This window comes from Sulfitobacter delicatus (assembly GCF_900102535.1).
Classification (GTDB): domain Bacteria; phylum Pseudomonadota; class Alphaproteobacteria; order Rhodobacterales; family Rhodobacteraceae; genus Sulfitobacter; species Sulfitobacter delicatus.
In genome coordinates this window covers 1-54,627 of record NZ_FNBP01000009.1, presented here as the reverse complement: position 1 = coordinate 54,627, position 54,627 = coordinate 1, and the positions used below count along the sequence as shown (strand labels likewise).

The 54,627-nt window shown below is 60.1% G+C and carries 62 protein-coding genes, 1 tRNA gene, 4 pseudogenes and 1 riboswitch (1 of these 68 only partly in view); of the genes and pseudogenes, 27 read left to right on the top strand and 40 right to left on the bottom strand.

The annotated features are described in order from the left end of the window. The 5 genes in view from BLS57_RS14610 to BLS57_RS14590 are tightly spaced (at most 19 nt apart) and all read left to right on the top strand, a layout consistent with a single transcriptional unit that may run on beyond the window. On the top strand, positions 1–131 hold the 3' end of the coding sequence (locus BLS57_RS14610; RefSeq protein WP_167356439.1) for a TonB-dependent receptor plug domain-containing protein. It extends 1,690 nt beyond the left edge of the window; only the last 131 of its 1,821 coding nucleotides appear in the window; the start codon falls outside the window, past its left edge; the stop codon is at positions 129–131. A 19-nt stretch (positions 132–150) separates the two neighbouring features. Further along, complete coding sequence (locus tag BLS57_RS14605) at positions 151–1,014, top strand: ABC transporter substrate-binding protein (RefSeq protein WP_093743452.1); 864 nt, start codon at positions 151–153, stop codon at positions 1,012–1,014. Continuing rightward, positions 1,011–1,994 (top strand): FecCD family ABC transporter permease, encoded by a 984-nt coding sequence (locus BLS57_RS14600; RefSeq protein WP_093743451.1) that lies wholly within the window; start codon positions 1,011–1,013, stop codon positions 1,992–1,994. The genes BLS57_RS14605 and BLS57_RS14600 overlap by 4 nt, the downstream gene beginning before the upstream one ends. Continuing rightward, positions 1,991–2,749, top strand: a complete 759-nt coding sequence (locus BLS57_RS14595) for an ABC transporter ATP-binding protein (protein WP_093743450.1) — start codon at positions 1,991–1,993, stop codon at positions 2,747–2,749. The genes BLS57_RS14600 and BLS57_RS14595 overlap by 4 nt, the downstream gene beginning before the upstream one ends. Next, positions 2,746–3,420, top strand: a complete 675-nt coding sequence (locus BLS57_RS14590; protein ID WP_093743449.1) for an adenosylcobinamide amidohydrolase — start codon at positions 2,746–2,748, stop codon at positions 3,418–3,420. The genes BLS57_RS14595 and BLS57_RS14590 overlap by 4 nt, the downstream gene beginning before the upstream one ends. Here BLS57_RS14590 and BLS57_RS14585 read toward each other — a convergent pair. The 3 genes from BLS57_RS14585 to BLS57_RS14575 all read right to left on the bottom strand — a co-directional run bounded on the left by BLS57_RS14585 (position 3,417) and on the right by BLS57_RS14575 (position 6,175). Continuing rightward, a complete protein-coding gene (locus tag BLS57_RS14585; protein ID WP_093743448.1) occupies positions 3,417–4,556 on the bottom strand; it encodes an aminotransferase class V-fold PLP-dependent enzyme in 1,140 nt (379 codons plus the stop codon). The genes BLS57_RS14590 and BLS57_RS14585 overlap by 4 nt on opposite strands. A 72-nt stretch (positions 4,557–4,628) precedes the next feature. Beyond that, a complete protein-coding gene (locus BLS57_RS14580; protein WP_093743447.1) occupies positions 4,629–5,300 on the bottom strand; it encodes an amino acid ABC transporter permease in 672 nt (223 codons plus the stop codon). A 65-nt stretch (positions 5,301–5,365) separates the two neighbouring features. Further along, positions 5,366–6,175: an ABC transporter substrate-binding protein gene (locus BLS57_RS14575; RefSeq protein WP_093743446.1), complete on the bottom strand. Its 810-nt coding sequence runs from the start codon at positions 6,173–6,175 to the stop codon at positions 5,366–5,368. A gap of 173 nt (positions 6,176–6,348) precedes the next feature. On the opposite strand from BLS57_RS14575, the gene BLS57_RS14570 reads away from it, so the two are divergent. The 3 genes from BLS57_RS14570 to BLS57_RS14560 all read left to right on the top strand — a co-directional run bounded on the left by BLS57_RS14570 (position 6,349) and on the right by BLS57_RS14560 (position 8,681). Beyond that, positions 6,349–7,017, top strand: coding sequence for a GntR family transcriptional regulator (locus tag BLS57_RS14570; RefSeq protein WP_093743445.1), 669 nt, complete (start codon positions 6,349–6,351; stop codon positions 7,015–7,017). An 80-nt stretch (positions 7,018–7,097) separates the two neighbouring features. Further along, a complete protein-coding gene (htpX, locus tag BLS57_RS14565; protein WP_093743444.1) occupies positions 7,098–8,021 on the top strand; it encodes a zinc metalloprotease HtpX in 924 nt (307 codons plus the stop codon). 72 nt (positions 8,022–8,093) lie between these two features. Beyond that, positions 8,094–8,681 carry a HutD/Ves family protein gene (locus tag BLS57_RS14560; RefSeq protein ID WP_093743443.1) on the top strand — a complete coding sequence of 196 codons (588 nt, stop codon included), beginning with the start codon at positions 8,094–8,096 and terminating at the stop codon, positions 8,679–8,681. On the opposite strand, the gene BLS57_RS14555 is transcribed toward BLS57_RS14560, so the two are convergent. After that, entirely contained in the window at positions 8,642–10,000 is a 1,359-nt protein-coding gene (locus BLS57_RS14555; RefSeq protein ID WP_093743442.1) for a formimidoylglutamate deiminase, read from the bottom strand. The genes BLS57_RS14560 and BLS57_RS14555 overlap by 40 nt on opposite strands. A gap of 85 nt (positions 10,001–10,085) precedes the next feature. On the opposite strand from BLS57_RS14555, the gene hutI reads away from it, so the two are divergent. The 4 genes from hutI to hutU are packed head-to-tail and all read left to right on the top strand — an operon-like array spanning position 10,086 to position 15,293. Further along, positions 10,086–11,297, top strand: coding sequence for an imidazolonepropionase (gene hutI, locus BLS57_RS14550; RefSeq protein WP_093743441.1), 1,212 nt, complete (start codon positions 10,086–10,088; stop codon positions 11,295–11,297). After that, positions 11,294–12,832: a histidine ammonia-lyase gene (gene hutH / locus BLS57_RS14545; RefSeq protein ID WP_093743440.1), complete on the top strand. Its 1,539-nt coding sequence runs from the start codon at positions 11,294–11,296 to the stop codon at positions 12,830–12,832. Before hutI ends, hutH begins: the two co-directional genes overlap by 4 nt. After that, positions 12,829–13,629 (top strand): N-formylglutamate deformylase, encoded by an 801-nt coding sequence (hutG, locus tag BLS57_RS14540; RefSeq protein ID WP_093743439.1) that lies wholly within the window; start codon positions 12,829–12,831, stop codon positions 13,627–13,629. Before hutH ends, hutG begins: the two co-directional genes overlap by 4 nt. Beyond that, complete coding sequence (gene hutU, locus BLS57_RS14535) at positions 13,626–15,293, top strand: urocanate hydratase (protein WP_093743438.1); 1,668 nt, start codon at positions 13,626–13,628, stop codon at positions 15,291–15,293. Before hutG ends, hutU begins: the two co-directional genes overlap by 4 nt. An 86-nt stretch (positions 15,294–15,379) precedes the next feature. Here the strand turns inward: hutU and BLS57_RS14530 are convergent, their stop codons facing one another. The 4 genes from BLS57_RS14530 to BLS57_RS14515 form a co-directional block, all read right to left on the bottom strand. Continuing rightward, complete coding sequence (locus BLS57_RS14530; protein WP_093743437.1) at positions 15,380–16,369, bottom strand: ABC transporter substrate-binding protein; 990 nt, start codon at positions 16,367–16,369, stop codon at positions 15,380–15,382. After that, entirely contained in the window at positions 16,366–17,121 is a 756-nt protein-coding gene (locus BLS57_RS14525) for an ABC transporter ATP-binding protein (protein WP_093743436.1), read from the bottom strand. Before BLS57_RS14525 ends, BLS57_RS14530 begins: the two co-directional genes overlap by 4 nt. After that, positions 17,118–17,903: an ABC transporter permease gene (locus BLS57_RS14520; RefSeq protein WP_093743435.1), complete on the bottom strand. Its 786-nt coding sequence runs from the start codon at positions 17,901–17,903 to the stop codon at positions 17,118–17,120. Before BLS57_RS14520 ends, BLS57_RS14525 begins: the two co-directional genes overlap by 4 nt. 4 nt (positions 17,904–17,907) lie before the next feature. Next, positions 17,908–18,516: a YkoF family thiamine/hydroxymethylpyrimidine-binding protein gene (locus BLS57_RS14515; RefSeq protein WP_093743434.1), complete on the bottom strand. Its 609-nt coding sequence runs from the start codon at positions 18,514–18,516 to the stop codon at positions 17,908–17,910. Continuing rightward, positions 18,510–18,622, bottom strand: a riboswitch (TPP riboswitch). (Overlaps the previous gene by 7 nt.) 140 nt (positions 18,623–18,762) lie before the next feature. Here BLS57_RS14515 and BLS57_RS14510 point away from each other — a divergent pair. Next, the gene (locus BLS57_RS14510) at positions 18,763–19,989 is read left to right on the top strand and encodes a glutathionylspermidine synthase family protein (RefSeq protein WP_093743433.1); all 1,227 of its coding nucleotides are present in this window, start codon (positions 18,763–18,765) and stop codon (positions 19,987–19,989) included. Between the two features lie 34 nt (positions 19,990–20,023). Further along, positions 20,024–20,602, top strand: coding sequence for a DUF1190 domain-containing protein (locus BLS57_RS14505; protein WP_093743432.1), 579 nt, complete (start codon positions 20,024–20,026; stop codon positions 20,600–20,602). Between the two features lie 139 nt (positions 20,603–20,741). On the opposite strand, the gene BLS57_RS14500 is transcribed toward BLS57_RS14505, so the two are convergent. The 4 genes from BLS57_RS14500 to BLS57_RS14485 all read right to left on the bottom strand — a co-directional run bounded on the left by BLS57_RS14500 (position 20,742) and on the right by BLS57_RS14485 (position 24,452). Next, positions 20,742–20,818 (bottom strand) — tRNA-Arg (locus BLS57_RS14500). An 87-nt stretch (positions 20,819–20,905) separates the two neighbouring features. Beyond that, on the bottom strand, positions 20,906–22,291 hold the full coding sequence (locus BLS57_RS14495; protein ID WP_093743431.1) for a sensor histidine kinase: 1,386 nt from the start codon (positions 22,289–22,291) through the stop codon (positions 20,906–20,908). Positions 22,292–22,299: 8 nt separating this feature from the next. Next, complete coding sequence (locus BLS57_RS14490; RefSeq protein WP_093743430.1) at positions 22,300–23,721, bottom strand: dihydrolipoyl dehydrogenase family protein; 1,422 nt, start codon at positions 23,719–23,721, stop codon at positions 22,300–22,302. Continuing rightward, positions 23,718–24,452, bottom strand: a complete 735-nt coding sequence (locus tag BLS57_RS14485) for a TVP38/TMEM64 family protein (protein WP_093743429.1) — start codon at positions 24,450–24,452, stop codon at positions 23,718–23,720. Before BLS57_RS14485 ends, BLS57_RS14490 begins: the two co-directional genes overlap by 4 nt. Positions 24,453–24,769: 317 nt before the next feature. Between BLS57_RS14485 and rpmH the strand changes: the two genes are divergently transcribed. The 10 genes from rpmH to BLS57_RS14435 all read left to right on the top strand — a co-directional run bounded on the left by rpmH (position 24,770) and on the right by BLS57_RS14435 (position 33,090). Beyond that, positions 24,770–24,904: a 50S ribosomal protein L34 gene (rpmH, locus tag BLS57_RS14480; RefSeq protein ID WP_007118882.1), complete on the top strand. Its 135-nt coding sequence runs from the start codon at positions 24,770–24,772 to the stop codon at positions 24,902–24,904. A gap of 26 nt (positions 24,905–24,930) precedes the next feature. Then, complete coding sequence (gene rnpA, locus BLS57_RS14475) at positions 24,931–25,353, top strand: ribonuclease P protein component (protein WP_093743428.1); 423 nt, start codon at positions 24,931–24,933, stop codon at positions 25,351–25,353. Further along, a complete protein-coding gene (yidD, locus tag BLS57_RS14470) occupies positions 25,350–25,571 on the top strand; it encodes a membrane protein insertion efficiency factor YidD (protein ID WP_093743427.1) in 222 nt (73 codons plus the stop codon). The genes rnpA and yidD overlap by 4 nt, the downstream gene beginning before the upstream one ends. Before the next feature lie 68 nt (positions 25,572–25,639). Continuing rightward, entirely contained in the window at positions 25,640–26,509 is an 870-nt protein-coding gene (gene ttcA, locus BLS57_RS14465) for a tRNA 2-thiocytidine(32) synthetase TtcA (protein ID WP_093743426.1), read from the top strand. A 108-nt stretch (positions 26,510–26,617) separates the two neighbouring features. After that, on the top strand, positions 26,618–28,159 hold the full coding sequence (locus BLS57_RS14460) for a putative bifunctional diguanylate cyclase/phosphodiesterase (protein WP_093743425.1): 1,542 nt from the start codon (positions 26,618–26,620) through the stop codon (positions 28,157–28,159). A 216-nt stretch (positions 28,160–28,375) separates the two neighbouring features. Beyond that, the gene (gene yidC, locus BLS57_RS14455) at positions 28,376–30,250 is read left to right on the top strand and encodes a membrane protein insertase YidC (protein ID WP_093743424.1); all 1,875 of its coding nucleotides are present in this window, start codon (positions 28,376–28,378) and stop codon (positions 30,248–30,250) included. After that, on the top strand, positions 30,250–30,987 hold the full coding sequence (locus BLS57_RS14450) for an MOSC domain-containing protein (protein ID WP_208597584.1): 738 nt from the start codon (positions 30,250–30,252) through the stop codon (positions 30,985–30,987). The genes yidC and BLS57_RS14450 overlap by 1 nt, the downstream gene beginning before the upstream one ends. After that, positions 30,987–31,637, top strand: coding sequence for a ribosome biogenesis GTP-binding protein YihA/YsxC (gene yihA, locus BLS57_RS14445; protein ID WP_093743422.1), 651 nt, complete (start codon positions 30,987–30,989; stop codon positions 31,635–31,637). Before BLS57_RS14450 ends, yihA begins: the two co-directional genes overlap by 1 nt. Before the next feature lie 36 nt (positions 31,638–31,673). Then, positions 31,674–32,537, top strand: coding sequence for an acetylglutamate kinase (argB, locus tag BLS57_RS14440; protein WP_208597579.1), 864 nt, complete (start codon positions 31,674–31,676; stop codon positions 32,535–32,537). 58 nt (positions 32,538–32,595) lie between these two features. Continuing rightward, a complete protein-coding gene (locus tag BLS57_RS14435; protein ID WP_093743421.1) occupies positions 32,596–33,090 on the top strand; it encodes a SixA phosphatase family protein in 495 nt (164 codons plus the stop codon). 63 nt (positions 33,091–33,153) lie between these two features. Here the strand turns inward: BLS57_RS14435 and BLS57_RS14430 are convergent, their stop codons facing one another. The 9 genes and pseudogenes from BLS57_RS14430 to BLS57_RS14390 form a co-directional block, all read right to left on the bottom strand. After that, complete coding sequence (locus BLS57_RS14430) at positions 33,154–33,921, bottom strand: amino acid ABC transporter ATP-binding protein (protein WP_093743420.1); 768 nt, start codon at positions 33,919–33,921, stop codon at positions 33,154–33,156. Positions 33,922–33,935: 14 nt separating this feature from the next. Further along, positions 33,936–35,234, bottom strand: a complete 1,299-nt coding sequence (locus tag BLS57_RS14425; protein ID WP_093743419.1) for an amino acid ABC transporter permease — start codon at positions 35,232–35,234, stop codon at positions 33,936–33,938. 3 nt (positions 35,235–35,237) lie between these two features. Next, positions 35,238–36,452, bottom strand: a complete 1,215-nt coding sequence (locus BLS57_RS14420) for an amino acid ABC transporter permease (RefSeq protein ID WP_093743418.1) — start codon at positions 36,450–36,452, stop codon at positions 35,238–35,240. Between the two features lie 193 nt (positions 36,453–36,645). After that, positions 36,646–37,662 carry an amino acid ABC transporter substrate-binding protein gene (locus BLS57_RS14415; protein ID WP_093743417.1) on the bottom strand — a complete coding sequence of 339 codons (1,017 nt, stop codon included), beginning with the start codon at positions 37,660–37,662 and terminating at the stop codon, positions 36,646–36,648. 195 nt (positions 37,663–37,857) lie between these two features. Next, positions 37,858–38,571 carry an ATP12 family chaperone protein gene (locus BLS57_RS14410; protein WP_093743416.1) on the bottom strand — a complete coding sequence of 238 codons (714 nt, stop codon included), beginning with the start codon at positions 38,569–38,571 and terminating at the stop codon, positions 37,858–37,860. Then, entirely contained in the window at positions 38,568–39,251 is a 684-nt protein-coding gene (locus tag BLS57_RS14405; protein WP_093743415.1) for an HAD-IA family hydrolase, read from the bottom strand. The genes BLS57_RS14410 and BLS57_RS14405 overlap by 4 nt, the downstream gene beginning before the upstream one ends. Then, the gene (locus tag BLS57_RS14400; RefSeq protein WP_093743414.1) at positions 39,248–40,294 is read right to left on the bottom strand and encodes an RluA family pseudouridine synthase; all 1,047 of its coding nucleotides are present in this window, start codon (positions 40,292–40,294) and stop codon (positions 39,248–39,250) included. The genes BLS57_RS14405 and BLS57_RS14400 overlap by 4 nt, the downstream gene beginning before the upstream one ends. Further along, positions 40,291–40,647, bottom strand: coding sequence for a fluoride efflux transporter FluC (locus tag BLS57_RS14395; protein ID WP_139186652.1), 357 nt, complete (start codon positions 40,645–40,647; stop codon positions 40,291–40,293). Before BLS57_RS14395 ends, BLS57_RS14400 begins: the two co-directional genes overlap by 4 nt. A gap of 31 nt (positions 40,648–40,678) precedes the next feature. Further along, positions 40,679–41,239: pseudogene (locus tag BLS57_RS14390) on the bottom strand (AAA family ATPase); the annotation flags it as partial. A gap of 705 nt (positions 41,240–41,944) precedes the next feature. Here BLS57_RS14390 and BLS57_RS14385 point away from each other — a divergent pair. The 3 genes and pseudogenes from BLS57_RS14385 to BLS57_RS19985 form a co-directional block, all read left to right on the top strand. Then, positions 41,945–42,193, top strand: a pseudogene (locus BLS57_RS14385) (integrase core domain-containing protein); the annotation flags it as partial. 507 nt (positions 42,194–42,700) lie between these two features. Next, positions 42,701–42,988, top strand: coding sequence for a helix-turn-helix domain-containing protein (locus BLS57_RS14380; RefSeq protein WP_317390561.1), 288 nt, complete (start codon positions 42,701–42,703; stop codon positions 42,986–42,988). 114 nt (positions 42,989–43,102) lie between these two features. After that, a pseudogene (locus BLS57_RS19985) lies at positions 43,103–43,491 on the top strand (transposase); the annotation flags it as partial. Between the two features lie 23 nt (positions 43,492–43,514). Here the strand turns inward: BLS57_RS19985 and BLS57_RS19980 are convergent. The 19 genes and pseudogenes from BLS57_RS19980 to BLS57_RS14280 form a co-directional block, all read right to left on the bottom strand. After that, positions 43,515–43,640 (bottom strand): annotated as a pseudogene (locus BLS57_RS19980) (NAD-dependent epimerase/dehydratase family protein); the annotation flags it as partial. 218 nt (positions 43,641–43,858) lie between these two features. After that, positions 43,859–44,587 (bottom strand): cytochrome c biogenesis CcdA family protein, encoded by a 729-nt coding sequence (locus BLS57_RS14365; protein ID WP_093743410.1) that lies wholly within the window; start codon positions 44,585–44,587, stop codon positions 43,859–43,861. Next, positions 44,580–45,071 carry a hypothetical protein gene (locus BLS57_RS14360; protein WP_093743409.1) on the bottom strand — a complete coding sequence of 164 codons (492 nt, stop codon included), beginning with the start codon at positions 45,069–45,071 and terminating at the stop codon, positions 44,580–44,582. Before BLS57_RS14360 ends, BLS57_RS14365 begins: the two co-directional genes overlap by 8 nt. Beyond that, positions 45,059–45,697 carry a thioredoxin domain-containing protein gene (locus tag BLS57_RS14355; RefSeq protein ID WP_093743408.1) on the bottom strand — a complete coding sequence of 213 codons (639 nt, stop codon included), beginning with the start codon at positions 45,695–45,697 and terminating at the stop codon, positions 45,059–45,061. Before BLS57_RS14355 ends, BLS57_RS14360 begins: the two co-directional genes overlap by 13 nt. Then, complete coding sequence (locus tag BLS57_RS14350; protein ID WP_093743407.1) at positions 45,694–46,341, bottom strand: SCO family protein; 648 nt, start codon at positions 46,339–46,341, stop codon at positions 45,694–45,696. Before BLS57_RS14350 ends, BLS57_RS14355 begins: the two co-directional genes overlap by 4 nt. Before the next feature lie 54 nt (positions 46,342–46,395). Then, positions 46,396–46,695 carry a hypothetical protein gene (locus BLS57_RS14345; RefSeq protein ID WP_093743406.1) on the bottom strand — a complete coding sequence of 100 codons (300 nt, stop codon included), beginning with the start codon at positions 46,693–46,695 and terminating at the stop codon, positions 46,396–46,398. Positions 46,696–46,719: 24 nt separating this feature from the next. Then, positions 46,720–46,986, bottom strand: a complete 267-nt coding sequence (locus tag BLS57_RS14340; protein WP_093743551.1) for a hypothetical protein — start codon at positions 46,984–46,986, stop codon at positions 46,720–46,722. 8 nt (positions 46,987–46,994) lie between these two features. Continuing rightward, the gene (locus tag BLS57_RS14335) at positions 46,995–47,510 is read right to left on the bottom strand and encodes a TlpA family protein disulfide reductase (RefSeq protein ID WP_093743405.1); all 516 of its coding nucleotides are present in this window, start codon (positions 47,508–47,510) and stop codon (positions 46,995–46,997) included. Continuing rightward, a complete protein-coding gene (locus BLS57_RS14330) occupies positions 47,507–48,085 on the bottom strand; it encodes a DsbE family thiol:disulfide interchange protein (protein WP_093743404.1) in 579 nt (192 codons plus the stop codon). The genes BLS57_RS14335 and BLS57_RS14330 overlap by 4 nt, the downstream gene beginning before the upstream one ends. Then, positions 48,082–48,558 (bottom strand): c-type cytochrome, encoded by a 477-nt coding sequence (locus BLS57_RS14325; protein ID WP_093743403.1) that lies wholly within the window; start codon positions 48,556–48,558, stop codon positions 48,082–48,084. The genes BLS57_RS14330 and BLS57_RS14325 overlap by 4 nt, the downstream gene beginning before the upstream one ends. After that, positions 48,555–48,692 (bottom strand): hypothetical protein, encoded by a 138-nt coding sequence (locus tag BLS57_RS19775; protein WP_162931771.1) that lies wholly within the window; start codon positions 48,690–48,692, stop codon positions 48,555–48,557. The genes BLS57_RS14325 and BLS57_RS19775 overlap by 4 nt, the downstream gene beginning before the upstream one ends. A gap of 16 nt (positions 48,693–48,708) precedes the next feature. Further along, a complete protein-coding gene (locus BLS57_RS14320; RefSeq protein ID WP_093743402.1) occupies positions 48,709–49,203 on the bottom strand; it encodes a DUF411 domain-containing protein in 495 nt (164 codons plus the stop codon). Then, positions 49,200–50,147: a WD40/YVTN/BNR-like repeat-containing protein gene (locus BLS57_RS14315; protein ID WP_244153696.1), complete on the bottom strand. Its 948-nt coding sequence runs from the start codon at positions 50,145–50,147 to the stop codon at positions 49,200–49,202. Before BLS57_RS14315 ends, BLS57_RS14320 begins: the two co-directional genes overlap by 4 nt. Before the next feature lie 98 nt (positions 50,148–50,245). Continuing rightward, positions 50,246–50,674, bottom strand: a complete 429-nt coding sequence (locus BLS57_RS14310; protein ID WP_208597578.1) for a hypothetical protein — start codon at positions 50,672–50,674, stop codon at positions 50,246–50,248. A 54-nt stretch (positions 50,675–50,728) separates the two neighbouring features. Next, positions 50,729–51,676 (bottom strand): cation diffusion facilitator family transporter, encoded by a 948-nt coding sequence (locus BLS57_RS14305; RefSeq protein WP_093743401.1) that lies wholly within the window; start codon positions 51,674–51,676, stop codon positions 50,729–50,731. A 119-nt stretch (positions 51,677–51,795) separates the two neighbouring features. After that, positions 51,796–52,230, bottom strand: a complete 435-nt coding sequence (locus tag BLS57_RS14300) for a CBS domain-containing protein (protein ID WP_093743400.1) — start codon at positions 52,228–52,230, stop codon at positions 51,796–51,798. A gap of 96 nt (positions 52,231–52,326) precedes the next feature. Next, positions 52,327–52,794, bottom strand: coding sequence for a DUF411 domain-containing protein (locus BLS57_RS14295; protein ID WP_093743399.1), 468 nt, complete (start codon positions 52,792–52,794; stop codon positions 52,327–52,329). A gap of 154 nt (positions 52,795–52,948) precedes the next feature. After that, positions 52,949–53,548 carry a cation efflux transmembrane domain-containing protein gene (locus BLS57_RS14290; protein WP_093743398.1) on the bottom strand — a complete coding sequence of 200 codons (600 nt, stop codon included), beginning with the start codon at positions 53,546–53,548 and terminating at the stop codon, positions 52,949–52,951. A gap of 437 nt (positions 53,549–53,985) precedes the next feature. Beyond that, the gene (locus BLS57_RS14280; RefSeq protein WP_067263750.1) at positions 53,986–54,414 is read right to left on the bottom strand and encodes a MerR family transcriptional regulator; all 429 of its coding nucleotides are present in this window, start codon (positions 54,412–54,414) and stop codon (positions 53,986–53,988) included. Positions 54,415–54,627: the final 213 nt, after the last annotated feature.

Sequence of the window (54,627 nt, the reverse complement as noted above, 5' to 3'; positions counted from 1 at the left end):
CTTATGACGTAACAGACACGACCCAAGCCTACCTGCGGGTGGAAAACCTGTTTGATGAGGATTACGAGACCGCAGGCGGGTACAACACCCCCGGTCGGTCTGCGTTCTTTGGTGTTCGTGCGGATTTCTGATCCCCTCACAACGCGCGTGATGCTGGCCGCTAAGGCTGGCATCACCGCTATTGGCCTGCTGGCCGGGACCGCCCAGCCCGCCTTGGCCCAAGACGTCCCGCGCCGGGTCGTCTCGATGAACCTCTGCACCGATCAGCTTGCCATGCTGCTGGCGGATAAGGGTCAGCTGATCTCGGTCTCCGACCTCGCCCATGATCCGCGCAGTTCAGCGATGGTGGCTGAGGCCGCCGCCTATCCGGTGAACAACGGGTTGGCCGAAGAGATTTACCTCATGCAGCCCGATCTGGTGCTGGCCGGGCGCTACAGCCAGCTTGCCACGGTCGACATGCTGCGCCGTCTGGGCATCCGGGTTGAGCAATTCGATCCAGCAACGTCCCTCGACCAAGTCACCGAACGCATGACCCGCATGGGCGCGCTCTTGGGCCGCGAAGACATCGCCGCCGATCAGATCACCCGCTTTGACCAACGCCTCGCCAGCTTTCGCGACGGCATCGCCCCCCGTCCGCGTGCGGCGCTTTATTTTGCGAATGGCTATACCTCGGGCGACCAGACCCTAGCGGGCGACATCCTCACCGCTGCGGGGCTGATCAACATCGCCGCTGAGTTGGGGCTGGTTTCGGGCGGGGTGATTCCGCTTGAGACCTTGGCGATGGCGGAACCTGACACCGTGGTCACAGGGCAGCCTTACCCCGGCGCCTCACGCTCCGAAGAAATTCTGTCGCATCCGGTGGTCGGAGCGCTCCAAGCGGGGCGGCCTTCTACCTCAATGAACGCGCAAGACTGGCTCTGCGGCACGCCCTATGTGCTGCGCGCGATCGGTCAAATGGCCGAGCTGCGCCGCGACGTGCAAGCCGACCGCGAACGCCAGCAGGCCCGCAAATGAGCCGCTTGGCGTTGGGTCTTAGCGCGCTGGTGGCGACGCTTTTCCTAGCAGCGTTGGTCGTCGGGCCCGCTCCGCTTGGCATCTGGCATGGGCTTCAGGCGCTGATCGCTGGCGGCAATGGGCCCGAGGTGCTGGTGATGCGTGAAATCCGCCTGCCCCGTGCCTTGCTGGGGCTGATGATCGGTGGCGCTTTGGGCCTCGCTGGCGCTGCCATGCAGGGCTATTTGCGCAATCCGCTGGCGGATCCGGGGCTGATCGGGGTGTCGGGCTCTGCCGCACTGGGCGCGGTGCTAGCGCTGCAGACCGGGCTGGCCGCCACCGTGGCGCTTGGTCTCCCGCTGGCGGCGTTGGCAGGCGCGCTTTTGGGCGTGGGGCTGGTGCTGGCGCTGGCCGGGCCGCGGGGGTCTTCGCTGACGTTGATCCTTGCGGGGATCGCGATTTCCGCGCTCGCCGCGGCGCTGACCTCGCTGGTGCTGAACCTATCGCCAAACCCCTTCGCCGCGAATGAGATCGTCTTTTGGATGATGGGTTCTCTCGCCGACCGGTCCATGACCCATGTCGCCATTGCCGCACCGCTGATCCTGCTCGGCGGCGTAATGCTCGGCTCCCTCGCCCGCGGATTGGACGCGCTGACCTTGGGGGAAGACGCGGCCGAGGCGATGGGCGTTAACCTGACCCGTCTGCGGCTGGTGCTGATCTTTGGCACAGCCGCGGTGGTCGGCGCGGCAACGGCGGTGGCGGGGGCGATTGGCTTTGTCGGCTTGGTGGTCCCGCATCTGCTGCGTCCCCTCGTTGGCGCACAGCCCGGGCGCTTGCTCTGGGCCTCGGCCTTTGGCGGGGCGGCGATGTTGCTGGCGGCAGATATCGCTGTTCGCGTCATCCTGCCGGCGCGCGATCTGAAGCTCGGCGTGGTCACGGCACTTGTCGGCGCGCCCCTGTTCTTGCACTTGATCTACCGCACCCGGCAGGAGGGGCTATGACCCTGCTGACCCTCAAAGACTTCGCTGTCACCCGGCGCGGGCGGGACATTCTGCGGAATGTCAGCCTGAGCGTCTGCCCCGGCGAGTTGGTTGGCATTATCGGCCCCAATGGGGCGGGTAAAACCACGCTGATGCGCGCGGCACTTGGGTTGATCGATCACAACGGCCAGAGCACCCTTGCCGCGCTTTCGGCCCGCGAGCGGGGCCGCGCCGTGGCCTGGATGCCGCAACAGCGCGAGATCGCTTGGCCCGTCAACGTACAAACCCTCGTCACGCTGGGCCGCACACCGCACCTTGGCACCGGGCAGCGCCCGAGTGCGGCGGACCAAGCCGCCGTTGACCGGGCGCTTGAACGGATGGATTTGCAAAGCTTCCGCGACCGCACCGCAACGCGGCTTTCTGGCGGCGAACAGGCGCGGGTTTTGATTGCCCGTGCGCTGGCGCAGGAAACCCCTCTGCTCATGACCGATGAGCCAATCGCCGGGTTGGACCCGGCCCATCAGATCGCCACGATGAAAATCTTTGGCGCTTTGGCAGCGGAGGGCAAATCGGTCATGGTCTCGCTGCATGACCTCGGCCTCGCGGCCCGCCATTGCACCCGGTTGATCGTGCTGGACCAAGGCGGTTTGGTTGCCGACGGGCCGCCGCAAGACGTGCTGACCGCCGAACGTGTGCGCGTGACCTTTGGGATTAACGCCTTTCTGCAGAACACCCCCGAAGGACTGATCTTTCAGCCGCTGGATGTCGTGGCATGAGCACGGTGCAGTTGGCGCGGCCTTGGCTGACGTTCGACCTTGGGCGAGAGATGCAGGTACTCAGTTGGGCCATTAACCGTCCCGGTTTTGTTACGGCCAGCCGGATTATTTGGCGCGAGGTGCGCAATGCTGACTTGCCCGAGGATCTGGACGTGCACGACTGGTTCGCCCGCGAACTGAAATCGCAGGGTGAAACGGCAAGCGTCGCCTTCCTGACCTCCCGCGATGTTTCACGTTTCACGCAAGCGCGGGCGCAGGTGGACAGCATCACGGCCCACGCCGTGGCCACAGTGGGCCTGTCGAACGCCGAACGCGTGGGCCACCGGATTGATCGACGCGGGCAGGACTGGGGCACGATCAATGTTGCAGTACGGCTAGACCACGCGCTGTCACAAACCGGGCTGATCGAAGCCCTTAGCATCGCGACCCAAGCCCGCACCGCCGCAGTGATCGACAGCGGTTTTCACCTTCCTTCGGGCCTTGCCACCGGAACCGGGACGGACTGTATCGCCGTCGCTGCCCCCGCCGGAGCAGCGGACTATGCAGGGCTACACACGGAAGTCGGCGAAGCCCTTGGCGCGGCGGTCTATGCCGCGACCAGTGAGGGCGCGAATGCCTGGGTTGTGGAATATGGCGCGGACAGAATGGCTTCCCCCGCTCCCGCCCGCTAGACTAACATCGCGCGAAGTGCCGCGAGCGTCCGGTCGATGCCGGCTTCCGTCGTCAAAACGCCCGGCGACATGCGCAGGGTCTGGCTGCGGTTGTCCATGTAGATATCCAGAACAGCCAGCTGCGTGACCACATCAGAAGCCACCACGTGATCCGGCAGCACCACCATCAAACTGCCGCCGCGCGCGTCCGGATCGGCAGGGGTGGCCAAACTCAGCCCCATATCTTCCAGCCCCGCTTGCAGTTGCAACGTCAGCTTTCGATTGTGCTTCACAAGCGCCTGCGTGTCCTGCCCCATCCGCCAGCGCATTGCTGGGAGGCTCGCGACAGCAGAGACTGTCGAGGGCGTGCCACTGTCCAACCGGCGAATATCACCGGCAAACTCAAATGCATCGAGCGCCCATGAAAAGGGGTTGCTCTGCGAGAACCAGCCGCGCATCTCGGGCTCACATCGCTGAATCAGGTCGGCATCCATATAGACGATCCCCGCCCCGGGCGTGCCGCACATCCATTTGAGGCTGGTCGACAGGGCGAAGTCTACCCGCGGCTCTGTAACGTCATAGGGCAGCAGACCCACGCCTTGTGTCATATCCACCCCGATGAGCGAGCCCATCTTGCGCCCATGCGCGACCAGTTGCGGAATATCCAAGCGGTGCGAGGTCGTGGAACTGACCCATGTGAGCAACGCGAGGGCCACTTCTTCGTCCCAATGGGCAATGATGTCTTCGGCCTCGACCCAATGACCGCCCTGCCGGATCGGCACCGTCGCCAGCGTGAAGCCAAAGCGTTTAGACAGACCCGTCAACAGGAAGTGCAGCGAGGGGAAACCGTCCTCCGCCACCAAAACCTTTTTGCCGCGCAGCGTGTCTTCGGGGAGCGCGCCGATCACTGTCATCAAGCCTGTTGTGACGCTTTCAGTAGTGGTGACCGTGCCCCTTGGGGCGCCGATCAGCTCGGCCCAAAGATCGATGAACTCCTGCCGTTTTGGCAAGACCTCGTTCCACTGATCGCCATTGGCCGCAGCCCAGACGTCAGTGAACTCGGTCATGCCGGCCAGCATGTCGTCGCGCTTGCCCGCGTATTGACCGATGGAATGATAAAGGAGATAGGCGTCGCCCGTTTCCGTTTCTGTGGACATTGTAATCTCCGATAGTTTTCGTGCCGCGCCGGGCGCGGGGGTGTCGCGTTATGAATGTAAGAGTGTGACGTCTTAGCGGTAGCCACGTTTAAAATGCTGCTCGAGCCAGCCGGTGAAGCGCACCATAGGCCATAGGATCGCGATATAGATCAGCGCAGCCAGCAGCAGCGGGGTCGGATTGGCAAAGAGCGCTTGGGCGTCGGTCGCCTGTTTCAGCAGGTCGTCCATTGCCACTACAGAGGCCAGCGAGGTGTCCTTCATGATTGCCACCGCATAGGAGGCCAAGGGCGGGATCATCATGCGAAAAGCCTGCGGCAGGATGACTTTGCGCATGGTGGTAAAGAATGACAGGCCGAGCGCATCGCAGGCCTCAAACTGGCCCCGCGGCACGGCTTCGATCCCGGCACGCACAACCTCAGCCGTGTAGGCCGCCAGTACCAATGCCAGCGCAATCGTCGCCGCTACAAAGGAGGAGAACACGATCCCGGCAAAGGGCAAGGCGTAGTAGACGAGGATCAGGACAACCAACACCGGAATGGCCCGAAAGATGTCGGTGTAGAGCACCGCGAGCAGTCGGAACGGCTTGAGCGCATAGAGCCGGACAAGACAGACCAGCACCCCGAGGATGCCGCCAAAGAAGATCGCCGCGAACCCCAGAAGAATTGTGTTCACCAGCCCGCGCATCAGGATCGGGAACGCGCGGCGCATAACGTCCAGATTGAAGAAGATGTCGAAGATTTCCATGCTGGACTCCCTGGGGTAGAAGGTAAGGCCGCAAACCGGAGGCTCCGGTCTGCAGCCTAGCCGGATCAGTCGGCCGAGGTCGGCACCGGCAGCGGGGTCACAGCGAGGCTGCCCTCTTCCGGCGCGACGCCGAGCCACTTTTCGTAAAGCGTCGCCATCGTGCCGTCTTCCTTCATCGCCGAAATTGCATCGTTGAAGGCTTCCAGCCGTTCAGAGCCTTTGGGCATCATGATCGCGAATTTATCGCCGGTGGGAATTTCCACCGAAACCTGAAGCTCCTGCATCGTCGGCTGAGCAAAAGCATAGCGCAGGCTGACAATGTCGTTCACGGCGGCATCGATCCGGCCACTGCGCAGGTCGGTCAGCATATTGGCCGTGGTGTCGTAGCTGGAGTAGGACTTGTAGCCCAGCTCGCCTTCGCGCTCTTTCAGCCAGTTTTCGGGAAACGACGTAGCGATCGACCCGACGCGCTTGCCTTCCAGCCCCGACAGGTCGCTGATGCCCGCGTCGGTTTTGGTCCCGACACCCAATGCACCCGAGAAATAGGGCTGCGTGAAGGACTGTGCTTCGAGCCGTTCGTTGGTGATCGTCAGCGACGAGATGACAGCATCCACCCGGCGCGAGGCCGTGGCAACGAAAAGCGCACGAAAGTCCAAACCATTGATCTCGGTGGTCATGCCAAGGCGGCTGGCGATCTCATTAATGATATCGACCTCAAAGCCCTCAAACTCGCCAGCCTCGTTCTTAAACTCCCATGGCGGGTTCGCCGGATAAGAACCGATCTTGAGGACATCCTGGGCCATCGCCGCTGCGCCCGTCACCGTCGCAAAGGCCGCAATCGCGAGACCGGCCAGAAAATTTTTCTTGGTTTTCATTTTTATCTCCCTGTGATTGCCAACGCCTGACGCGGCGGCATCCGCCATATGGCTGCCAGCTTCCGTATACAAACACAACGAAAATGTTTTCATTATATGCGATATAGGCTGGTTATCATGCGTTTACTGCGTCAAACTCCCGCCTAAACTGCATACTTTTAAGGCATTGATTCATGACCGACACACCAAAGCGCCATATGAAAGATCAGATCTACGACATTTTCCTCGGTCGCATTCAGCGAGGGGAGATCGGCCCGGACGTCCGGCTTGTGGACACTGCCGTCGCGGCGGAGTTCAACGTCTCGCGGATGCCGGTACGGGACGCGCTGATGCGGCTGACCCACGAAGGCTATCTCGACAGCACCACCCGCGGCTTCACCCTGCCGAACCTCGACACCCGTCAGATTCGCGAAATTTTCGAATTGCGTCGGCTGCTGGAACCCCGCGCGGCTGCGCTGGCCACGGCCCGATTGACGGAAAACGACCTGACCCGGCTGCGCGATGCGGTGGCCCGGGCCGAACAGACCTTGGAGACCGGGGAGATCGAAACCCTTTTTGCCGCGTCGGAAGATATCCGGCGCACATGGATCATGGCCGTTCCGAACAAAGAGCTACGGGATACGATCTTGCGCTACATGGCGCAAATCCAAGCCGTCCGCATGGCAACCCTGCGCGACGCCGAAGCACATCGGACCCTGGTCGACCTTCAACGTCGCCTGCTTCAAGCCCTTGAAGCCCGCGATGCAGCCGCGGTGGAGTTGTTGCTGCTGCGCTACGTTCTGGCGGGCGAGGATAGCTTTCTGCGCCTTCATCCGCCCTCGGCTGACAGCGACGCTTCGTAATACGGCACCGGCACCAACCTTGCACCGCCCCGAAACCACCCCATATTTTCTGGAGACCTCGTTTAATTCGGAAGACCAAGATGGGCTATGTAAAGACAGCGATGCTGATGGCGGCAATGACCGCCTTGTTCATGGGTGTTGGTTATCTGATCGGCGGTACGGGCGGCGCGCTGATTGCGCTGGTCGTGGCGGCGGGGATGAACGCATTTACCTGGTGGAACTCCGACCGGATGGTGCTGAAAATGCACAACGCGCAGCCGGTCTCCCCCGGTGATCGCGCAGGGCTCTACGCGATGACCGCCGAACTGGCGCGCAACGCAGGGCTTCCCGAGCCGAAAGTCTATTTGATCGACACCCCGCAGCCCAACGCATTTGCCACCGGACGCAATCCGGCCAATGCGGCTGTTGCGGTTACAGCAGGTCTGATGCGCAGCCTAAGCCGCGAGGAACTGGCCGGCGTCATCGCCCACGAGCTGGCGCATATCCGAAACCATGACACCGCCATTATGACCGTCACGGCGACCTTTGCCGGTGCGATCTCTATGCTGGCGAACTTCGCGCTGTTCTTTGGCGGCTCGCGCGAGCGCCTGGGTCTCGTCGGCACGCTTCTGATGATGTTCCTCGCCCCAATGGCCGCGGCGCTGGTCCAGATGGCGATCAGCCGGACCCGCGAATATGCCGCCGATAAGGCGGGCGCAGAGATTTGCGGCGAACCGCTTTGGCTGGCCTCAGCCCTAGAAAAAATCGCAATGGGTGCCGCGCAGATCGACAACCACGCAGCTGAGCGCAACCCGGCCACGGCGCATATGTTTATTATCAACCCACTGCACGCCCATAAGCGCGACGCACTCTTCGCGACCCACCCGGCAACGGAAAACCGCGTCGCGGCCTTGCGTGCCATGGCTGGAAGCAGCCGCGCAAAGCCTGCACAACCGACAGTGCAGACAACACGCAGCCGCATTCCTAAAACGGGACGAAAAGGCGACGCGGGGCCGTGGCGCTAAACGTCTATTGCTGGCATCAAAAGCGGCGAGGCTGACCCAGCCTCTAGCAAATGAACCGTGAGAGGATATGCGATGCAGCTGATAAGGCGTTCTGAACTGGTGGACACCCCTTGGAAAAACGGCGGCGGCACCACACGGCGCATTGCTATTGGGTCAGGCGAGGATGGCACTGCATGGACGCTCAGCCTTGCCGATGTGGCGCAGGACGGCCCATTCTCAGACTTCGCGGGGATGGTGCGGATACTGACCGTCTTGTCCGGCGGCTCCATGACACTGCACGCGTCAAACCAGACATTCACCGCCAAACCCGGAGAGCCGGTCCGCTTCGACGGCGGCCTGCAAGTAGAAGCACATCTAAAAGACGGCCCTTTGTTCGATCTCAATCTGATGTTTGATCCCACCATCTGCGAGGGAGATGTCTTCAGACTTGATGGCCCGATGGACCGCAACATTGCAGAGCCGGTGAATGGGCTGATCGCCCTTCATGCCTTATTGGGCAGTCCAACCGTCGACACGACTGTGCTCCACATCGGAGACACCGCTTTTTACGAACAGACCGCCCCCAAAGTCAGCTTGGGTGACGGCGACGCTTTGTTAGAAGTCCGATTGACCTATCTGGCTCAGAGCGCCGCGGTCAGGCTTTGCATTGCTGAGCGATAGGCGGCTGTAATTTCATCCCGTTTGACGTGACGCCCGGACTGCACTGCGTGTCGCCCGGCGGACCAGACATCAGTCACGACCGTATCTTTTGCGGCAAAGACAAGCCCGTCCAAAAGCTGGTCTTGGCGCAACGCACATAGCGCAGGGGCGTCGCTGTCCACTGCCACCAGATCAGCCCAGTTGCCCGCTGCGATCTCGCCCGCATCGCGCCCGAGCGCCTGTGCGCCGCCCTTCGCCGCACCGCTGTATAGCGTATCACCCACCGAACCCTCCTCGACGACCATCACATTGCGTGCAAAATCCCGCAGGCGCTGCGAATACTCCAATGTGCGAAGTTCTTCTGTAAGCGAGATGAGTACATTGGAATCAGACCCGACACCGAACGCACCACCAGCGTTCAAATAGTCAGGTCCATTGAATGGCCCATCCCCGAGGTTGGCTTCCGTCACCGGGCAAAGCCCCGCCACAGCGCCAGATCGGGCCATGTTCGCTGTCTCATCTGCGGTCATGTGTGTCGCGTGGATCAAGCACCAGTCTGTCGTAACGTCGGCATTGGCCAGCAACCACTCCACCGGTCGCGCGTCGAGCCACTCTTTAATATCGGCGACTTCCTTCGGCTGCTCCGCGATATGAATATGCACCGGCCCCGCCTCATGGGCGGCCAATACCGCCTTTAGGTCTTCTGGTGACGTTGCCCTCAGCGAATGCGGCGCAATGCCGACACGGCAGTCGGCGGGCAGGTCTGCGATCACCACCTTGGCCCGTGCAACCAAAGCGTTGAACCGATCAACCTCATTGCCAAAGCGCGCCTGCCCGGCCTGTAATGCCTGCTGTCCTGCGCCGCCATAAGTGTAGAGCACCGGCAGATGGGTCAGACCAATACCCGTCTGGGCCGCAGCCGCTGCAATGCGGGCAGACAACTCACCAAGGTCGTCATAAGGGGCGCCGCCGGGCTGGTGATGCAGGTAATGGAACTCGCCCACACCTGCATAGCCCGCCTCTTGCATCTCCAAAAACACAAAGGCGGCGATCGCCTCGACCTGCTCGGGGCTGAGGTGGTCGGTGAAACGATACATAAGCTCGCGCCATGTCCAAAAGCTGTCTTTGCCCTTCATGCGGTATTCCGTCATCCCCGCCATGGCCCGCTGGAAGCTGTGGCTGTGCAGGTTGGCGAGAGCGGGCAGCAGCGTATCAATCTGCACATCTCCAGCCTGAGGTGACTGATCGACCTCAATCTGGGTGATGCGACCATCGGCCTCAGAAAGACGCACATTTGACGCCCAGCCATTAGGCAGTTTGGCTTGTTTGGCAAAAATCATTTTGCGACCCCTTGCTTTTATGTATAGACATAAAACATGTTTGAACGTACCAGAAAAGCGAAATCTTGAGCGGAGAGGGACGCAGATGGCCGGAGACAGCAAACTTTTCGTCGATCTAAACGCCGTGACCATGGCGAACGCAGCGGCCCCCTATGGCCTGATCGAAAATGCCGCCATTGCGGTTGAGAACGAGCGGATCGCATGGGTCGGCCCCGCTGCTGACTTGCCGAGCGCGTATGGCGACCTGCCCCGCTCCAGTCTCGAAGGCCGCCTCGTCACCCCCGGCCTGATCGACTGCCACACCCATATTGTTCACGGCGGCGACCGTGCTGTCGAGTTCGAGATGCGGCTTAACGGTGCCAGCTATGAGGAAGTCGCACGCGCGGGCGGGGGCATTGTCTCTACCGTCAAAGCGACCCGGGCGGCCAGCGAAGACGAGCTGCTTGCCGATGCCCTGCGCCGCGTCGATGTGTTGATCGCCGAAGGCGTGACGACCATCGAAGTGAAATCAGGTTACGGCCTCGATATTGAAACCGAGCTGCGCATGTTGCGCACCGCCCGCGCCATCGCTGCGGAGCGCCCGATCCGCGTGAAAACCACCTTCCTCGGCGCCCATGCCACCCCGGCTGACTATGCCGGACGCGACGACGCCTATATTGACGAGGTCTGCATCCCCGCCCTGCGCGCTGCCCATGCCGAAAGGCTGGTTGATGCGGTTGACGGCTTCTGTGAGGGCATCGCTTTCCAACCCGCTCAGATCGCCCGCGTCTTCGACGTAGCGCAGGAATTGGGCCTGCCGGTCAAACTTCATGCCGAGCAGTTGTCGAACCTCGGCGGCGCGAAGCTCGCGGCCTCTTATGGTGCCATGTCGGCGGATCATATCGAGTATCTCGACGAGGACGGCGTCAAAGCGATGGCCGAGGCCGGCACCCTGGCAGTGATCCTGCCCGGAGCTTTCTACACTCTGCGCGAGACGCAGGCCCCGCCCATCGCTTTGCTGCGCGAACATGGCGTGCCGATGGCGCTGGCGACGGATATCAACCCCGGCTCTTCGCCGCTGAACTCCCTGCTGCTGACGCTGAACATGGGCTGCACCCTGTTCCGCATGACGCCCGAAGAAGCCCTGCGCGGCGTCACGCAGCATGCCGCCCGCGCGCTTGGCCTTACCGATTGCGGCACCCTCGCCCCCGGCATGCGCGCTGATATGGCGGTTTGGGACATCAAACACCCGGCGGAACTGGCCTATCGCATCGGCTTCAACCCGCTTCACTCTCGCATTTTCGGAGGTACCGCGTGACCACTCTGACCCTCACCCCCGGCGCCGTCACCTTGGACGATCTGGCCGCGATCTATTGGACCGAAGCCTCGGTACGGTTGGACCCCGCCTGCCACCCTGACATTCAGCGCGCGCAGGCGCGGATCGCCAAGGCTGTGGCGGGCAGCGATGCCGTCTACGGCGTGAACACCGGATTTGGCAAACTCGCCTCGGTAAAAATCGCGGCGGGGGACACAGCCACCCTGCAACGCAACCTGATCCTCTCGCATTGCTGCGGCGTCGGCCCCGCGATCCCGCGCCGCCATGCGCGGCTGCTGATGGCGCTCAAACTGCTGAGCCTCGGACGCGGCGCGTCTGGCGTGCGGTTAGCGGTTGTGACCCTGCTCGAAGACATGCTCGCCAAAGGCGTCACCCCGGTGATCCCGGCGCAAGGCTCTGTCGGCGCCTCGGGTGATCTCGCCCCGCTGGCCCATATGGCCGCAGCGATGATGGGCCATGGCGAGGCAGAGTTTGAGAGCAAGGTCATGCCCGGCGGCGAAGCGCTGAAGGCTGCGGGACTGACGCCCATCGAGTTTGGCCCAAAAGAAGGCTTGGCGCTGATTAACGGCACGCAATTCTCGACCGCCTTCGCGCTAGCGGGGCTATTCGGCGCGTGGCGTGCGGCGCATTCGGCACTGGTGACCTCGGCCCTATCGACTGACGCGATCATGGGTTCCACCGCGCCGCTGCAACCCGAAATCCACGCGCTGCGCGGCCACCGTGGCCAGATCGAGGCGGGCGAGACCATGCGCGCGCTGCTGGCCGGATCGGAAATTCGCGAGAGCCACGTCGTCGATGACGCCCGCGTGCAGGACCCTTACTGCATCCGTTGCCAGCCGCAGGTGACGGGGGCCGCGATGGACGTGCTGCGCATGGCCGCCCGCACGCTGGAGGTTGAGGCCAATGCCGCGACCGACAACCCGCTGGTGCTGATTGATGCTGATGTGATCGTCTCGGGCGGCAACTTCCACGCGGAGCCAGTGGGCTTCGCCGCCGATATGATCGCGCTTGCCATTGCCGAGATCGGGGCCATTGCGCAACGCCGCGTTGCACTGATTGTCGATCCTGTACTGAGCTTTAACCTGCCGTCCTTCCTCACGCCCAACCCCGGTCTGAACTCTGGCTATATGATTGCCGAGGTCACAACGGCCGCACTGATGAGCGAGAACAAACATCTCGCCAACCCATGTGTCACCGACAGCACGCCGACTTCCGCAAACCAAGAGGACCATGTCAGCATGGCCGCCCACGGTGCGCGGCGCTTGGGGCCGATGACCGAGAACCTCAACCGTATCCTCGGTGTCGAACTGCTCTGCGCCGCGCAGGGCATCGATTTCCGTGCGCCCTTGGCCACGAGCGAGACGCTGCAGCGGGTCGTGGCACGGGTGCGGCAAGATGTGGAAACGCTGGGCGAAGACCGCTATCTCGCCCCCGATCTGGAACGGGCCGCCGCGATGATCGCCCTCGGAGATATCGTTTCTGCCGCGGGCATCGACATGCCGGAGTTGCTGACATGATCCCGGTAGAAGTACAGCGCGGCGACAGCCCGATCGTCTTGGGCCTGCCCCATACCGGCACCTATGTCCCAGATGCCATCATGGCCAAGCTGAACGCGCGCGGTCAGGGGTTGGACGATACCGATTGGCACATCCACCAGCTTTATGACGGGCTGTTGCCCAGCGCGACCACGGTGCGGGCGACCTTCCACCGCTATGTGGTGGACGCCAACCGCGACCCTTCGGGGGCGTCGCTCTATCCCGGTCAGAATACCACCGGGCTGGTACCGCTAACCGATTTCGAAGGTCGCGACATTTGGACCGACGCGCCGAATGAGGCGGAGATTGAGGCCCGCCGCGAGGCCTTTCACGCGCCCTATCATGCGGCGTTGGAAGCCGAGATGGCGCGGGTGCGGGATCTGCATGGGGTCGCGATCCTCTATGACTGCCATTCGATCCGTTCGGAAATCCCCTTCCTCTTTGAAGGCACGCTGCCCGACTTCAACATCGGTACAAATCTGGGCGCTACCTGTGCGCCTGAGATTGAAGCGGCGGTGCAAGACATTTGCGCCGCGGTGGAAGGATACACCGCAACCACCAATGGCCGTTTCAAAGGCGGGTGGACCACGCGGCACTATGGCCGCCCGGAGGAAGGCTTTCACGCGATCCAAATGGAACTGGCGCAAAGTACCTACCTCAGCGCCGAGGCCGCCCCTTGGACCTACGACAGCGCCAATGCCGACCGGCTGCGGGCGCATCTGAAAACCATCCTGACAACCCTGGCCGATCTGGCCCCGACACTGAAAGGCACGACATGAGCGATCCGCGCAAAAACACCCGTGACGTCTATCCCGCGACCGGCACCGAACTGACGGCCAAAAGCTGGCTGACCGAAGCGCCCCTGCGGATGCTGATGAACAACCTGCACCCTGATGTGGCCGAGAACCCGCATGAATTGGTGGTCTATGGCGGCATTGGCCGTGCGGCGCGGACGTGGAAGGACTACGATCAGATCGTTGCCTCCTTGCGCGCGCTGGAAGAGGACCAGACGCTGCTCGTGCAATCGGGCAAGCCGGTCGGTGTGTTCCAGACCCACAAAGACGCGCCGCGTGTGCTGATTGCGAACTCCAACCTCGTACCGCATTGGGCGAATTGGGACCACTTTAACGAACTCGATAAAAAGGGTCTCGCGATGTATGGCCAGATGACCGCCGGGTCATGGATCTACATCGGCTCTCAAGGCATCGTACAGGGTACTTATGAGACCTTTGTCGAGGCCGGGCGCCAGCATTATGATGGTGATCTGAAGGGCAAGTGGATCTTGACTGGTGGCCTTGGCGGCATGGGCGGCGCGCAGCCTTTGGCAGCGGTTATGGCGGGCGCTTGCTGTCTTGCGGTTGAGTGTAACCCCGACAGCATCGATTTTCGTCTGCGCACCCGCTACGTTGACGAAAAGACCGACAGTCTCGACGAAGCGCTTGAGATGATTGAGCGTTGGACGGCAGCGGGAGAGGCTAAGTCCGTGGCGCTTTTGGGCAATGCGGCAGATGTCTTCCCCGAATTGGTGAAGCGCGGCGTACGGCCTGATATCGTGACCGACCAGACATCGGCTCATGACCCGGTGAATGGCTATCTGCCGCAGGGTTGGAGCATGGCCAACTGGCGCGAGAAGCGGGAGAGCGATCCGAAAGCGGTCGCGAAAGCCGCCCGCGCGTCAATGAAGGTGCATGTCAAAGCGATGGTCGACTTCCACGCCGCGGGCATCCCCACGGTGGATTACGGTAACAACATCCGCCAGATGGCTCTGGAGGAAGGGCTCGACAACGCCTTTGATTTCCCCGGCTTCGTGCCCGCCTATATCCGCCCGCTGTTCTGCCGGGGCGTTGGCCCGTTCCGCTGGGCGGCGCTGTCAGGCGATCCGGAGGACATTTACAAGACAGACGCCAAGGTGAAAGAAATCCTCGCTAAGGACAGCCATCTGCACAACTGGCTCGACATGGCGCGCGAGCGGATTTCCTTCCAAGGGTTGCCCGCACGGATCTGCTGGGTCGGCCTCGGCGTGCGCCACAAACTCGGCCTCGCCTTCAACGAAATGGTCCGCAATGGCGAGCTGAGCGCGCCTATCGTGATCGGACGAGACCACCTCGACAGCGGTTCCGTCGCATCGCCCAACCGCGAGACGGAAGCGATGAAGGACGGCTCCGACGCCGTATCTGACTGGCCGCTGCTCAACGCGCTGCTGAACACCGCCTCGGGCGCCACATGGGTGTCGCTGCACCACGGCGGCGGCGTCGGCATGGGCTTCTCGCAACACTCCGGTATGGTCATTTGCTGTGACGGCTCCGAAGATGCCGACCGCCGCATTGAACGCGTGCTGTGGAACGATCCGGCCACTGGCGTGATGCGCCATGCGGATGCGGGCTATGACGAAGCGCTGGACTGTGCCCGCGAAAACGGGCTGAACCTGCCGGGCATCCTTTAAATCAATGACCGCCGCAATCTTGCTGATTGCGGCGGTTATCCAACCCCATATTGTTTACCGTTAGATCGCCCTCTAGCGACTATAATTTAGCTTTCCTGTGCAAGGTAGTCGTTCGTAAACCAGTCAGTCACATCGGGCATGTCCTCAATCACCCGCCCGTCTTCGCCGCGCAGAATGCCGTTCTCGAACAGAAAGCCGACCATATCCTCGACCATTCCAGCGTCGATCAAACCGACCGGCTCACCAGGGTCCTTCAGATAGCCGCCTTCGACCAAAGCCGTCATCGAAGCGCGAACAAGTTCGGGGTTCGTCAGCATTCCCGAGGTCTCGGAAATGAGCATCTCGGCGGCCTCCTGCGGGTTCTCAGCGGCAAAGGCATAGCCCCGCTGCACAGCCTGTACAAAGGCGCGCGCCGTGTCGGGGTTTTGCGCCAGCCACGTGCCGCTGCCGCCTAGGAATGTCGTATGCTGATCCGGCACACCGTAGTCGGCATAATTAAACGCCCGCTGGGGCCGATCCAGCAGGAGGGAATTCACACCTTCCCAAGTGCTCACCTCCAGCGTGAAATCCACGCTTCCGTTGGCCAGCGCCTCATAGGCCGAGGTGCCGAGCGTGACGGTATCAAAGCTGCCCTTCCCGCCATCATTGCGGATGATCGTGGAAATCAGCGCGTCTTCCCATGCGCTGCCGAAACCTGCGTAGATCTTGCCATCCAGATCGGCGGGGCGCTGGATGTCTTCGCGCTCCCCGTTAAACACGAGGCGGCCCGTTTCATGCTGCACCACCGCCATTACTGCGGTCATATCGGCGCCGGTCGTCCGATGGCTGTGGAATCCGATGGCCCCCAAAATGCCGAACTCAGCCACGCCTGCCGCGACCAATGTGATCGATGACGTGTCGGTATAGGGCAGGATTTCCACGTCGAGCCCGGCCTCTTCGAACCAGCCTTGCGCTTGCGCTACATAGAGGCCGACGTGGTTTGTATTGGGCGTCCAGTCCAAGGCAACGCTGAGTTTCTCCTGCGCAGATGCAGACAGGGGCAGCATCAGCAGGGCGGCGGTGATCAAATGTCTCATAGGGCCTTTCCCGTTTGGTTGAGTAGAATGTCGAGCACCTGCGCCTCCAGCGCATGGGCCTCGGGGGTGATCCTGCGCCCCAGCCGCGGGCGGGGGCCGGGAACCTGCACTTCGGTGAGCACATGGGCCGGGCGGCGCGACAGGACAAAGATGCGGTCAGACAGCGCCACGGCTTCACGCACGTCATGGGTGACGAGCAGCGTCGTCCAGCGGGCCGCGCGCCAACGTTTTTCGAACCATGCTTGCATCTGCGTCCGCGTCAGCGCGTCCAACGCGCCAAAGGGTTCATCCAAAAGCAGCACCGGACGGTCCTGTACCACGGTCCGCAAAAGCGCCGCGCGTTGGCGCATCCCGCCGGAGAGTTGGGCCGGGTAATGGCGAGCGAAATCCTCCAGTCCGAAGTCAGCGAGCAGCGGCGTGACACGGGCCCGCGCCTCTTCGCGGGAAATGCCCTGCACTTCTAGCCCGAGGGTCAGATTGTCGATAATCCGCCGCCACGGCATCAGCGCGTCACGTTGCGGCATGAAGGCGAAGCTTTGTTGCTTGGCCGTAAGGGGCTGGCCATTGCAGGTAATCTGACCGCTGTCGTGCTCTACCGCTCCGGTCAGCAAGCGGAAGATGGTCGATTTGCCCGCGCCGGAGGGCCCGAGTATCGACACGAACTCGCCCTGTCCCACGTGCAATGAGACATCATCCAAAATAGATGTCCCGCCCAAGGTAACGCTGACGTTCTTCATGACCAAAACGCTCATGTTCCCGCCACCTCACGCCAGCGCAGCGCCAGCTTTTGGATCAGCGCCGTCAGGGCAAAAAGCCCCAAGGTCAGGGCGGAACTGATCACCACGGCGGCCAGCACGAGATCCGGGCGAAAGCTGTTCTTGGCGTTCAGGATTACGATACCCAACCCCGCGCGCGCGCCGACATATTCCGCGAAGATCGCCGCGACGACCGCATAGGTGATCGAGATGCGCAGCCCGGCAAAGAAATAGGGCAAGGCAGAGGGAAAGCGCGCGCTGCGAAAGATCTGGCCCCGCGTCGCCCCCATCGACCGCATCAGGCTTTCGATGTCGGTATCTGTCGCGCTGTATCCGTCCACCAGCGCGACCAACATCGGAAAGAAGGTCACGAGGGCGACCAAGAGCACCTTGGGCGTGAGGTCAAACCCGAACCAAAGGACAACCAGAGGCGCGATAGCGACGAGAGGCAGCGTCTGGCTGACCACGAATATCGGAAACAGCGCCCGGCGCAGACGGGGCATGAAGTCCAACGCCACTGACAGAACAAAAGCGACGGTAAGCGACAGGGCAAAGCCCGCGCAGGTGGCTTTCAACGTCGGGAGCGTGTTGTCCCAAAGCAGCGCGCGGTTCAGAACGATTTGCTCCAACACCCGCGAAGGGGCCGGCAGCATGAGCGGCGAAATGCCCGACAGGTGGACGTAAAGCTCCCAGACCAGAAAGGCGCTGACCACGCTCAGAACGGCAGGAATGCCGCGGGTCAGACCTCTGCCGGAGCGGCGAGGTGCGTGAGACTGCATCGGATCAGCGCTTGGACGGGCTGTTGGCCGAGACTGTCAAATCAATCGTTACATGCCCCGCCGGGGGCCCGAACTGGCAGAATGCCTGCTGGAGCGTGGCAAAAACCGGCCCTGCGTCCCCCGTCAGACGGGTGCAAAAGTTCTTGGATCGATCGAACGTTCCGCTTTGTTTGAGGAAGTCGATACAACCCATGATCTCGGCCATATGGTCCCCCGCGCCCATCACATAGAGCGAGAACTGCGCGTCGGCGATTTGCCCTTTGTCAGCGGTCTCGGCAATCGCGGCCAATGCCTGTTGCTGCCGTTGATCCAAGGGTTCTTTCGGATTGGCCAGGGCAGCAGTCTGACAAATCGGGTCATCCGGCTCGCCCGGGCAACCGCGCGACAGTGTGGCGCGTAAAACGACATGCTGGCCGGTGGAAGCTGCCTTGGCATAAAGGTCGCGCAGGGCGGGGAAAAGCACCTCGGGCGGACCAACGATCAGGGTTGAGATGTCATCGGTCTCGATCCGCAATCGGTCGCGCCATGGGTCGAGAGCATCGAGCGATGACATGATCACATCGACGAAACCATCGGTCATCGGGTAAAGGGAAACTTGTGTGCCTGCAAACATTTCTGTCCTCCTTGCTACGCTGGCATTATCCAGATCAGCTTTGAGGGTCCGTGGGCTTGCGCCCCCATCTCAGCCGCGGCGTTACGCGGCTCCCCTGTGGTGAGGGATGGGTGCCAGATTGGTCGAAGCGATGCAAGCCACTAATCGCGCAGGCCGTACACCTCTCGGAAAATGCCGCCGCCTCCCCCTCTGGTTGCCAACGGCAAAGAGCGCTAAGAGCTAGGAAAACACGGAGGGGGCGAACAGTTGCAAAAGATCACATTGCCCGAACGACCGGACTGGCGCGCCCATGCCGAGGAGGTCGGCTTCACCTTTGCCGATATGCATGGCGAGCCCTATTGGGACGAAACCTCGACCTATGCGTTCTCGCTGGAGCAGATCGAGAATGATCTCGAGGACCCGGCAACCGAACTGCACACGATGTGCCGGGAAGCCGTCGCGGAGATTGTCGCCAGTGAAGAGTTGATGGACCGTCTGGCTATCCCCGAGGCCCACCGCGACCTTGTCGCCGCAAGCTGGCGGCAGGGCGATCCGGAGATCTATGGACGTTTTGATTTCGCTTATGACGGTGTGGGTCCGGCAAAGCTGTTGGAATACAATGCCGATACGCCAACCTCGCTCTACGAAAGCGCAGCTTTTCAATGGCAGTGGCTCGAAGACCAGTTGAAGTCCGGTGTGCTGCCCGAAGGAGCGGATCAGTTCAACGGCATCCACGAAGCCTTGGTCGCGCGTTTTGCCGAGGTCTTTGAGCCGGATAGCGATCTGCATTTCACGGCGGTCGCGGGCAACCCCGAAGACTACGGTACGGTTGAGGCCATGGGCTGGGCTGCGCGTGAAGCGGGCTTAGGCGCGCATTATTGCGATCTCGACAAAATTGCGCTCAGCGAAGATGGGCAGTTTCTCGACGATCAGGACCGCCGCATTGCCGTATTGTTCAAACTCTACCCTTGGGAAGACCTGCTGCGGGATGATTACGCCGCCCATATCGCGGGATCGGGCTGCCTGTTTTTGGAGCCTGCTTGGAAGGCGCTGCTTTCGAACAAAGGCCTTTTGCCGGTGCTGTGGCAGATGTTCGAAGACCACCCGAACCTGCTGCCCGCCTTCTTCGAGGCTGACGTCGGCGCGGCGCTCGATGGCCGTGGTGCGGCGAGCACTCAGAGCGCTGCCGCCTTTGGCCGTGCCGAAGCGACGCTGACCGAAGCGCATGTACGCAAGCCGATCCTATCGCGTGAAGGGGCATCGGTCGCGATCCACCAATCGGGAACGGTGATCGAGCAGTCGAAAAACACAGATTACGCAGAGCACCCGCGCGTGGTCCAAGCCTACGCGCCCCTACCCACCTTCGACGGCTTCCGCCCGGTGATCGGCGCTTGGGTTGTTGGGCAGACCTGCGCCGGGATCGGCATCCGCGAGGACCGCTCTCGCATCGCGCAGGATTTGTCCCGGTTCAAACCGCACTACATTAAACCCTGATGCACCGCCGCCCATTTGCAGAAAGATGACAGCCATGACCAAACGCTCAAAACGGGTTTCCATCGCCATCGTTGGCGCAACCGCATTCACCCTCGCAGGCTGCGAAGAGGAAAAAGTCGACGCGGCGGCCTTCCCTGATCTGCAAAGCTGTTTGGAAGATGCCTCGCAGGGCGGGGTTTTCACTGAGCAAGATTGCGAGACTGCATTTGCCAAGGCGCAAACGCTGCATGTGGAAGCCGCGCCGCGTTACGACAGTCTTGAGGTTTGCGAAGAGCAACATGGTTCTGGCGCCTGCGGCTCTGAAGAGGCGGCCACACAAGGTGGGTCGAGCGGGATCTTCATGCCTCTTTTGGCGGGCTATCTCATCGGCAATATGATGAGCGGGCGGTCGGGCATGTCTGCCGCACAACCGCTGTACAAGACATCAGACGGGCGCTTCACCAACGCGGCTCGTTCTAGCACCTACTCAGCCAACCGGGGCGCGGCGAAGCTGAGCACTTCGCAGTTCACGCGACCGACAACCACTTTAGGTAAGACCCCGATGACACGAGCCACAGCCGCATCGCGTGGTGGGTTCGGCCGCTCGGGCGGCTCGCGTGGATTCGGCGGCTGAAGCTTTTCAAGGTAGAAACGCTATAAGGTAGCCCGCCGGAATCGACAGGAGTCGTTTCCGGCTGCGACGCTTCAATTAGAGCCGCGAAACGAGTGCATCGCATCCGCGCAGGGCGTACGAACTTCTAATTTTAGGCTAGTGGCGGACCGAGGAGGATTCGAACCCCCGACCCCCTGATTCGTAGTCAGGTACTCTATCCAGCTGAGCTATCGGTCCACTGGGGCGGGGTTTAGTCTTGCGGCGCCGGGGTTGCAAGCCCTCATTTTGAGGAAATGCAAATTTCTGCAATCTTCGCTCTGGAGCTTAGATCGTGCCGTCTCCCTTGGGCAGATAGATGTCGAAAACCGTACCCTCGGGACCACTGCTTTTGAGGGTAAGTGTCCCGCCATGGCCGCGCACGAGTTCAGACGCAATCACCAGTCCGAGGCCAGAGCCCCCCTTGCGCGCCCCGCCCTGGAAAGCCGTAAACAGATGTTCTCGCGCCTTTGGCGGCAGGCCGGGGCCTGTGTCGGTCACTGTGATCTGCCACTCGGCCGACGCCTCTTGAGCACTAAGGTGGATTTCGCCTGGTTTGCCCGTCGCCGCGATGGCTTGGCGGGCATTGCGGATGAGGTTGGTCAACACGCGGTAGAGCTGCTCTGGGTCGGCGCGCACCGAGAGCCCCGCCGGGACGTCAGCCGCGAAGCTGATGTCGTTGTCCGGATCGGCGAAACGCTCACCGTCAATAACCTCCTCGACCAGTTCGGCCAAGCGGACCAGCGTCAGGGTCGGTCCCGGCTCCTCGGCCTTGCCAAACGCTAATGTCGATTCGCACAGGTGCACGGCGCGGGTTATTGATCCCACCAGCTTGGGTGCCATGCGTTTGACGGTCGGGTCTTCGGACATCTCGATCCGGTCGGTAAACAGTTGTGCTGAGGTGAGGATATTGCGCAGATCATGGCTGATCTTGCTAACGGCGCTGCCCAACTGGGCCAGACGCTCCTTTTGCTTCAGCGCCTGCGTCAGATCGGTCTGCAGGGTTTTGAGCGCCTCTTCAGCCTCGCGTAATTCCGTCACCCCAGCAGAGGGCACAATGATCCGCCGCGCATCTTCGGGGGCCGCCGCATAGCGCTGCATATGTCCGGCTACACGTTTGATCGGCTTTAGCAGCAAGGCGCGCATGGCGAAGAACAGCAGCACTGCAGTGATGACCGAAATCACCGCCGACAACATCAGGATGCGGATACCATAGTCCAGCATCGCCGCCCGTAGCGGCGCGGTTTCCATGGTCACCTCGATTAGCAGCCCCGCTTCACGCACCGGCGCGCCGATCACTCGCACCACTTCGTTGCCGGGACTAAACAGCCGTAGCAACGCGTCGCGGATCAGCACCGTGGCGCTGGCATCGCGCAGATCATAGGTCTGCGACACGCTGCGCGGCATGGGAGAGGCCAACACCAGCTCTCGCGCCTCGTCCCGCCGCAGCACGACGTTGAACACCTCGGCGTTGCGCAGCAGCTCCTCTTCCAGCTCCGGATCGAGCATATCGTCCGCCAAGAGCGCCAGTGAGGCGATCTGCGCGCGCTCCAAGCGGGTCAGCATATACTCTTCGCGGAAACGTGCGATGGAGGGGACAAAAATCAACACTTCGGCCAGCATCACAAAGATGGTGGTCAGGATCAGCAGACGGCCGGAGAGCGAATGGATCATCGGCGACCTCAGGGCAGCAAACGCTGGACGGTACGCACGACCCATTTCACCAGCGCGCTTTCGAACAGACGCGGGCTGAAATAGGCGCCTGCGGCGCGTTTGTTAATTTCCGAAATCGTGGGATAAGGCGCAACCATAGAGGCAATCTGGCTCATCTTCATGTTATTGGCCAGCGCCAGTGACCAAAGCGAGATCAGCTCGCCCGCCTGATGGCCGACGATACTGGCCCCCACCGGGCGACCTTTGACGACCATAACCTTGATGAACCCTTTGGTCTGGCGCTCGGCAATCGCGCGATCATTGTGGTTATAGTGAAAGCGCACGACCTCAAGTTTGTCACCATGCGCCTCGCGCCCCTGCGCCTCGGTCATGCCCACCTGCGCCAGTTCGGGCGCGGCATAGGTAACCCAAGGGATATGGGCCAGTTTGGTCTTGCTAGGCAGGCCAAAGAGGATCGAGCGGATCACAACGCCTGCGTGATAGCCTGCGACATGGGTAAATTGGAGACCGCCCGCGACATCGCCGATGGCATAGACGTGGCGATTGGTGCTGCGCAGGCTGTCATCCACTTTAATTCCAGTTTTCGTGGTCTCGATCCCGGCCTTCTCGAGGTCGAGCCGCTCGGTATTGCTCTTGCGCCCCACGGCCATAAGCAAATGCGAGCCTCTGATAACGCGCCCATCCTTGGTCTCGACCGTGATGGCCCCGGCTGCGCCGCTAATCTTGGCCGCATCACTGCCTTCTTCGAAGACAACGCCTTCGTCCCGTAGGGTCTGCAAAACAACTTCGGCAAGCTCCGGATCGTCCTTGCCGAGCGCCCGACTGCCTTCGATCACCGTAACTTTGCAGCCCATACGCACATGCGCCTGCGCCATTTCGATACCGATGGGCCCGCCGCCGATAACGATCAGGTGCTCGGGCTTCTCGCGCAGATTAAAAAGGGTCTCATTGGTCTCATAGGGTACATCTTCCAACCCCGGAATCGGCGGCACTAACGGGGAGGAGCCGGTGGCCAGCACAATGCGGCGCGCGGTGATAACTGTATCACCCGCCTGCACCTCAGTTTCAGAGATAAAGCGGCCATATTCCTGAATCACCCGGACGCCCAACCCCTCAAACCGTTCAACAGAATCGACCGGGGCAATCTGGGCGATGACATCGGCCACGTGATCTTTCGCAGCCGCATAATCCACCGATCCGGAAGCATTCTCGACCCCGTATTGCTCACTATGCTGCTGGGCGTAGGCCGTCTTGCCGCTTTTGATTAATGCCTTGGAGGGGACACAGCCGTAATTCAGGCAATCCCCGCCCATCTTATGCCCTTCGAGCAGCGTCACATCCGCGCCCATCTGCACGGCCCCTGCCGCGACCGACAGCCCGCCAGAGCCTGCGCCGATGATAAGAACGTCGGTCTTGATACGGGTGGTCATTTCAGCAGGTCCTTCTTGCCGGTAAATGTCTTGATCGCCACAGGCAGAAGCGACAACGCGCAAAGGCCCAGAATGGGTAGCAGGATATGCGGTTCAAATATGATCCCGAGGTCCGGCGTCTCGCCTCGGGCAAAGACCTCACCTAGCCCTGCCCCCACTGAGGTAAAGACTAACGCACCCGGCATGATGCCCAGAAAGGTTGACACGGCAAAACGGAACAGCGGCACGCCAAGAAAGGCAGGGAGCAGGTTGGCCACGAAAAACGGCACCACCGGCACAAGCCGAATAAAGAACAACATCGACCACTGGTTGTCGTCGATGCCCGCCTTGATCTTGCGCACCATCCCGTCGGAGGCATCCATCCGGTCTTTCAACCGGTCACCGAGCCCCCATTGGGCGGCGAGGAATATCACCACCGCCCCCATCGTGGCCGCAGCCACGTTATAGAACACACCGGGAAACAGCCCAAAGAGGAAGCCCCCCGTCAGCGTCGCCACAGTCGCCCCCGGTAGGGAGAAGGCTACAATCACCACATAGGCTGCGATAAAGCCCAGCGCCGTGAGGAGGTAGTGGCTGTCACGAAAGGCAATCAGCGCTTCGCGATTCTCCCGCAGGGCGTCGAAGCTCAAATAATCTCGTAGGGTAAAGGCGCCCACGGCGGCCACCAATAAGATCACCCCGAGGGGGAGGTAGCGCATCATCGGGGACTTTGGCTGGTCACTTTGGCTCATCGAGTCTTTCCATTGGGCCTGCAGCAGACCGGGGCGGGTTCTGTTTTAACATGGCGTGATCGGCGCTTATCCGATAGCCACCTCACGCGCGCTTGATAGGACTTGTCTGCCAAGGGCGGGTTTTGCAGGGCTAAGCGGCAAACTGAAACATATTGCCCCGCCCCGACCGGCATTTTGTTGCAAAGCGCCACTTTTCCCCGTTAGGGGGTTTGACTTGGCCGCGTCACCGCTTTAGAGGACGGGCTTGAATTGACGCTGGCCGCGGTGGAACCCTCAAGTGATTCCGTGCCCAGCCAGCTTTAGATGGAGACGGAGCGATGAAACGCACCTTTCAACCCTCGAACCTCGTGCGCAAGCGGCGCCACGGTTTCCGCGCGCGTATGGCCACCAAAGCCGGCCGTAAGATCATCAATGCGCGCCGCGCACAGGGCCGGAAATCGCTGAGCGCGTAAGCGCCTTCGATCTTCGGAACCAGAATATGACACCGCCGGAGGCACCCCAGGATGGCACCCATGCCACAAAGGGGATTACTGCTCCGGCGGTTTCATTGCGCCTGGAAACTCTGACCAAACGGGCGGATTTCCAACGCGCCAGTCGTGCGAAACGCGTGGCGACCCCCGGTTTTATCCTGCAGATGCGTCCTCGGCGTGAGGACGAACCCAGCGAATCCCCCATTCGCGTGGGCTTTACCTGTTCCAAAAAGGTTGGCAACGCCGTCGCCCGGAACCGCGCCAAACGCCGCCTGCGCGAGATTGCGCGCCTGACCCTGCCGCAAACGGGCCGCGCAGGGATGGACTACGTCTTCGTTGGAAGACGCGAAGCCACAGCCGCCCTCCCCTTCGACCAACTACTTGCCGATCTGGCCCGCGCGCTTGACACGCTGCACGGCGTAAAGAAATGACGTGGTTTGCCACCCTCCTCGCGCTTCCCGTGCGCGGTTACCGGCTGATCTTTAGTCCTTGGGTCGGGCATAATTGTCGCTACCAGCCGACCTGCAGCGCCTATGCACTCGAAGCCCTGCAAAAACACGGCGGCCTGCGCGGCGGCTGGCTTGCTGCACGCCGGATCGCGCGTTGCCACCCTTGGGGCCGCAGCGGCATCGACAACGTACCCGACTAAGCGCCACTCTTGCGGCAAAGGGGCAAAATGCCCTAGGTGAAGTCACTCTCTTTAGCGAAAGACCGACGATGCTGGACGAAACCAACGAGATTCACCCGCTCTTTTCCGGCGCTCCGCAAAGTACGGAGTTCAAAAAGCTGCGCAAACGCATCGTCCGCATGACCCGCGAGGCAATTGATCAATACGGCATGGTCGAAGCCACGCCCGAGGGTGCGCCAAAGCCGAAATGGCTGGTCTGTCTCTCCGGTGGTAAGGACAGCTATACCCTGCTCGCTGTGCTGCATGAATTGCAATGGCGCGGATTGCTGCCAGTCGAGCTTTTGGCCTGCAACCTCGATCAGGGCCAACCCGGCTTTCCTGCGACGGTTCTGCCGGAATTTCTGGAAAAGATGGGCGTCCCGCACCGCATTGAATACCAAGACACCTATTCCATCGTGATGGACAAGGTGCCCGCGGGGCGCACCTTCTGCGCGCTCTGCAGTCGCTTGCGGCGTGGTAACCTCTACCGGATCGCGCGCGAAGAGGGCTGCTCTGCCGTGGTGCTCGGCCATCACCGGGACGACATTCTCGAAACCTTCTTTATGAACCTCTTCCATGGCGGAAGGCTGGCCACCATGCCCCCGAAACTGGTGAATGAAGAAGGCGACCTGTTCCTCTACCGGCCCCTTGCCCATGTGGCCGAAGCCGATTGCGAGCGCTTTGCGACCGCGATGAACTACCCTATCATCCCTTGCGACCTCTGCGGCTCGCAGGATGGGCTGCAACGCCAACAGGTCAAGGCGATCCTTGATGGCTGGGAGGCCAATAGCCCCGGTCGGCGGCAGGTCATGTTCCGCGCCTTGATGAATGCCCGGCCTTCGCATCTGCTCGATCCCAAGCTCTTTGACTTCGAAGGACTAATGCGGAACGTTGAGAGCACGAATCCGGAACAATTTTAGATAAAATCCGCCCAAGATTTGTCATCCCGTTAACCCCCACCTCATCGCTGGGGCGATACTTCTGTCGTCGATGGCGCTTTCGCGCGCCCTGATACGAGGAAGATCGCAATGGCGTTTTACCAGCACCCCGGGCTGATTTTCATGCGGCGGTCTGTGGCTTCAGCGCTAACCGGGCCACCGGCGCTCGCCTTTCTGCCTGCGCTGACGCTGGGCGCCTTTTGGTTCGGCGGGGAAAGCGCGCTGATATTCGTCGCGGCGCTGATGCCGATCCTCTATCTGATGAGCACACGTTTCGGCGGCGGGCTGACCCTGCCGCGGGATGCCGTAAGCGGCCTGTTTCAGCGCAGCGCGTTCGAAGAGCTGACTGAACAGGTCTATCAACGCGCCAAGGCCAAGGGGCGCCACTCCGCCGCATTCTTCATCGCGATCGAGGATTTCGACCAACTGATCGACCGCTATGGTCAGGCAGCCGCTGATACCATCGTGCAACGCACCGGGGAACGGCTCGTCACGGCGCTGCGCGGGGATGATAACGTGGGACAAATGGGCGACGCACGTTTTGCGGTCTGCGTGGCCCCCGTCCGACAGTTAGATCTGGAACTTTGCATCCAACTCGCCGGCCGCCTGCAAGCCGCGGTTGAGGAGCCGGTCTCCATTGACGGCGTGGCGATCTATCTGACAGCCTCCGTTGGCTTTTGCCTCAATACCCGCGCGCCGGGGGAGGATGGCGCCGCTTGGCTACGTGCGGCCTCCACGGCACTGCGCGCCGCGCAACGGCGCGGGCCATCGTCAATCCGTGCCTTCTCGGACCAAATGCGCCGCGACACGGAAAACCGTGCCGAGTTGCGTGAAGAGGTCGTGCAGGCCTTGGACAGCGGGCAAATCCAGCCTTGGTTCCAGCCACAGATTTCCACTGATACAGGCCGCATCACCGGGTTCGAAGCGCTGGCACGGTGGAATCATCCGGTACGCGGCATGATTTCCCCTGCAGAGTTCCTCCCCATCATCGAAGAAGTCGGGCTACTGGAACGGCTCGCCGAGGTCATGATGTATCACGCCTTCGCGGCGCTCAAAGCATGGGACGGCTCCGGCGTTGATGTGCCGCAGATCGGCGTCAATTTCGCAGGCTGCGAGTTGAACAACCCGCGTCTGATCGACAAAATCACGTGGGAGTTGGACCGTTTTGACATCACCCCCGACCGGCTGGCGGTCGAAGTGCTCGAGACCGTTGTCGCTTCCGCTCCGGATGATGTCATTACCCGGAACATCAATGCCCTCGGGAAGTTGGGCTGCCGGATCGACCTTGATGACTTTGGAACAGGTCACGCATCCATCGCCTCGATCCGTCGTTTCTCGGTCAGCCGGATTAAGATTGACCGATCTTTTGTGATGAAAGCGGACCGCGATCCTGACCAGCAACGGATGATCAGCGCGATCCTCACGATGGCCGAACGGCTTGGCGTCGAAACGCTCGCCGAAGGGGTCGAGACCGTGGGCGAGCACGTGCTGCTGGCGCAGCTAGGCTGCGATCATGTTCAAGGGTTTGGCATTGCCCGGCCCATGCCTTTTGAACAGACTTTGGACTGGATTTCGCGCCACAATGCCAAACTGCAAAGCGTGCCGCGGATCCTCGATGGGCGGGCAAAATAGCCCGCGCCGCACCGAAGAGCGCAGAGCAGCCTCCCTTCCCCGCTGCGCCAAGGCTCGTATCCGCAGGGCATAACGCCGCAGAAGGCGCCAAAACCCATGTGATAAAGGCAGAACCCAAGCAAAGCCGTCCCACTCGCGCCCCGATTCCGCTTGACCTTTGGCCCCTTACTCTGTTGAACCCCCCTTGATATTCAAAGACATCAGGTGGCTGTCCCCATGGACGAACAGAACAAGAATCTCATCCTTGCCACGGCGCTTAGCTTTGCCGTCATCCTCGTGTGGTTCCTCCTGTTCCCACCCCCGGAAGCCGATCCTGCATTGGAGCCTGGCACCGAGATCAGCCAAACTGAAGAGGGCACCACTGTGCCCGCCACACCGTCCGAAACCGCGGCCCCTAATACCGGGTCTGACGAAGGCGAAGGCGCCGCGCCTGCTGGCCGCCGCGCCGCTCTGGCAGACGCGCCCCGCGTGGCCATCGCCACCGACCGTCTGAGCGGCTCGATCTCCCTCATGGGTGGACGGATCGACGATCTGAAACTGAACGATTATCAAACCACCCTCGACGAAGACGCCGAAGTGGTCACTTTGCTCTCCCCTGAAGGGTCGAGCGACGCCTATTACGCCCTACACGGCTGGGCTGCGGGCTCCGGCCTTGCCCCCGATGCCGTGCCCGGTGTTGACACAATGTGGACCTTGAGCGAAGGCGAGACGCTGGGCGTCGACAGCCCGGTAACCCTGACATGGGACAACGGCGCCGGTCAGGTCTTTACCCGCACGATTTCGGTCGATGATGAATATATGTTCGACATCACCCAGAGCGTTTCCAACAACGGCGAAGCGCCCGTGAACCTTGCCCCCTTCGGCATGATTGCCCAGCACGGGCTGCCAGAAGACCTGAAAAGTTTCTTCATCCTGCATGAAGGCGCCGTGTCGATGGCCAATGGCGAATTGGCCGAGGTCGATTGGGACGACATCGCTGACGCCGAAGTCGACAGCACATGGGGCCGCCCCGCCGTGGTGACCGAAGGCGTCACCGAAGGTTGGGTCGGCTTTACCGATCACTACTGGCAGGCCGTGCTGATCCCCGACGCGGGCGAAGCCTTTGAGCAAGCCCTCACCTATGATCCCCGCGCCGACACCTACCGCGCCTTCACCCGCCAACCGACCCGCTCGGTTGCAGCTGGCGAAAGCGTTAGCAGTTCCAGCAAGTTCTTTGCCGGGGCCAAGGAATGGGAAACGCTGCAGAACTATCAATCCGCAGGCGTCGACAAGTTCATCGACAGCATCGACTGGGGCTGGTTCTTTTTCCTGACCAAGCCAATTTTCTGGCTGCTGCACAACCTCAACCAGCTGATCGGCAATATGGGTGTCGCAATCATCGGCCTTACGCTGCTGATCAAGGCCCTGCTCTTCCCGCTGGCCTATAAATCCTACGTCTCCATGGCACGGATGAAAGAGCTTCAGCCCGAGATGGAGAAGCTCAAGAAAGACGCCGGCGACGACCGTCAGAAGATGCAGCAGGGCATGATGGAGCTCTACAAGAAGAACAAGGTGAACCCCGCCGCGGGCTGTCTGCCGATCCTTCTGCAGATCCCGATCTTCTTCTCGCTCTACAAGGTGATCTTTGTCACCATCGAACTGCGCCATGCGCCCTTCTTTGGCCCGTTCCAAGACCTCAGCGCGCCGGACCCGACCTCGATCCTGAACCTCTGGGGCCTCTTGCCCTACGCCGCCCCCGAGCCGGGCTCGATGCTGGCGCTGGTCTTCATCGGTATTCTGCCGCTTCTCTTGGGTATCTCCATGTATTTGCAGCAGAAACTGAACCCGGCGCCCACCGATCCGACTCAGCAGATGATTTTTGCCTGGATGCCTTGGGTCTTCATGTTCATGTTGGGCGGCTTTGCCTCTGGCCTCGTGGTCTACTGGATCGCCAACAACACGATCACCTTTACCCAGCAGTATCTGATCATGCGCAGCCAAGGCTATAAGCCGGACCTTTGGGGCAACATCGCAGGCGGCTTCAAACGCACGCCCAAGGGTGATGCCGCCAATGCGGATGCCAAGCCCAAGCAGGGTAAGTCGAAAAAGTGATGCAGGTCACCGCGCTCAACCGGCACCCGCTCAAGGCCCATGGCCGCGAGACGGTTGAGCGCGTGGCCCTGCGCGCCGGGCAGTCGATGCCCTATGACAGGCTCTGGGCCGTAGCCCATGACGCCAGCAAGGCCGCGCCCGGGACATGGGCGCGGTGTTTGAATTTCACCCGGGGCGCGTCTTCGCCGCAGTTGCAAGCGATCACCGCCGAACTGGATGAGCAGACCGAAATGCTCACCCTGCGCCATCCCGACCAAGGCGAAATTACCTTTCACCCTGACCGCGACACCGCCGCCTTCCTTAACTGGGTGCGCCCGCTGGTTGCCGAGGGTCGTGCCGCCCCAGAGGGCATTCTGCGCCTCGATGGGCGCGGCTATACCGACAGCGCCGAGCCGACGCTCTCGCTCAACAGTCTGACCAGCCATGCCTCTGTCGAAGCGCTTTCTGGAAGCCCGCTGCAATGCGCCCGCTGGCGCGGCAACATCTGGTTTGACGGTGCTGCCCCTTGGGACGAGTTCGAATGGCTCGGCCGCGAGTTGAAAATCGGCACGGCGCGGTTCCATGTGTCCAAGCGCATCACCCGCTGCCTCGCCACCACCGTAAACACCGACACCGGCGCGCGCGACGTGGATACGCTTGCCGCGCTTGACCAATTGGGTCACCGAGATTTCGGTGTTACCCTGACCGTCACCACAGGCGGAGAGATTGCCGTGGGCGACGAACTGGAGCTGATCTGATGCAAATGAATTTCACCATCGCCGAAGAGCCCGACACACCGAGCGCCGAAAAGGGCCGCATGTTATTTGCGGGCGAGACCACATTCGTCAAAGGCGTGGTGGCGATGGATGGCCTGCCCGAGCCGGACCGCATGGAGGTCTGCTTTGCGGGCCGTTCCAACGTCGGCAAATCGACCCTGATCAACGCGCTGACGGGGATGAAGGCACTCGCGCGGGCCTCCAACACGCCGGGCCGGACGCAGGAGATTAACTTCTTCACCGCGGGCGAAGAGCACTACCTCGTCGACCTGCCGGGCTATGGCTATGCCAACGCCCCCCTGCCCGTTGTGGAAAAATGGCAGCGTTTGCTGAAGCAATACCTCTCGGGCCGCCAGACCCTGCGCCGGGCCTTTGTGCTGATCGACGCGCGCCACGGGGTCAAGAAGGTCGATGACGAGATCATGTCGCTTCTGGACAGTTCCGCCGTCACCTTTCAGGTCGTGCTGACCAAGGCCGACAAGGTGAAAGAGGCCGAGCGCGCCAAGATCCTTGAGCAGGTCAAAGAGGCGCTGAGCAAACACCCCGCCGCCTATCCCGAAATTGTCGTCACCTCTTCGGAAAAGGGCTGGGGCATTCCCACCCTGCGTGCCATCATCGCCACGCTGGTCTGACAGCCGCCGCTGATGCGGCCTCCCATGGGTCAAGAAATGAGAATGCAAGACATGAACCGCGACTGGATCGCCACCGCCCGTACCCTCAGCCAAGCTCTGCCTTTCCTGCAACGCTATGCCGATGCCACCGTGGTCATCAAGCTGGGCGGTCATGCGATGGGCAGCGATGAGGCGATGGACGAGTTTGCCCGCGACGTGGCGCTGATGCGGCAGGTTGGCGTACATCCAGTCATCGTCCATGGCGGCGGGCCGATGATCAACAAGATGCTGGCGCGGCTCGGGATCGAATCCGATTTTGTGAACGGCAAGCGGGTCACCGATGAAGCCACTATGGAGGTGGTCGAAATGGTGCTCTCGGGCCTCGTCAACGCGCGAATCGTGCAGGCGATCTCCGAGCAAGGCGGCCGCGCGGTAGGTGTCTCGGGCAAGGACAGCGGGCTGATTGTCTGCGACCCCGAAGACCCGGCTCTTGGCCTTGTCGGCAAGCCGACGGAGGTCAACCCACGCATCCTGCGCGACTTTGCAGACAAGGGCATCATCCCGGTAATCGCCCCTTTGGGCATGGGCCGGGACGGCGAGACCTATAACATCAACGGCGATACCGCAGCCGGTGCGATTGCCGCAGCCCTCGGCGCCGACCGCCTGTTGCTGCTCACCGACGTGGCGGGCGTCAAAGATGGCTCGGGCGAGGTGATCACCGACCTGACCGCAACCCAGATCAACGAGATGATCGCCGATGGCACGATTGCGGGCGGCATGATTCCCAAGGTGCAAACAGCCCTCGACGCGCTGGAAGGCGGCACACGGGCGGCAGTCATCCTTGACGGTCGTGCGCCGAATGCCTGCTTGCTGGAGCTCTTCACCGAACACGGCGCGGGCAGCATCATTCGCAAAGGTTAAGGCTTGCCCCCTGCCCCTGCTTCGCCCCTATGATGGGGTGAGCAGCGAAAGGACCTTTATGCGCCGCCTGATTTTAATGCGACATGCGAAATCTGACTGGTCCCAGGGCACCAGCGACCACGACCGCCCGCTGAACGCGCGCGGGCGGGCTGCGGCGGAGGCTCTTGGCAACTGGTTGCGCACGGAAGGGTTGGTGCCGGGTAGGGTGCTGTGTTCCACCGCCAGCCGTACGCGAGAGACTTGCACGCTCTTGAACCTACCGCCGAGCTGCGTCGTCGACCACCACCGACAGCTGTATTTAGCAGACCCTGACGAGATCATCGGAACCCTGCGCCAGCGCGCCGGGGGGCCGTCCGTGCTGCTCGTGGCCCATAATCCCGGCATCGCGTCAGCTGCGGCGAGCCTGCTGCAAGACCCACCCCTGCAAGATAGCTTTAACCGCTACCCCTCCGGCGCGACCACGGTCATGGATTTTGACATTGACGACTGGGCCGACCTGCAGTGGCACAGCGGGCGGCTGCGCGCCTTTACCGTACCGAAAGAACTAGTCTGAAACGCAAACGCCCCGACCAAATGGCCGGGGCGTTTTTCGTAACTTGTGCCGCCGTAGCGCGGTTCAGTGACCCAGAATCTGGCTCAGGAACAGTTGCGTCCGCGGGCTTTGCGGGTTGTTGAAGAAGGCTTCCGGCTCGTTCTGCTCAACGATCTGGCCTTCGTCCATAAAGATCACCCGGTTCGCCACCTGACGGGCAAAGCCCATCTCGTGCGTCACGCAAAGCATCGTCATGCCCTCTTCGGCAAGCTCGATCATCGTGTCGAGCACTTCTTTGATCATCTCAGGGTCAAGCGCCGATGTCGGCTCGTCAAACAGCATGATGCGTGGGCGCATGCAAAGCGAGCGGGCGATCGCCACACGCTGCTGCTGACCACCGGAAAGCTGACCGGGGTATTTGTTGGCCTGATCGGGGATCTTCACCTTTTCAAGGAAATGCATCGCCGTTTCTTCGGCTTCCTTCTTAGGCGTCTTGCGCACCCAGATCGGGGCCAGCGTGCAGTTCTCAAGGATCGTCAGATGCGGGAAGAGGTTGAAGTGCTGAAAGCACATGCCGACTTCGGAGCGAATCTTGTCGATATTCTTGAGGTCCGAGGAAAGCAGCGTGCCGTCGACTTCAATGCTGCCCTTCTGGTGCTCTTCCAAGGCGTTGATGCAGCGGATCAGCGTCGATTTACCCGAGCCCGAAGGCCCGCAGATCACGATGCGTTCGCCGCGGTGCACCGTCAGGTTGATGTCGCGCAGCACGTGAAACGCGCCATACCATTTGTTCATGTTGTTGATACGGATCGCGACTTCGTCGGATACCTGCATTTGTGCGGTCTCAGCCATGTGAGAACCCTCCCTTAACGATGGTCAGTCGCAAGACGGCGTTCCAGCCACTGCGAATATTGTGAAATGCCGTAGCAGACGATGAAGAACAGCACGGAAGCAAAGAGGAAAAGCTCCCAGTAGACGCCGTTCCAGTCGGTCGAGGCGAGGATCGGGCCGCGGATCATGCCGATGATGTCGAAAAGCGAGATCACCGAGACCAGCGTGGTGTCCTTGAACAGACCCACCGCGATGTTGACGATGCCCGGGATCGAGATCTTCAGCGCTTGCGGCAGGATGATCAGCCGCATCGCCTGTGCATAGTCGAGGCCGAGGCTGTCGGCGGCTTCATACTGGCCCTTTGGCAGGGCGGCGAGGCCACCCCGGATCACCTCGGCAATATAGGCCGAGGAGAACATGGTGATCATGATCACAACGCGGATGAAGAGATCGACGCCTGAGCCGGGCGGGAAGAAATAGGCCAGCATCACGTTCGCCACGAAGAGCAAAGTGATGAGCGGCACACCCCGAACGAATTCGATGAAGACCACGCAGATGCCTTTGACGATCGGCAAATGCGATTGGCGGCCAAGCGCCAGCGCAATGCCGATGGGCAGCGACAGTGACACACAGGTGATCCCCAGCATCATGTTGAGCATGAAGCCCCCGAGGTCACGGCTTGGCACCGCTTCGAGCAGCGGCGAAGCAGGCCGCAACGCGTCACCGATAAAGCCTCCAACATACCAAACGGCGATGGCGGCCAGCAAACCGGCGGCAAGCGCCTTGGCAAAGCTGTTATGCACCAAGCGGGCATAGACCATATAGCCCACGACCACACCAACCAGAGCAAAGAGCGGCCCCCAGATCGGCCCGCCCCAGATCAGCCAGAAGGCAAGGAAGGGGTAGATGCCTGTGAAGAGCAGCATCTTACGCGGCAGGTCGATAAAGAGCACGGGCGCCACCGCAAGGAACAGAAGCACCAGCGCCAGTGTCGGGCGCCAATATTGATCGCTGGGGTATTTGAAGCCGAAGAGCAACTGGTGCCAGCGCTCGGTCAGAACCGAGAAGCAGGCGCCTGTCGCCCCGTCGAGCACTTCGCGGCACTCGGACAGGCTGCTGGCACCCCACACACCATTTAACAGCCACGGCAGCGAACCGGCGAGCAGAAGATAGAGGAAGTAGAGGGCCACCACCGTCAGGAGCGCGTTGGCCCATGTTGGGAAGAGGTTGTCCTTTACCCATTTCAGCGGACCGCCAACCTTATCCGGCGGCGCGGCAGGTGGCAGCGAGGACTCGCGCACGAAGGCGATGGATTCGGCATGTGTATCAGACATGGCTCAGCGCTCCTTCAGCTTCGTTGCGTTGTTGTAGACGTTCATCACCATCGAAATTCCCAGTGAGATAACAAGGTAGAACAGCATCAAGAGGACGACGCATTCAATCGCGCGACCGGTCTGGTTCAGGGTGATCCCCCCCAGCGTCGCGGTGATGTCGGCATAGCCCACAAGGATCGCCAGCGAAGAGTTCTTGGTAATGTTCAGATAGTTGGAGATCAGCGGCGGGATGATCACGCGAAGCGCTTGCGGCAAAACCACAAGGTTCATGATCCGGCCCGAGCGCAGCCCCAGAGCAGCGGCGGCCTCGGTCTGGCCGCGGCTCACCGCCTGAATGCCCGCACGGACGTTCTCGGCAATGAAAGCCCCGGTGTAGATCGACAGAGCAAACCACAGCGCGATCAGCGGCGCACCGATCTGGATGCCACCTTGGAAGTTGAAGCCTTTCAAAGCGGGGTAGTCCAGCCCGATGGGCATGCCCAGAATGAAGAACATCACGATCGTCGGCACCAGCAGGATCGCCACAGACGGCCACAGCATCGGCAGCAGACGGCCCGTGTCATAAAGCAGTTTGGTTGCGTAGCGGCGGTAGGCAAAAACGCCGATCACAGAGGCTACGAAAGTGGCGACCACGATAAACGAGCCCGGCCCCATGACCGGCCCGGGGATATAGACCCCGCGGTTGGTAAAGGCGAAAGAGCCGAGCATCATGCTCGAGGCCGGATCATCGCCGCGGAAGGCGCTCGGCGCGGGCATGGCGGCGGTCATGATCGTATAGATGATCAGGATCCAGATCAGCACCGGGATGTTGCGGAAGATCTCGACGTAACCGGCCATCAGCTTGCGCACCAACCAGTTGTTGGACAGGCGCAGAACCCCGGCGATCACCCCAAAGATGGTGGCCGTGATACAGGCAAGGAAAGAGACCAGAAGCGTGTTTATGATCCCGACCCAAGCCGCCTGCAGGTTAGTTGACTGGCTGGTATAGGGGATCAGTGTTTGGTTGATGTCATAGCCGGCAGGGTTGCCAAGGAACTGGAACGAGATGTTCAGCCCGGCTGCCCGCAGGTTGGCAGCGAGGTTCGATCCCAGATACCAGATTGCCGTGAGCAGAAGCGCCAGCGCGATCACCTGAAAGGTAATCGACCGGTAACGGGTGTCGCTCAACAGCATAGATGGCCGGAACGACTCCTGTGGAGGGTCGGATATTGTGGTCATGTCTGTATCCCTGTGTTCCGGCCTTATTATTTTTGATGCCTTCGCAGCATCTTAGCCGAATCATTTTTTGGTCGTTGATCGGTTGGTTCGATCGTGGGTTTTTATTATCGTTTGGGGCTTCGTTCGTCGTCTCGGTTTTGTCTTGGTCAGAGGCACAAGGGGCGCAGGAATTCCTGCGCCCCTTGGCTAATATTTAGCGGAAGGGCGGTGCGTAGAGCAGGCCGCCGTCTGTCCACTGAGCGTTCAGGCCACGGGCCAGACCGATCGGTGTCTCTTCGCCAATGTTCTTGGCAAAGATTTCGCCGTAGTTGCCTTCGGCCATGATGGCGCGCTTGGCCCATTCGGCGTCGAGGCCAATCATCTCACCCAGCGTACCTTCGGTGCCCAACAGGCGAGCAACTTCGGGGTTGTTGGTGTTGCCAGCCATCTCTTCGATGTTGGCGGAGGTGATGCCCAGCTCCTCAGCTGCGATCAGTGCGTTCAGCACCCAGCGGGTGATGTCGCCCCAGTCGTTGTCGCCGTGACGGACCAGCGGGCCGAGCGGCTCTTTCGAGATGATCTCGGGCAGCAGCACGTGCTCATCGGGATTCTCGAAGGTTGCGCGTGTCGCGGCGAGGCCGGAAGCGTCTGTTGTGTAGGTGTCGCAGGCACCGGCAAGGTACTGCTGCTGGCCTTCGGCGTTGGTTTCAACCGGAACGGGCTCGTAGCTGATGTTGTTCTTGCGGAAGAAGTCCGCGAGGTTCAGCTCGGTTGTTGTACCGGTCTGGATGCAGACGGTCGCGCCGTCGAGATCCTTGGCCGAGGAGACGCCAAGCGCCTTGGGCACCATGAAGCCCTGACCATCGTAGTAGTTCACGCCGATGAAATCGAATTTCAGGTCGGTGTCACGGCTGAAGGTCCATGTGGTGTTCCGTGCGAGGAAGTCGATCTCGCCCGATGCCAGCGCGGTGAAGCGGGTCTTGCCGGTTGTCGGCACGAATTCCACGGCGTTCTTGTCGTTCAGAACAGCGGCGGCAACGGCACGGCAGACGGCCACGTCGAAACCTTCCCATTCGCCATTGGCGTTGGGGGCAGCGAAGCCGGCCAGGCCGGTGGTCACGCCACAGTTCAGCTTGCCACGTGCTTTAACGTCGTCAAGCGTCGCGGCGCCAGCAGCGCCGGCAGCAAGACCAGCAACGGTCAGCGCGCCAAAAATTACGGTTTTTTTCATTTTTACCTCTTCCTGATAGTCCGCCAAGTTCACTGGCGGTTAATCCGGCATCAAAGACGCCGGCGGCGATCTTGCGCAGGGTTGCCCCTGCTCAATGAAAAACAGTGTGGGCGGATTCAGCTTTGAAGGTCAAGTGCGCGTTGGGCAAAATTTGGGCGCTAACATCTAGGATGCCGCGAGGGTATCATTTGAACGCTAAGCCGCCCGACAAAGTACGATCATTGCGCAGGCGTGCAAAAAGGCTTGCCGTTTGATCTCGGCTTCGGCCTCGGCAATGTCATCGCGGCCCCATTGCTCCGCCTGCCAAGTCTCGTCCAAACGCGACAGGGTCCAGATGTCTTCGGGCGCGTGGGATTGCTCAAGCGCGGCAAAGCCCAGCACCAGCGAGCCGGTCAGGCTCACGAGGTCATGAAAGGCTGCCAGTTCGAACGCGTCGAGCGCCGCAGTACGGCGGTACAGTTCCGCCAGCGCCTGAGGGTCTTGCGGCGCGTGCATGATACCGCGGCGGGGCGCTAGCTTTGCGCCGAGATGCGCCGCAGCCCAGTCGAGCATCGGATCCCACAGCGCGTCTTGACGGGCCACCAATTCCTCTGGGCTTTCCGCGCGGTAGCAGAGCAGGTCGCTGTCGCCATAGGCGGCCAGCATTTCGACGACCTCATCTTTTTGCACCGCAACCTTATCGATCGCAGCATTGGCTGTTTTGGTCACCGGCATGGTGCGCGGGTCGATTTGTTTCTCCTGCGCCTGCCATTCGGCAGCGACAGCCTCGGCCATCGCGCGGGTCGGCAAGGTCAGGGGACGTTTCGCAGGTGTCTTCACGCGGCGGCCATCCAGTTCGACGGTAAAGCCACCTTCGACCTCAACCACCGCTGCGTCTTTCCAAAAGCGTTTGGCTTTCCAGTCACTCATGCAGGAATGCTCCAGATCTGTTCTAGCAGGGTCGGCAACGCGGCATAGTCATCGACCAGATGCGTCGCTGCGACCAACTTGTCGGCGCTATGATAGCCCCATTTCACGCCGATCCCGGTCACGCCGGCGGCGGCGGCCATATCCATATCGAAAGAGGTATCGCCGATCATCACAGTCGCCTCCGGCTCAACGCCTGCGTCCGCCATCGCTTGATGGATCATCGACGGATGCGGCTTCGAGGGATGAAAATCTGCCACCTGCTGGGTGACGAACAGCCCCTCCAGCCCATGCCCGGCAATCAGCTTATCGAGCCCGCGCTTTGACTTGCCGGTGGCCACGCCGAGCAGCACTTCTGGCTCTGCGTGCAACTGGCGCAAGGTGTCGAGCGCACCGGGATAGAGCGGCGAAGACTGTGCCACACCCGCCTCGGCCCGCAGCGCCATATAGGCGTCCTTATAGGCCTCCACCATACGCAGGTGATCCCCAGCCGAACGGGTCGGTGCCAAGAACGTCATCGCCACATCCAGCGAGAGGCCAACAATCGACAGGACCTCAGAGCGCGACGGCACAGGCGCGTCGACGGCCGCAAAAGCCGCCGTCATCGCCGCGACGATATCGCCCTGACTGTCGACCAACGTGCCATCGACATCAAAGATCACCAGCCGCAAAGGTCGGCTCATTGCAGCGCCTCGAAAGGGTCCTCATCCGCCAGATCTTCGGTCCAGCCAAAGGTGTCCCAGCTATGCGCCATATGCTCGGGCAGCTCAGCGGTGATGGTGACGGTCTTGCGGGTATGGGGATGCTCAAAACGCATCATCCGCGCGTGCAGGTGCAGCTTTTTCGAGATGATCCCGCCCAGTTGCGCGCCCCAGCCATCGCCAAGATTTTCCTGCCCCGAGCCGCCGTATTTGCCATCGCCAACAATCGGATGCCCGATCTCGGCCATATGCGCGCGCAGCTGGTGGGTGCGGCCCGTAACCGGCTCCATCGCCACCCAAGAGGCGCGCGAGCCGACGCGGAAGAGCGTGGCGTAAAGCGTGTGCGCCCGCTTCGCTCCGGGCGTCGCGTCCATGTCACGCGGATGCACGGCGATCATTTTCTCGCCCTCACCGCTGCGTCCGTGGCCGCCGGCTTTAACGAGGCCATATTTGATCTCGCCCAAGTACGGCGTCGGCACACCAGCCACGATGGCCCAGTAAATCTTGCGCGTCTCGCGGTGGCGCATGGCCGCCGTCAGCGCCTTGGCCGCCAAACGGGTCCGCGCCAGCAGCAGCACGCCAGAGGTGTCCCGGTCCAACCGGTGCACCAGACGCGGCTTTTCCTCGGCATCAAAGATCAGCGCCTCGGACAGCGCATCGACATGGCGATCCGCCTGCCCCGAGCCGCCCTGCACCGCCAAGCCCGGCGGCTTGTTCAACGCAATCACATGATCATCGCGGTAGATCACGCAGTTGCGGATCATCTTGGCATCGGCATCGGTGATCCGCGTCCGCTTAGGCGGCGGCGGGGGCGCGCTATCGGGCAGCGGCGGCACGCGCACCTCTTGGCCCGCTTCCAGCCTTGTGTTGGCCTTCACCCGGCCCCCATCGACGCGAATTTCACCCTTGCGGCACATCTTTTCGATGAGCCCCTGATTGATCTGCGGAAACATCCGCTTGAACCAACGATCCAGCCGTTGGTCGCCATCGCCCACGGCGACGGTAATGGTTTGTACGCGGCTCATGCCAACACCTCTCGGGCCACCCAGAGGCCCAGCAAACAGGCGGCCAGCGACAAGATCACCGAGGCCCCCACATATGAAAATGCGACCCCTGCCCGGCCCGCTTCGAGCAGCCGCAGGGTATCGAGTGAAAACGCCGAAAAGGTCGTGAAACCGCCCAGCAATCCCGTCATCAGAAAGGGCAGCAGCAGGGTCGATTTTTCCGCCAGCAGCACCCAGACCATTCCGATGGCCAAAGAGCCTACGACATTGACCGCCAAAGTGCCCAAAGGAAAGCCGACCGCGAGACCAACAAGGAACCGCAGGCTCGCGCCCAGAGCGCCGCCGAGGGCCACCATGATCAGTGTTTTCATCATCGACACCCCATCGCGTGCGGTGCCGCCAAAGTCAAGTTTTCCGCTTGGCGCGCAGCCCCGCGAAGTAATCCTGTCGCTTTTTCAACTCGCGCTCGAACCCGCGCTCAACCGGCTCGTAGAGACTGGGACGTTCCATCGTGTCGGGAAAGTAGTTTTGCCCCGAAAACCCGTCCTCGGCGTCATGGTCATAGGCGTAGCCGCTGCCGTAGCCTTGGTCCTTCATCAGCTTGGTCGGCGCGTTAAGGATATGCTTCGGCGGTGGCTCTGACCCGGTGCTGCGCGCCAGCTTGCGCGCGCCTTTATAGGCTTTGTAGACGGCGTTCGACTTGGGCGCGAGGCAGATGTAGGTCAGCGCCTGCGCGATGGCCAATTCGCCCTCGGGACTGCCAAGCCGCTCATAGGTCTCCCAAGCTTGCAGACAAAAGGCCTGCGCCTGCGGATCGGCGAGGCCTACATCCTCCACGGCCATGCGGGTGATCCGCCGCATCAGATAGCGCGGGTCTTCGCCGCCCTCTAACATCCGCCCCAGCCAATAGAGCGCCGCATCCGGATCCGAGCCGCGCATGGATTTATGCAGCGCCGAGATCGTATTTAACTTGTTTTTCTACCCGGTGAGTGAGTGAGCGAGTAAATTTTCTTTATAATCAGGTAGATCGGCGCGTTCTGAAACTGCAACCTTAACAGTATTCTCCATGGGTATATTTTTTTTCTTCCCAATCGCAACCTATCGGCGAGCGTCCAGATCGTCACCTAATAGGTGATACAGAGTTTTCCACCCAGAATCTCGGGCTCACAAGATTGAAAGGTGTGTCTGTTTGCAGATTTCTCAGATCGGGTCGGTTCGGTGCGCAGCCGTTGCGCCGCAGTAATAGTGTGTCGGCCATGTCGATTTGTATGTGGTGATTCCACAGATGTACCGACAACCAGTCGAGTAACACGATTTTGCTCACGTGTGATGTGGGCTGACCTACTGGGCCTTCCCGGCAAACCGCAGCTCTTGTTGCGGGCGTAGCTGGCGGGATTTATGGCTAAGCGGTCGAAATCTTCCAGCGTGTTCATGATCGATATGCGGCGGCGGCGCTACTTGCCGGGAGTGCTGATCAGAACCTCATGTCGATGGCGACCAACACGGTTGACAAGGGTAGCATAGATAGCCGCCATTGCCGGTCTCCTCAGCGGTGTGGTTATGCAAAACCACTGTTGAGACCTGAGACCCGGTTATGGCTAGCCGCTGCGCAATTTGAGGGTTGCGGAAGCTGCTAGAACCTCTCAGCGGCGCTTCTTCCCTACGTGCTATGGAACGGAGCTAACATCGAACACCATCTTGCAATGGCAGGAGGAGCGATGCGTCGAATTGCACTACATCGCCCCCGGAAAACCTATGCAGAACGGCTTCGTGGAAAGCTTCAATGGCCGTCTGCGGGACGAATGCCTCAGCGAGCATTTGTTCGCCGACCTGCGCCAAGCCCGGGACCTGCTCTCTGCCTGGCGCGAGGACTACAATCCCCATCGCCCACACACGAGCCTCGACGGGCTCATTCCGTGAGAGCATCACCAACGGTTAGTAAAAGACCCAGACCTGAACAGAGCTAACTCAAAATAGCGGACTAAGGGGAGCAGGTCAGCGAAAAGCCCTTATGGCATGAGATTTTCCTTATTGTGATACCAATCAAACCCGCTTGCTCCGCCTCCGAGAGGAGTGCCCGCGTACATGCACCAACGATCAGAGCTGACCTTGCCGTACTCCTTTAGATAGGTAGCATAAACGTACGCCATTTCGTGATCTACGTCGGTTGCAAAAAAAGCCTTTAACTTGCGTCTCCCGCGCTCTGTTAGAAACGCACGCCCTCCATCAGGTTCGGCAGATAGCTTGCACTTGATAACTATGAGCCGCCGCTTTTTCGCAACGCCAGCTTGCTCTTTAGAAAGCCAACCATACCAAACGAGTAAAAAGGGCAGAACAAGATCATTGCTTAGACCGAGGGCAGAAAGTTGGCCATTTATTGGGGACACGAATCACTCCTATTTTGGGAGTGCCTGACTAACCAACGTATTGCACCCTGTCGAGCACGATTGGAGCAAAACATTGGCAGGCGCCGCGCACACGGAGACATACTTGGTTTTCCGCAAAAAATTGATCGAAAGCCGGAAGGCTGCAGCACTTTCACAAGCTGAGCTTGCGAAAATGCTAGGAAAGCCTCCTTCTTACGTAGCCAAGTATGAGTTGGGAGAACGTCGTTTAGATGTGGTCGAGTTGTGCGTCATACTGAAATGTATTGGGACCAATCCTTGTCGGTTTCTCCAATCTATTTTTGAAGTCGCACCAACGTCTTTACGCTAGCGTAACGCTTCGATCGTTAAGCGTCCGCTGCCTGACACCAGCACCCCGGGGGACAGATTTTAGAATTTGAACGACGGAGTGTTTTTGGTTCATCGTAGCTTTTAAGGAGCGAAGATGAACAAGAAGCCCGGAACATCGAAAGACGCAGCAAACAAGCTGGTCAAGAACTTCCGCCGTAAGACCGCCAGACCTACTCGGCGGAGGAGATAATCAGAATTGTTTTAGCCGGATTGCGCGGGGAGGAAAGCATCTCGGCGTTATGTCGCCGCAAGGGCATCTCTGACAGCCTGTACTGCACTTGGTCGAAGGAATTCCTTGAGACTGGAAATCGTCGTCTTTCCGGCGAGACAGCGCGTCAGGCGACATCCCTGAGGTGAAGGAGTTGAGATCGGAAGCCATGGCTCTGAAAGAATGCGCGGCCGACCTAACACTCGAGAACCGTCTGCTCAAAAAAGCATGACAGGGGCTGGGCAGTTCGAGGAATGAGGTATCCAGCAAAGCAGATACATTCGGCCTGATGCGGGGGATGAGGCGGTGAATGGCGGTCCAGTCCAACGACACGGTATTTTTCGTGCAATCGTTTGACGACCGCCGCCCCGAGGTAGCCGCTTGAACCGGTGACGACGATGACTGGCTTGTCGGACTCCTTCATTGCCAGTCTCCTGCTTTACTTGCGTAGATATTTAACCAGAGCTGCGATCACCAAAATGAGGATCACGATGATCAAAAGCCAGCCGATCCCCATCCCAAACATCATCCCGCCGCCCATCATATCACCGTCCATCATCTCTTTTCCCTATCTATTGCTGGTCGAAACTAACCCTATAAGAGGACAATCACTTTCCAGCCCTGGAAGGTTCCAAATAAAGTTCAGCCGATCCGCCCCAGCATCGGGAAGGTTTCCAAGAGCCACCATGAGAAAGCACTGAGCTGTCCGGTCATCATAGTGAGCCCCATAACGACCATAATCCCCCCCGCCACCTGATGGAGCCGTCGCCCGACAGAGCCGATGGCACGCAGACGGGCCGCAACCTGCTCCGTAAAAGCCGCAACGATGAGGAATGGCACGCCAAGGCCGGCTGAGTAGACAGCCAACAATCCGATCCCTTCTGATACTGTGGCGCTGGCAGCACTTGCTGTCAGGATCGCACCCAGGATCGGTCCGATACATGGGGTCCAACCAAAGCCGAAAGCAAGCCCCAGAACGTAGGATGCCACCGGCTGCCCGCCGGGAAGGTCAATGTCGAAACGCATGTCACGTTCCATGGCCTGAATGCGGGCGGCCCCGAGCATGAACAGCCCAAAAAGGATTACGATTGCGCCGCCAATCAGGTTTAACTCGAACCGCCAACGCAGCAGCACTTGCCCCAGAGCCGTTGCCGAAGCCCCGAGTCCTATGAAAATCGTCGAAAACCCCACTACGAAGCAGAAGCTTAACCAAACCGCTTGTTTGCGGCTGCGATGCGCCCCAGTAACCCCAGTTCGTCCCGCGATATAGGAGACATAGCCGGGCACCAAAGGTAAGACGCAAGGTGACACAAAGGAGATTATCCCGGCGAGCAAAGCCGCTATGAGCCCGAGAGAGGAGACATCAAGCATCAGGCACGTCTACCTTGCGGGAGGAATGCCTAACCGCGCCGAAGTAGGCCGCGAGAGGAACGAAGATCCATTGCAACATGGGGGTTAGCCCGGCGTCGATGATCGGAATGACCGGCATGATCTCGCGGTAGGCCCATGCTTCGCGCACTTCGATATTTAGCCATTCGCTGAAAACCGTGTAGCCAAGCCCCATCACCATCATTGCGCCTAAAACAGGATATACCCGCCTTTGCGGCCAAGAGCCGGTGCCAAAGAAGAACAGGGCAAGCAATATGCTGCTCATGGCGATCAGTAGATCGCCTCCGGTGCAATGCACGGCAGCAAAGATAATCTCACCCCACGTTCCCTCAACCCAGATGGTATAAAGTGGAATATGTGCGGCCTCCCAAATAAGATGCCCCAGGAAGGTGATTACGGCAAAACGCCGAAGTGCGGAAAGCCAATGGGGTCCCGTGATCGTGCTGTAAGATTTCATAAGAACCATCCAGTCATTCGCTGCCAGAAGCTGGGTTCAGCATGAGGATGGGTGTTGGTCAGCACATTGATATAGAGCAAGAGGTTAAGCGGCTCAAAATCAGCGCCGTGAAAAATGCCGACCTGCTGGCCTGCGCGGTTCAGCAGATGGACCTGAGGGGTTAGGTCTTTCCGTTCGCTTACCCCAGCGAGAGCAGCGTTTGGATGACTAAGTTTTTCAGGGTCTGGCGTCCGCGCGAATATCCTGTTCTGCGTAGCGGGACCGCTTTGCGGCTCGTCGCTAAGGGTAACAAAGACCACCATATCGCGCATCGCGCTGGAGTTGAGCGCAGTGAGCGTTTCGGTGAGCGTAGCTTGTTGTGCCTCACAAGGATCGCCACAACCTTCGGGCACAAAGCTCAGAACCACGATCTTTCCCCTCAAAGCATTGAGGGATGTGCTTTCATGCGCCGCCCCTATCCAAGCGAGGTCTGGTGCGTCGCCGGGCAAGATCGGTTCGAAGGCGGCTTCCTTGGCAGCCATCACCTGATTAAGGTTCTCACCCGGATGATCGGCAAAAACCGGTGAGGCCAAAAGTAGGCTGGCAACAAGTAAGAGGGCGCTGCGCCATGTGATGGGGGTGTATTTTTGGGTCATTGGGTCCGTTTCTCTTTCGCGATACGCATGGAGATTTGTTCGGCCATCTCCTCAGCTGGTTGCGCGCTTTCAAGAAAAACAGCGTCAAACTCACCCTTGCGGTTCATCAGGTAAATATGGCCGGCGTGGGCCATCATGTATCCGTGGGGCGCCGTTTCTGCGGGAATTTTCTCGTTGTAAACCTTGAAGGCCTCGGTCGCCTCGGCGATTTGGTCCTCGCTTCCGGTCAACCCGATCAGATTCGGGTGAAAATTCGCGACATACTCCTTCAGAACCGAAGGCGTATCGCGCTCTGGATCGACCGTCACGAAGAGCGGAGCAATCTCATCAGCTTCAGGGCCCAGCAGTTCCAGCACGTTACCCATATATGCCAAGGTGGTTGGACAGATATCTGGGCAGTGGGTGAAGCCAAAAAACACAAGCTGCCAGCGGCCTGCGTAGTCCTTTTGGCTAACGACCTGACCGTTGTGGTCGAGCAACGAGAATTCTGAACGGATGTCAGCGTCGCCGCGATAGACCGCTTGGCCGGCAGGAACGTGGTCCGGGCGCAGCAGGGCAAGGCCCGCAACAAGCACGGCGGCAGCGATAGCACTCGCCCACAGGGCAATGCTTAGCCGACGACGGGCCGGCGTAATCTTAGTCATGATACTTCTTTCAATAGAATGATCCGCCCGCCAGTCAGACGGGCGGACCGAGGTTCAGCCCTTTTGATCTTCGCCATGCGCAGAATTCATGTGGTCGGTCATGGACTGCATCATCTCTGTGCAGGCTTCCATCATCGGCCCCATATCAGACATCATTTTCATCATGGGCATCATGTCTTCCATACCCTTCATGCCTTCCATGTTTTTCATGCCGGACATCTCGCCGTTCATGCTGTGACCTTCGGCCATCGGCATATCGCCCGCTTCTGGTTTTGCATCTTGTGCCTGAGCGATGGGAGCGGCCAACATCATGCCGGTCAGGGCAGCAGCGGTGATTTTCATTTTGTAAGTCATGTCAGTTCCTTCTTGGGTTGAGAATTAGTCTGTCGTGGTGTCCGGCTTGGTTGTCGGATCGTTTTTGGCGCAGCCGGCAGAGCCGCCGCGCATGCAAAGCCCCAGAGCGCACATAGCGGCACAAGGAGCGAGGCTAAGGATCAAAGGTGCCGCACCAACAGCAGTCAGCCAGTCCCAGTTGAGCGCAGCGCCGCCACTGATAGCGGCAAAGCCAGTCAGCATGAGGGTCTGTCGCCGCGAAGGCACGGGGATCGCACTTGCTGACCTATCGTTGTTTGAAATTTGGGTCACTGTTGGGTTCATCCTTTTGAAACGACGTGCTTGATTTGAGAGATTACCGCCGGGCTGTCCCAATCGGCCGGTCCCACTTTGCGGGCGACTTCGCGGCCTTCGGCGCTAACAAGAAGTGTCGTCGGTAAGCCGACCACGCCAAGAGCCATCATCGCCCTCAATTGATCCGAGGCGTAGAGAGCAAGATGCTGAATGCCGATGTCGGAATAGAATGCGCGGACGGTGTCGAAACCACCCCGGTCGATCGACAAGGCGAGCACATGAAACTCTGGCCCGCCAAGCTTTGCCTGTAGTCTGTCGAGGGTTGGCATCTCATCACGACAAGGGGCGCACCATGTCGCCCAGATGTTAAGCAACACCGTGCGTCCCCGGAAATCTGCCAAAGTCAGGTCCCGGCCCCTCCCGTCGGTGATCGGCGGCGAGAGCATTGGTAAGGGCGCGTTGTGCTCGGCCATGACCGGACGCGCCGCAGCCGGCGTGGCCCCGAGCGCCAGTGCGCCGCCAAGAAAACCGCGCCGCTTCATGCCCCCTGCTCCTGTTGCAAACGCCGCACCACTGGAAGAATATCGTTTTCCAGAGAGTGCCGGTTGAAGGGGCCAACATGTTTGTAAGCAATGCGCCCTTTTGAATCGATCACAAAGGTTTCCGGCACTCCGTAAACGCCCCAGTCAATAGAGGCCCGGCCAGAGCTATCCGCACCGATCCGGTCATAGGGATCGCCGAGTTCTGCGAGAAACCTGCGTGCAGCGGCTGGCTTGTCCTTTAGATTGATGCCGTGGATTGACACGCTGCCGGTCTGAGAAAGCTCCACCAGCAGCGGCATCTCGACCCGGCATGGCACGCACCAGGAGGCCCAGACATTTACGAGTGAAACTTCGCCGCGGAGATCTGATGTCGACAAGCCGTTTTCGCGTCCTTCGATTGGAGGCAAATCAAACTCTGGGATGTCCCGGCCGATCATGGTGCTCGGAAGGCTGTCTTCATTGTTAAACAGTCCCCATAGGAAAGCCGCCGCGATGGCCGCGAAGACCGCCGCAGGAAGCGCGGCGATCAGAAGGGACCATCGCCACTTGGGCGCAGCTTGATCCTGGTTGCTCATGATCCTTCCTCGTTCTTCGAGGTGATCTCGGCCTGATAATTGCGTTCACGCTCGGGCCATGTGCTCTTGATATAGCCAAGGATCGCTGTGATTTCCGCGTCACTCAGAATGCCCTCGAACACGGGCATGTCGCTTTCATAACCCGGCACGACCGAGGCCAGCCCGTTCTTGGTAATGTCGAAAAGCTGCTGATCGGCATGGTGCCATGTATGGCCCGTTTCATCATGCGGCGGCGCGGGCATGCGACCATTGTCGAGCCGCCTGCGCCAGTCCGGTTGGCCCTCGAGGTCTGCGCCGTGGCAGGAGGCACAGTTCTCCGCATAGAGGTCAGCGCCCTGATCGAGCATTTCCGCATCCACAGGCACGCCAAGCACGGTGAGCGCCGGGGGGGCGTCTTCCTTCCCCCCGGCCCAGACAGCAACCGCAGCGGCGCCCGTGATGCCAACCACAGCGGCTACGATCAACGCTCTCATGCCGAGCGCCTCAGGTATTTGACCAGAGCCAACACGCCCAGAACCAGCACCGCCAGCACCAAAAGGAACAACAGGCCGCAGCCGATCATCATTCCGGCCGACATCGGCCCATTCATCATAGATCCGTTCATCATTTCCATCATTCCATCCTCACTCATTTGAATACACGGCCACGCCGTCCTCGCCGAAGGCATAGGTCTTGAGGGTGCCACTCTTGCCCGCCATGCCGGGTGCGTTGCTGGGCATACCCGGCAGCGTAATGCCGGTGATCTCGGGGCGTTCAGACGTTAGGCGTTGAATGACCTCCACAGGGACCAGACCACTGATGTAATAGCCATCGACCTCAGCGAGGTGGCAACCGAGCCCCTGTTCTGGCACGCCAACTTCGACAGAACGCTTGTCAAAATCGCGGTCGTCAATGCGGGTGACATGATAACCGTTTTCTTCTGCATAATCGGCATAGGCGTCACAGCAGCCACAGGACGGATCGCGCCAAATGGTCATCTGGCGGTCAGCCGGAACGGTGATCGCAGCGGTATCCGTGTCAGGCGCTCTGTCGCTTTCGGCCATGCCGAAGGTGGCAAAACCAATGATGCCGGCGGCTGTGATTGCGGCAACCGTGCCGAGGGTGAATTTACTGTTCAATTTTTGTCTCCTTCAAAGATGTCGAGAGTGTCGAACGTCAGGCCGCCATCGCGGCTGACAGAAAGATTGCCGTCGCGAACGACGGTCAGACGCTGAGGATCGGCAGGATCGACAGCCAGTGCGTCGATTTTTCCATCAGCAACCAGCGACCAATTCACCCCTGCGTCTGCCGAAGTCCAAAGGCCACTGTCGAGGCCCACGTAGAGTTGCTCCGGTGCTTTGGGCGAGAGCGCGAGATGTGGGACAGGCTGCCCTACAGGCAGCGGTGTCGTGGGCGGCAGCGCTTTACCCTCGACCAGAGCATCCATGGCATTACCCGCCGTCACATCCTGCCAGCGACAAAAGCAATCGGGCACGCGGGTTAGTCCTGCCTCAGTTCCGGCATATAGCCAGATGCCGCCCATGCCAGTCGGATTTCCCACAGAAACGAGCGTGAGCACCTCCTGCTCGGCTCCGTTCAGATAGGGCCGGTCCATCACGAACTCCCAGCTTTCCCCGGCGTCTTCGCTGCGCCAGAGCCCGTCACCCGCAAGCGCAGCATAGGCCAAACCTGGCTCAAGGGCCGCTTGGGTCAGAGCAGTAACCCGGACTGGAGGCAAACCTGCACCTGCGTTGGTCCACGTGCGCCCGCCGTCGCGGCTGCGCAAGAGACCGGTTGGCTCGACCGCCGCAAAGAGACTGCCCGAAGCCTCGGGGTGGCTGGCGATCGCGGTGACTGTGTGATCAAGTGGCCGTTCGCTTATTTGATTTGCGGTGGAGACGCGCCAGAGAGCATGCTCAGACGCGACGATCAATGAGTTGCCGTCGTATCCGAGGGCCCGGATCGAAGCCCCCTGAGTGGTTGCATATGACACATGAGGTAGGGTCAGCGCCGCACCCATGGCAGCGAGTCCGCTGGACAGCATGCGTCTACGCGAAATATCGCGCGATTGATAAAGTGACATGAAGGTCGTTCCCGAAAGTGACGGATAGGGTCGATCGCTTTGCTGCCGCTTGGCAGCAGACAACGCGAGACCGGGCCGTCACCCTTCGGTGCGGCCGGTCAACTCAGGAAGGTGGTTCTTGGTGGGAAAGGATCAGACCCGGGATTAAGCCCGGCAAGGCTGAGATCCGCTGGCGCAGGCATGAAGAAGCGCTGAACGCTCTCTATGGATGACTGATGCATCTGCGAATAAACAAATACGGGAGCTGTGCAATCTATGTCGCAGACAACCTCGCTTTGCTCCCCTGGCAAACAAGCTGCGCAGGCTTCGCCCTGATCACTTGTCGAGGATACGGTCATGCCGGACATCTCTATCGACATATTCGCCGCCGCCAGATCATGCGCCAACGCACCCGTTAGGAGAACGAGTGATAGGCAGAACGTGGCAAGGCGAAGCAAAATGCGCATGATGGTGATATAGGAGCACGTTGTTGAAATGTCGATCCTTGGTCGAAAAAGGAAAGCGGAAGAATGGCGGAATGCGCTCATATGGGCGGGACGTTGCTCAAGGCGGCGCGCAGCCTTCGCGAGTTCGGCTGCCGCTCAATCTGTGCCGGTTCCTTCGCCTTTACTCTTTCGCCGATCCGCATGACCGAACAGTGATGCATTCTCATGCGCATTGCCGAGGGTTTCAAACTCAAGGCTTGAATGGGTGATGCCAAAGTCGTCTGCCAATATTCCTTTGAGGGTATCTTTTGCAGACTCAAGGTCCTCGAGACCTGTTCCCTCCAAAACCACATGACAATCGAGTGCGACCTCATGTTCCTGCATTTGCCATAGGTGAACGTGATGCACATCGCGCACACCCTCGACGTTCGTCATCGCTTCAACCACCGCACCCGCATCCATGTCAGGCGGGCTGCCCAGCATCAGCATACGTATAGGATCGCCGATCTCAGTTAGAGCGAGGTATAGGATATAAAGGGCAATGCCGATGGTGATGGCCGGATCAACCCACCGAAGATCGTAAAGGATGATCAGGATGCCGCCGATGATTACGGCAACTGAAGCCAAAGCATCCGATAAATTGTGCAGGAACAGCGCTCTGATGTTCACGCTGCCCTTTTGCATTGAGTAGGTCAGCAGCGCCGTAAGAGTGTCGACTACAAGCGCGACCCCGCCCAAAATCACGACAGTCCAACCCGCCACTTGCGGCGGGTCAATCATGCGCATCCCGCCTTCATAGATCAGGTAAAGCCCGACAAGGATAAGCGTGGTGTAGTTGATCAGGGCGGCAACGACTTCGATCCGGCCATAGCCGAAGGTCATGCGTTCATCCGCTGGACGTCGCGCGATTTTTCGGGCGACAAAGGCGATGACCAATGAGGCCATGTCAGAAAAGTTATGCAGCGCATCAGCAATAAGCGCCAACGAACCGGCGAAAATCCCGCCAACGATCTGTGCCGCCGTAAGCAGCGCGTTCGCCCAAATCGCAATGGATACCCTGCGGTCACCACTCTCGGGATCTATATGAGCGTGATCGTGAGCCATCGGCCGCGCCTCTTTCTGTTAGTTCGATCAGAACGCGGTCCTACACCGCGTTCTGATCATTTCCATTGGCAAAAAACTGAAAGCCCTTATCCGGATGAACCGTTGGGCTCATTACGTTGTCAGCAGCAGCCCGATTTCTTCTTGGGTTGCGAAACTTCTTCCACCAACTCTGCGGTCTCCGCTTCACCGGCCTCCCGGGCGACATCCGCTTGGGCGACGACGCCACAGCATTTACCGCTTTCGTCGGTGACCACGCTACGCAGAACCTGTTTTTCTTCCATCTTGTTGCAACAGCTCTCAACGTCGTCGTCAGCAGAGACTGTCAGAAGGTCGTTCGACATGACTTCTGAAACCGGTGTTTCAACCGTCTTGCGCTGCGCAACGGCACCACAGCAGATATCGCGGTCCGTCACGATGCCAACGGGCTCACCGGCGTCATTGAGCACCGGAATGGAGCCGACAGACTTTTCAGCCATAAGGGCAGCGGCTTCCTGAATCGAAGTATCGGGGTCGCAGCAGGTGGGATTGCTCGTCATGATGTCCTGAACTTGCATGATCTTGCTCCTTGCTTTGGTTGACACAGTGCAAACCAAAAGATGGACACTGAGGTTCCTGTCACCATACTTTGCAGCAAGTTTCAGCGCAGTGCCCTATGCAGCGTCGTAATGCGAAAACACTTTTGTGCTGCCGTCCCTAAAGATTAGAAAGACCTCATAGGCTTCGCGTTCATCTTCTGACCCCATACCTGGTGAGCCATAGGGCATCCCCGGCACGGCAAGGCCGATGGCATCTGGACGCTCGGCCAGCAGTTTGCGGATGTCGGCGGGCGGAACGTGACCTTCGATCATATAGCCTTCAATCTCGCCGGTGTGACACGAGGTCATGTTCTGCGGGATGCCGCTGTCCAACTTGTGCCGGATCAACAGCGTCCCAAAGCTGCGTTCAGTTGTTACGGCAAAACCGTTTTTTTCCAAGATGTCGATCCAAGCCGAACAGCACCCGCAATTGGGATCTTTCATCACGTGGATGGTAGGCTTTTCTTCAGCCCAAACTGCGAATGGCGCAGCGACGAATGAGCTCGCGGAACAGGCCAGAAGGCGGCGGCGTGTGAGGGTCATGTGAAATCCTTCCAAGGTTTTTCCTAAATCGGACAGGATAAGAGCGAATTACAGTCGTTCGCTTGATCAGATAGACAGCGTAGAAAGGCCAGAAGAAAAACAATCACAGCGCGCTAAACTGTCATTACCCCTCCGGTCAAGCCCACGTCCCTACCTAATCGTCATGGCAAACAGCCTTATGATGTTCACCATGTGCGTCTTTCAGTATTCCGACACCGCCCCAAGCAGCAATGCCAGCAACAATAACGCCAACAATAAGGTCGGGCCAATTCGCTCCAAGCCAAGCCACGAGTAAGCCTGCGGCAACAATGCCGAGATTGGCGGCGAAATCGTTCCAGCTGAATGTGTTCGCCGCGCGGATGTTCACATCTGGATCGCGAATACGTGCCAACAGCCAAACGCAGAGCGCGTTAATGCCCGCCGCGACCAGTGCCATGATGATCATGATTATGCCAAGAGGATCCGATCCGCCAACGTAGCGACGCCAAGCATCATAAAGGATGCCGACGGCGAAAAGGATCAGCAGGCCGCCCGAAACATTCGCCGCTCCACGCTTCCACTTCGCGGATCGGGACAAGGCAAAGAGACTGATCCCGTAGACAAAACTATCTGATAAATTGTCGAGACCATTGGCGATAAGGGCGGTTGAATCGCCAAATGCGCCCGAGATAAAGAAGGCGATAGCCAACCCGATGTTCAGCCCCAGAACGATCCAGAGTGTGCGTCTTTCCGATGCATTCTTCTGCTCTACCATGCGCTATTCTTAATCCCAGAACTTGCAGAATTGCAAACTCAAACGACGAGCTATTATTCCGGAGTTCTTTCGTCTTTCTGGAATGAATCAAAGTAAGTTGAACCAGATTTCGCTTGAGCCGAACGGGCCCATTTCTTAGTATTCATGCGGTGCGGCTGTTGCCCCTAGCAAACAAATAACGGTCCCGAGCAGTTCCCGGCTGTCAGGCCTACTTTTGCCCACCACATCCACACAACCGAGGCCGCTATATGGACGCCACCATAAGCTGTAAATGTGTGTCCCGCGGCGACAGCTTCCACCTGCGCCTAGAGCCATCCGAACAAGGCTAGGACAGCAGCAGTGCCAGGCGAAACCCAAAGTGCCAACAGGCCTAGATAGCGAAACACCCTGCGATTTCGGCAAGCGCCGCGATCGGATAGACAAACGCAACGGGCATCTTAGCCGCCGATCTCTTCATGGTTTGTCAGGCATTCGGAGTGGTCTCTCAACACCTCTAACACACGGCAGTCAGCGGTCTGCCCGCCACTGCACTCATGCACCATACGTTTCAATTCCGTGCGCAGCGCCTCCAGGCGAGCCAGTCGATGCTCAACTTGCTTAAGCTGCCGGCGGGCAATCGCATCGGCCTCCGCGCAAGATTTTCCCGGGTGATCGCTGAGGTCGAGCAGTTCGCGGATCGCATCCAACGAGAACCCCAGTTGCCGCGCGTGCCGGACGAACGACAGGCGGTCAAGCTCGGCATCACCATATCGTCGCTGGCCGCCTTCAGTTCTGCCGGGTTCTGGCATGAGCCCGATCTGCTCATAATACCGGACTGTCTGCACTTTTGTACCGGTCTTTTTTGCAAGCGTCCCAATGGTCAACATTTCAGGCTCTCCACATTAGCTACAGAGGGTGTAGCTTTAAGTGGCAGACATCACAAGATTCACCACCTCCTCACAGGTCCGTGATTGCCAGCCAATTAGCGACAATCGCGCTTGAACCTACAGCTGCTAGAAGTTGTAGACACCTCCAAAATATAGAATCAAGTTCGGGCGTAGCGGTGTGAGGCTTCCAGGTTTTCAGAAGGTATCGAAGGT

Coding starts and splice junctions, on each gene's coding strand:
- yihA (WP_093743422.1), top strand. CDS start 30,987: ATGCAAATGAATTTCACCATCGCCGAAGAGCCCGACACACCGAGCGCC.
- BLS57_RS14305 (WP_093743401.1), bottom strand. CDS start 51,676: ATGGCTCACGATCACGCTCATATAGATCCCGAGAGTGGTGACCGCAGG.
- BLS57_RS14420 (WP_093743418.1), bottom strand. CDS start 36,452: ATGACCACAATATCCGACCCTCCACAGGAGTCGTTCCGGCCATCTATG.
- BLS57_RS14425 (WP_093743419.1), bottom strand. CDS start 35,234: ATGTCTGATACACATGCCGAATCCATCGCCTTCGTGCGCGAGTCCTCG.
- BLS57_RS14435 (WP_093743421.1), top strand. CDS start 32,596: ATGCGCCGCCTGATTTTAATGCGACATGCGAAATCTGACTGGTCCCAG.
- BLS57_RS14360 (WP_093743409.1), bottom strand. CDS start 45,071: ATGGTTCTTATGAAATCTTACAGCACGATCACGGGACCCCATTGGCTT.
- htpX (WP_093743444.1), top strand. CDS start 7,098: ATGGGCTATGTAAAGACAGCGATGCTGATGGCGGCAATGACCGCCTTG.
- BLS57_RS14290 (WP_093743398.1), bottom strand. CDS start 53,548: ATGGTAGAGCAGAAGAATGCATCGGAAAGACGCACACTCTGGATCGTT.
- BLS57_RS14350 (WP_093743407.1), bottom strand. CDS start 46,341: ATGACTAAGATTACGCCGGCCCGTCGTCGGCTAAGCATTGCCCTGTGG.
- BLS57_RS14355 (WP_093743408.1), bottom strand. CDS start 45,697: ATGACCCAAAAATACACCCCCATCACATGGCGCAGCGCCCTCTTACTT.
- yidC (WP_093743424.1), top strand. CDS start 28,376: ATGGACGAACAGAACAAGAATCTCATCCTTGCCACGGCGCTTAGCTTT.
- BLS57_RS14300 (WP_093743400.1), bottom strand. CDS start 52,230: ATGCAAGTTCAGGACATCATGACGAGCAATCCCACCTGCTGCGACCCC.
- hutI (WP_093743441.1), top strand. CDS start 10,086: ATGGCCGGAGACAGCAAACTTTTCGTCGATCTAAACGCCGTGACCATG.
- BLS57_RS14345 (WP_093743406.1), bottom strand. CDS start 46,695: ATGACTTACAAAATGAAAATCACCGCTGCTGCCCTGACCGGCATGATG.
- hutG (WP_093743439.1), top strand. CDS start 12,829: ATGATCCCGGTAGAAGTACAGCGCGGCGACAGCCCGATCGTCTTGGGC.
- BLS57_RS14515 (WP_093743434.1), bottom strand. CDS start 18,516: ATGTTTGCAGGCACACAAGTTTCCCTTTACCCGATGACCGATGGTTTC.
- BLS57_RS14325 (WP_093743403.1), bottom strand. CDS start 48,558: ATGAGAGCGTTGATCGTAGCCGCTGTGGTTGGCATCACGGGCGCCGCT.
- BLS57_RS14330 (WP_093743404.1), bottom strand. CDS start 48,085: ATGAGCAACCAGGATCAAGCTGCGCCCAAGTGGCGATGGTCCCTTCTG.
- BLS57_RS14450 (WP_208597584.1), top strand. CDS start 30,250: ATGCAGGTCACCGCGCTCAACCGGCACCCGCTCAAGGCCCATGGCCGC.
- BLS57_RS14495 (WP_093743431.1), bottom strand. CDS start 22,291: ATGATCCATTCGCTCTCCGGCCGTCTGCTGATCCTGACCACCATCTTT.
- BLS57_RS14605 (WP_093743452.1), top strand. CDS start 151: ATGCTGGCCGCTAAGGCTGGCATCACCGCTATTGGCCTGCTGGCCGGG.
- rpmH (WP_007118882.1), top strand. CDS start 24,770: ATGAAACGCACCTTTCAACCCTCGAACCTCGTGCGCAAGCGGCGCCAC.
- BLS57_RS14310 (WP_208597578.1), bottom strand. CDS start 50,674: ATGAGCGCATTCCGCCATTCTTCCGCTTTCCTTTTTCGACCAAGGATC.
- BLS57_RS14595 (WP_093743450.1), top strand. CDS start 1,991: ATGACCCTGCTGACCCTCAAAGACTTCGCTGTCACCCGGCGCGGGCGG.
- BLS57_RS14590 (WP_093743449.1), top strand. CDS start 2,746: ATGAGCACGGTGCAGTTGGCGCGGCCTTGGCTGACGTTCGACCTTGGG.
- BLS57_RS14520 (WP_093743435.1), bottom strand. CDS start 17,903: ATGCAGTCTCACGCACCTCGCCGCTCCGGCAGAGGTCTGACCCGCGGC.
- BLS57_RS14585 (WP_093743448.1), bottom strand. CDS start 4,556: ATGTCCACAGAAACGGAAACGGGCGACGCCTATCTCCTTTATCATTCC.
- argB (WP_208597579.1), top strand. CDS start 31,674: ATGAGAATGCAAGACATGAACCGCGACTGGATCGCCACCGCCCGTACC.
- BLS57_RS14315 (WP_244153696.1), bottom strand. CDS start 50,147: ATGTCACTTTATCAATCGCGCGATATTTCGCGTAGACGCATGCTGTCC.
- BLS57_RS14580 (WP_093743447.1), bottom strand. CDS start 5,300: ATGGAAATCTTCGACATCTTCTTCAATCTGGACGTTATGCGCCGCGCG.
- yidD (WP_093743427.1), top strand. CDS start 25,350: ATGACGTGGTTTGCCACCCTCCTCGCGCTTCCCGTGCGCGGTTACCGG.
- rnpA (WP_093743428.1), top strand. CDS start 24,931: ATGACACCGCCGGAGGCACCCCAGGATGGCACCCATGCCACAAAGGGG.
- BLS57_RS14335 (WP_093743405.1), bottom strand. CDS start 47,510: ATGAAGCGGCGCGGTTTTCTTGGCGGCGCACTGGCGCTCGGGGCCACG.
- BLS57_RS14600 (WP_093743451.1), top strand. CDS start 1,011: ATGAGCCGCTTGGCGTTGGGTCTTAGCGCGCTGGTGGCGACGCTTTTC.
- BLS57_RS14505 (WP_093743432.1), top strand. CDS start 20,024: ATGACCAAACGCTCAAAACGGGTTTCCATCGCCATCGTTGGCGCAACC.
- BLS57_RS14525 (WP_093743436.1), bottom strand. CDS start 17,121: ATGAGCGTTTTGGTCATGAAGAACGTCAGCGTTACCTTGGGCGGGACA.
- BLS57_RS14560 (WP_093743443.1), top strand. CDS start 8,094: ATGCAGCTGATAAGGCGTTCTGAACTGGTGGACACCCCTTGGAAAAAC.
- BLS57_RS14485 (WP_093743429.1), bottom strand. CDS start 24,452: ATGAGCCAAAGTGACCAGCCAAAGTCCCCGATGATGCGCTACCTCCCC.
- BLS57_RS14410 (WP_093743416.1), bottom strand. CDS start 38,571: ATGAGTGACTGGAAAGCCAAACGCTTTTGGAAAGACGCAGCGGTGGTT.
- BLS57_RS14395 (WP_139186652.1), bottom strand. CDS start 40,647: ATGATGAAAACACTGATCATGGTGGCCCTCGGCGGCGCTCTGGGCGCG.
- BLS57_RS14280 (WP_067263750.1), bottom strand. CDS start 54,414: ATGTTGACCATTGGGACGCTTGCAAAAAAGACCGGTACAAAAGTGCAG.
- BLS57_RS14365 (WP_093743410.1), bottom strand. CDS start 44,587: ATGCTTGATGTCTCCTCTCTCGGGCTCATAGCGGCTTTGCTCGCCGGG.
- BLS57_RS14405 (WP_093743415.1), bottom strand. CDS start 39,251: ATGAGCCGACCTTTGCGGCTGGTGATCTTTGATGTCGATGGCACGTTG.
- BLS57_RS14460 (WP_093743425.1), top strand. CDS start 26,618: ATGGCGTTTTACCAGCACCCCGGGCTGATTTTCATGCGGCGGTCTGTG.
- BLS57_RS14400 (WP_093743414.1), bottom strand. CDS start 40,294: ATGAGCCGCGTACAAACCATTACCGTCGCCGTGGGCGATGGCGACCAA.
- BLS57_RS14415 (WP_093743417.1), bottom strand. CDS start 37,662: ATGAAAAAAACCGTAATTTTTGGCGCGCTGACCGTTGCTGGTCTTGCT.
- ttcA (WP_093743426.1), top strand. CDS start 25,640: ATGCTGGACGAAACCAACGAGATTCACCCGCTCTTTTCCGGCGCTCCG.
- hutU (WP_093743438.1), top strand. CDS start 13,626: ATGAGCGATCCGCGCAAAAACACCCGTGACGTCTATCCCGCGACCGGC.
- BLS57_RS14570 (WP_093743445.1), top strand. CDS start 6,349: ATGACCGACACACCAAAGCGCCATATGAAAGATCAGATCTACGACATT.
- BLS57_RS14555 (WP_093743442.1), bottom strand. CDS start 10,000: ATGATTTTTGCCAAACAAGCCAAACTGCCTAATGGCTGGGCGTCAAAT.
- BLS57_RS14490 (WP_093743430.1), bottom strand. CDS start 23,721: ATGACCACCCGTATCAAGACCGACGTTCTTATCATCGGCGCAGGCTCT.
- BLS57_RS19775 (WP_162931771.1), bottom strand. CDS start 48,692: ATGATGAACGGATCTATGATGAATGGGCCGATGTCGGCCGGAATGATG.
- BLS57_RS14530 (WP_093743437.1), bottom strand. CDS start 16,369: ATGAGACATTTGATCACCGCCGCCCTGCTGATGCTGCCCCTGTCTGCA.
- BLS57_RS14575 (WP_093743446.1), bottom strand. CDS start 6,175: ATGAAAACCAAGAAAAATTTTCTGGCCGGTCTCGCGATTGCGGCCTTT.
- BLS57_RS14295 (WP_093743399.1), bottom strand. CDS start 52,794: ATGACCCTCACACGCCGCCGCCTTCTGGCCTGTTCCGCGAGCTCATTC.
- BLS57_RS14430 (WP_093743420.1), bottom strand. CDS start 33,921: ATGGCTGAGACCGCACAAATGCAGGTATCCGACGAAGTCGCGATCCGT.